This is a genomic window from Achromobacter sp. AONIH1 (assembly GCF_002902905.1).
Taxonomy (GTDB): Bacteria; Pseudomonadota; Gammaproteobacteria; order Burkholderiales; family Burkholderiaceae_B; genus Achromobacter.
The window spans coordinates 6202632-6260302 of the sequence record NZ_CP026124.1 but is presented as its reverse complement, the minus strand read 5'-3'; the positions used below and the strand labels follow the sequence as shown (position 1 = coordinate 6260302).

Sequence of the window (57671 nt, the reverse complement as noted above, 5' to 3'; positions counted from 1 at the left end):
GGCTCACCTGAAGACCGGCTCGCTGCGCGACGTGCGTTCCATCGCCGGCTATGTGCTGGGCGCCAGCGGCAAGCGCTACGTGCTGGTCAGCATGGTCAACCACGAGCAGGCAGGCGCGGTGCGCGCCTTCGACGACGCGCTCATCGCCTGGCTGGCCGAACAATAGGGCATGGTCCATGCCGGGTTCCGCCAGGGCGGTCTTTTTCACCCTGGGCGGTCCGGCGATAAAAATTCCCGCAAACCGATTACGATTCTCTGGCGCGGTATCCAAGGCGGACCGCGAGCCGGCGCGAAAGCGCCGCGCCGCCCGCCGCCGCGCCTGAGGCGAACACCCCCGACTCTCAATATTCTGGAGATTTACGCACATGCCCGTGCACGAAATCCGTCACCCGCTGATTCGCCACAAGCTCGGGATCATGCGCCGCGCCGACCTCAGCACCAAGAGCTTCCGTGAACTGTCGCAGGAAGTGGGCGCTTTGCTCACCTACGAGGCGTCCAAGGATCTGCCGCTGGCGCCCGCCACCGTCGAAGGCTGGTGTGGCCAGGTCCAGGTCGAGAAGATCGCCGGCAAGAAAGTCACCGTGGTGCCCATCCTGCGCGCCGGCATCGGCATGCTGGATGGCGTGCTGAGCCTGATCCCCGGCGCCAAGGTCAGCGTGGTGGGCGTGGCCCGCAACGAGGAAACCCTCGAAGCCCATACCTACCTGGAACGCCTGGTCGGCGAGCTGGACCAGCGTCTGGCGCTGATCGTCGATCCCATGCTGGCCACCGGCGGCTCCATGGTCGCCGCCATCGACCTGCTGAAGAAGGCCGGCTGCAAGGAAATCCGCGCGCTGGTGCTGGTGGCCGCGCCGGTGGGCATCGACGCCGTGCTGGCCAAGCATCCGGACGTGCATATCTACACGGCGTCCATCGACGACCACCTGAACGAGCACGGCTACATCGTGCCGGGCCTGGGCGACGCCGGCGACCGCATCTTCGGCACGACCCAGAAGACCGACTGACGGGATCAGGCCGCCTTAAGCGCCGCGCAGCCTTTTCGGCGCGGCGGCCTCAGGCGGCCAGGCGCTGCGGCTGGCCGTCGCCCTGGCCGCCATCGATATGGCGGCCGAACCATTGCAGGCGGGACGCCAGTCCCGCCACCTCGCCCACGATGAGCAGGGCGGGCGAGCGGATGCCGTGCGCCCGCGCCAGATCGGGCAGGTCCTTCACTGCGCCCGACAGCACGCGCTGTTCCGGGCGGCTGCCGTTCTCGATCAGCGCGAACGGCGTGTCCGGCGCGCGGCCGTGCGAAATCAGCCGGCGGCTGAGCGCGTCCAGCTGGCCCACGCCCATGTAGAACGCCAGCGTCTGCTTCTCGCGGGCCAGCGCGGGCCAATCCAGGTTGTCTTCGTCGTCGCGGCAGTGGGCCGTCACCAGCCGCACCGATTGCGCGTGCTCGCGGTGCGTCAGCGGAATGCCGGCGTAGGCGGCGCAGGCCAGCGCGGCCGTGATGCCGGGCACCACCTCATAGCGCACGCCGTGCTCACGCAGGTATTCGAGTTCCTCGCCGCCGCGTCCGAAGATGAAGGCGTCGCCGCCCTTGAGCCGCACCACGCGGCGTCCGGCGCGCGCGTGCTCGACCAGCAGCGCGTGGATGCGGGCCTGGGTGGCGTGATGGTCTTCGCCGGGCTGCTTGCCCACCGACACGCGCGTCGCGTCGCGCCGCGCCAGGGCCATGATGTCATCGCTGACCAGGCGGTCGTACATGATCACGTCGGCCTCGTTCAGCGCCCGCAGCGCCTTGAGCGTCAAGAGGCCGGGGTCTCCCGGTCCGGCGCCCACCAGCACCACGCTGCCCTCGGCGGGGCGCAGGGGCTGGTCCAGGGCGGTGGCCAGCGCGGCCTCGGCCTGGTCCGGCCGCTGCTGGCGCAGCAGCCCGGCCACGGGGCCGTCCAGCAGCCAGTCGTAGAAGCGGCGCCGGGCGCCCAGGTCGGGATGGCCGGCGCGGATGCGCTGGCGGTAGCGATCGGCCAGTCCGGCCAGCTGGCCCAGGGTGTGGTCGAACAGCGATTCGATGCGTTCGCGCAGGCGGCGGGCCAGCACCGGGGCCACGCCCGAGGACGAGATCGCCACGATCACCGGCGAGCGGTCCACGATGGACGGCACCTGGAACGAGGACAGCGCCGGATCGTCCACTACATTGCAGAACAGGCGGCGGGCCTCGGCGGCTTCGGAGACCTCGCGGTTGACCCCGGTGTCGTCGGTGGCGGCCACGACCAGCCAGACGGCGTCCAGCCAGGCGGGGTCGAACCGGCCCGGATGGTGACGGATGCGGCCATCGGCGGCCAGCGCGGCCAGGGCGGGCGTCAGCCCGGGCGCGCCCACGGTCACGGCGGCGCCCGCTTCGAGCAGCGCCAGCGTCTTGCGTTCGGCAACGGCGCCGCCGCCCACGACCAGCGCGGGGCGGCCGTTCAGATCGGCGAACAGGGGGAAGAGCTTCATGGAATAAACCCGCTCCGGGCTGGCCCGGCAAATGTCAGTCGATCATAGGGATGGGGTTTCATCCCCACAACTTTTGATTTATTGAATTCATATATCCAAAACTTATTAACGCTCAGCCCGGGCCCAGCCATTGACTGAACTCAACGACCTCGCGCGCCACCTCGCCCAGGCGCTTCTGGGCCTGCATGGCGCGTTCGCGCAACAGCCGGTGGGCCTCGTCCTCGGAAATTGAGCGGGTCTGCATCAGGATGCCCTTGGCTTTTTCCACCCATTGCCTGTCCGCCAGCCGAAGCTTGGCTTCGCGCAGCGCCTCGCGCCGGGACTTCTCCACGGCGAAGCGTTCGATCGCCACGGTCAGCAGGCTTTCGATGCGGGCGGCGGGGACGTCCCCGACCACGTAGGCGGCCACGCCCGCCTGCAACGCCTCGCGGATGGCCGCGCGCGTGCCGTCGCCGGTGAACATCACCACCGGCCGGTCGCTGTGCTCGCTGGCCACGCAGACATATTCCAGCGTGTCGCGACCGGGCGCGTCGCTGTCGATCAGCACCACATCGGGAGCGGCGTCTTCGATCGCGGCGGCCAGATCCATGCCCGGCGCGGCCTCGGCCACGACGCGCACGCCCGCGGCCGCCAGCGTCTGCCGCAGCGACGCCGCGCGTCCCTCGCCATCGTTGAGCAGCATGACTTTCAGCATGGGGCGTTCGATCCTGCAAATCCGGATAGCGGTGATCACGCAATTTCCATGCCATGCCGCGGCGCGCGCAACCGCCGCGCGGCGCGCACAAGCGCGGGGCATGGCGCGCACAGGCTTGGTGCGCCGGCGCACGTTGTGGCGCATCCGTGTGTGTCCGCAAGGTGTTGGTCCGCGCCCGCGTCGATCGGCCGTCAAGCCAGTATCCATGCGGTATCACGGACTTTGCGCCGGTCCGCGCCTGGGGGGGGCGGGGGTTGGCACGGCGCTTGCTTGTGGGGTAGTGGCGGCCAACGGCGGTCGCCCACGCTGAACGCCGCGCATTCGCGGCCAGGGACAACGACGTCTCGCCCGCCACCGGATCCGGTCCGTGGCGGGCGGGGCGTTTTTTTTGCCAGGAGCCATGCCCATGTCGTCACACCATGACCGTTCGGAACACGCCCCGAAACCCGACCCGCGCGATGGCGCCGATGCCGGACGCCGCAGCTGGCTCGCGGGGGCCGCGCGCGCGGCGACGGGCGCGGGCCTGTTGTCCCTGGTCGATCCGCTGGTGCGAGCCGGCGCCTGGGCGGCCGGCACCGATGCGCCGGAAAAGACCGAGGTGAAGATCGGCTTCATCCCGCTGACGGATTGCGCGTCCGTGGTGATGGCCTCGGCGCTGGGCCTGGACAAGAAGCACGGCGTCACCATCACGCTGTCCAAGGAGGCTTCCTGGGCCAGCGTGCGGGACAAGCTCATGAACGGCGAGCTGGATTTCGCTCATGTGCTGTATGGGTTGGTCTACGGCGTGCACCTGGGCATCGGCGGTCCGCGCAAGGACATGGCGGTGCTTATGGGGCTGAACCAGAATGGCCAGGCGATCACCCTGTCCAACAAGCTGTTGCAGGCTGGCGCGCGCGACGGCGAGTCGCTGGCCAGGCTGATGGCCAGCGACAAGCGCGAATACACCTTCGCCCAGACCTTTCCCACAGGCACCCACGCCATGTGGCTGTATTACTGGCTGGCGGCGCATGGCATCGATCCGATGCGCGACGCCAAGGCCATCACCGTGCCGCCGCCGCAGATGGTCGCCAACATGCGTGTGGGCAACATGGACGGCTTCTGCGTCGGCGAGCCCTGGGGCGCGCGCGCGATCATGGACAAGATCGGCTTCACCGCCATCACGACGCAGGGCATCTGGGCCGATCATCCCGAAAAGGTGCTGGGCGCCAGCGCCGAGTTCGTGGCGCGCCATCCCAACACGGCGCGGGCCGTCACGGCTGCGGTGCTGGAGGCGGGCAAGTGGATCGACGCTTCCGAGGCCAATCGCCAGAAGACCGCCGAGACCATCGCCGCCAAGTCCTACGTCAATACCGACGCGGGCGGCATCGTCGGCCGCATGCAGGGCCGCTACGAGGACGGCCTGGGCAAGTCCTGGAGCGATCCGCATGCCATGCGCTTTCATGCCGATGGCGCGGCCAACTTCCCCTACCTTAGCGACGGCATGTGGTTCCTGACACAGCACAAGCGCTGGGGATTGCTCAAGACGCATCCCGACTACCTGGCCGTGGCCCGGCAGATCAATCGCATCGACGTGTACCGCCAGGCGGCGCAGGCCGCCGGCGTGGCGCTGCCCGCCGGCGAGATGCGCAAGTCCACGCTGGTCGACGGCGTGGCCTGGGACGGCAGCGATCCGGCGGCCTATGCCGACGGCTTCAAGGTCAAGGCCTGAGCGCCGCAACGAGGGAGAAGGAAATGTTCAATGTGATCTCCTCCATGGCGGGCGCGGGCCGGACGGGCGCCTTCTGGCGCGACCGCGTCGAGGGCCTGCTCAAGGCCGCGGCCGGGCCGGTGGCTGGATTCGCGGTGTTCGTGCTGGCATGGCAGGCGGTGGCCATGGGCATTCCCGAGATTCCCACGCCCGGCGTCACCTGGCACGCGGCCCAGGCGCTGTTCGCCGATCCTTTCTACGACAACGGGCCCAACGACAAGGGCATAGGCTGGAACCTGCTGGCCTCGCTGCAGCGAGTGGCCGTCGGCTTCGGGCTGGCCGCCATCGTGGGCATACCGGCGGGCTTCGCCATCGGTCGCTATGCCGCGCTGCGCGCCATGTTCTCGCCCATCGTCAGCCTGCTGCGGCCGGTGTCGCCGCTGGCCTGGCTGCCGCTGGGCCTGTTGCTGTTCAAGGCCGCCAATCCGGCCGCCATCTGGGCGATCTTCATCTGTTCCATCTGGCCCATGATCGTCAATACCGCCGTTGGGGTGACGCGCGTGCCGCAGGACTACCTGAACGTGGCGCGCGTGCTGAATCTGTCGGAATGGAAGGTCGTCACCAAGGTATTGCTGCCGGCGGTGCTGCCCTATGTGCTGACCGGCGTGCGGTTGTCCATCGGCACGGCCTGGCTGGTGATCGTGGCGGCCGAGATGCTGACCGGCGGCACCGGCATCGGCTTCTGGCTATGGGACGAATGGAACAACCTGAAGGTCGAGCACATCGTCATCGCCATTTTCGTGATCGGCATCGTGGGGCTGGCGCTGGAAACGCTGCTGGTCGCGCTGGCGCGCCGTTTTACCTACGCCGAGGAGTAGCCGCATGAAGAAGCATGTACGCATAGAACGCGTGGGCCAGACCTTCGCCACGCGCAAGGGCGATTTCGTGGCCCTGCGCGATATCGACCTGACCGTGGACCAGGGCGAGTTCATCACGCTGATCGGGCATTCGGGCTGCGGCAAGTCCACGCTGCTGAACCTGATCGCCGGCCTGACGCGCCCCACCACCGGCGTGCTGCTGTGCGCCGAGCGCGAGATCACCGGACCCGGGCCCGACCGCGCGGTGGTGTTCCAGAACCATTCCCTGCTGCCCTGGCTGACCTGCTTCCAGAACGTGCACCTGGCGGTGGAGCGTGTGTTCGGCGGCAGCGAAAGCCGCGCCCGGCTGGCCGAGCGCACGCGCGCGGCGCTGGAACTGGTGGGACTGCTGCCCGCGCAGAACAAGCTGCCGCGCGAGATATCCGGCGGCATGAAGCAGCGCGTGGGCATCGCGCGGGCGCTGGCGATCGAGCCGGGCGTGCTGCTGATGGACGAGCCGTTCGGCGCGCTGGACGCGCTGACGCGCGCGCATCTGCAGGACGAGCTGCTCAGGATCGTGGCCAAGACGCGCACCACCACCATCATGGTCACGCACGACGTGGACGAGGCCGTGCTGCTGTCGGACCGCATCGTCATGCTGGGCAACGGGCCGGCCGCCACCATCGGCGAGATCCTGGCCGTGCCGCTGGCGCGACCGCGCGACCGCGTGGCGCTGGCCAATGACGCGGTCTACCTCGCCTGCCGCGCCGCGGTGGTGGACTTCCTGCACCGCCGCCATGGCAATCCGGAGATCGCCGCGGCTCGCGAGCCCGGCGTCCAGGCCGGCAGGGCCGAGGGCGGCGCGCCGGACGACGCCGGAGCCTCGCGGGCCGTGGCCTGAGCGCATCCGGAACTACAGGCTGAGAGGGACATCATGCAAGAGAAACAGAAGTTGGTGGTGGTGGGCAACGGCATGGCCGGCATCCGCGCGGTCGAGGAACTGCTGAAACTGGCGCCCGACCTGTACGACATCACCGTGATCGGCGCCGAGCCGCACGTCAACTACAACCGCATCCTGCTGTCGCCGGTGCTGACCGGCGAGCAGACGCTGGACGACATCATCCTCAACCGCGAGGACTGGTACGCGTCGAACGGCATCCGGCTGCTGCTGGGCCGCAAGGTCACGGGCCTGAACCGGGCGCGGCGCATCGCGCAGCTCGACGATGGCGCCACGCTGCCCTATGACCGCCTGCTGCTGGCGACCGGATCGAATCCGTTCATGCTGCCGGTGCCGGGATGCGAGCTGGACGGCGTGGTCACGTTCCGCGATATCCGCGACGTCAACCTGATGATCGACGCGGCCGCGCGCTACCGCCATGCCGTGGTGATCGGCGGCGGCCTGCTGGGCCTGGAAGCGGCTAATGGCCTGGCCGCGCGCGGCATGGACGTGTCCGTGGTGCACCTGGGCGAAGCGCTGCTGGATCGCCAGCTCGACGGCGCGGCCGCCGGCCTGCTGCGGCAGAGCCTGGAGGCGCGGGGACTGCGCTTCCTGATGCAGCGTCAGACGCAGGCGATCCTGGCGGGCGATGACGGCCGGGTGCGCGCGCTGCGCTTCGCCGATGGCGAGGAGATCGCCGCGGACCTGGTGGTGATGGCCGTGGGCATCCGGCCCAACACCGAGCTGGCCGAAAGCTGCGGCCTGCATGTGGACCGGGGCGTGGTGGTGAGCGACACGCTGCAGACCTACGATCCCCGCATCTATGCCGTGGGCGAATGCGTCAGGCACCGGGGCATGGCCTACGGCCTGGTCGCGCCGCTGTTCGAGCAGGCCAAGGTGGCCGCCAACCATCTGGCGCTGCATGGCATCGGGCGCTACGAGGGCAGCGTCACGTCCACCAAACTCAAGGTGACCGGCATCGACGTGTTCTCGGCCGGCGATTTCGTGGGCGACGGATTGACCGAGGCGATCACGCTGGCCGATCCCTCGGCCGGCGTCTACAAGAAGCTGGTGATCCAGGGCGACCGTCTGGTGGGCGCCTGCCTGTATGGCGACACGGCCGACGGCGCCTGGTATTTCCGGCTGATCCGAGAGGGCAAGGAGATCGGCGCGCTGCGCGACCAGCTGATGTTCGGCGAGCACGCCGTGGGCGATACCGGTCACGCGGGCGAGAGCCGTGCCGCCGGCATGGCGGACAGCGCCGAAGTATGCGGCTGCAACGGCGTCTGCAAGGGCACTATCGTCAAGGCCATCCGCGAGCAGGGCCTGTTCACGGTGGACGAGATCAAGAAACACACCAAGGCGGCCAGCTCCTGCGGCTCCTGCACGGGGCTGGTCGAGCAGATCCTGATCAACTGCGTGGGCGGCGCGGCGGACGTGAAGCCCCGCTCGGAAAAGCCGGTGTGCGGCTGCACCTCGCATACCCACGGCGAGCTGCGCCGCGCCATCCGCGAGCATCACCTGACCCGCGTGGCCGATGTGATGGCCTTCATGGAATGGCGCACGCCGGACGGCTGCGCGACCTGCCGTCCCGCCATCAATTACTACCTGCTGTCCACCTGGCCGGGCGAGGCGCGCGACGACAGCCAGTCCCGGCTGGCCAACGAGCGCATGCACGCCAACATCCAGAAGGACGGCACCTATTCCGTGGTGCCGCGCATGTGGGGCGGCGTGACCAACGCGGCCGAGCTGCGCCGCATCGCCGACGTGGCGGACAAGTACGCGATCCCCATGGTGAAGGTGACGGGCGGGCAGCGCATCGACCTGCTGGGCGTGCGCAAGGAAGACCTGCCCAAGGTCTGGCAGGACCTGGACATGCCCTCGGGCCATGCCTACGGCAAGAGCCTGCGCACCGTGAAGACCTGCGTCGGCAGCGAGTTCTGCCGCTTCGGCACGCAGGATTCGACGGGCATGGGCATCGCGCTGGAGAAGGACCTGGTGGGCATGTGGAGTCCGCACAAGGTCAAGCTGGCGGTGTCGGGCTGCCCGCGCAACTGCGCCGAATCGGGCATCAAGGACGTGGGCATCATCGCGGTGGAGTCGGGCTGGGAGCTGTACGTGGGCGGCAACGGCGGCATCAAGACCGAGGTGGCCCAGTTCTTCGTCAAGGTGCAGACGCAGGACGAGGTGCTGGAGTATGCCGGCGCGTTCCTGCAGCTCTATCGGGAGGAAGCCTTCTACCTGGAACGCACGGTGCACTATCTGGCCCGCGTCGGCCTGGAGCACGCCAGGCGGCAGGTGGTCGAGGACCCGGAAAACCGCAAGCTCCTGTACGCGCGGCTGCGCTTCGCCCTGTCCTTCGAGTCCGATCCCTGGCGCGAGAGAACGGCGGGCGCGCCCGCCGCGCGCGAGTTCGAGATCCTTTCCGCATGAGCGCCGCTATGACAACCGCCACCATCACGCAAAACTGGTCCGAGATCTGCCGGGTCGAGGACATTCCGCCGCAGGGCGCCCGCATCGTGCGCCGTCCCGGCCGCGAGGACATCGCCGTGTTTCGCAGCCATGGCGACGAGGTGTTCGCCCTGATCGACCGCTGCCCCCATAAGGGCGGTCCCTTGTCGGCCGGCCTGGTGCACGGCCGTTCGGTCACCTGCCCCTTGCACAACTGGGTAATCGACCTGGACAGCGGCCAGGCGCAGGCGCCCGACGTGGGCTGCGCCCGGGCGGTCGCTGTCCGGGTCGAGGCCGGCGTGGTCAGCCTGGACCTGGATTAGCCATGGACGCGGCGGCGATTCCGGTCAGCATCCATCCGGCGCGGGACGAGGGCGCGGAGGTAGCCAGCGTGTGCTGCTACTGCGGCACGGGCTGCGGCGTGCGCGTGCGGGTCAGCCAGGGCGCGGTGCTGGCGGTGCGCGGCGACGACAGCCACCCCGCCAACCACGGCCGGCTGTGCAGCAAGGGCCTGGCCCTGGCCGACACGGTCCGCGCCGATCATGCGCGCGTGCTCGCCGCGTCCTGGCGCGCGGGCAAGGACGAGCCGCGCAAGTCGGTCGGGCTGGACCAGGCGCTGGACATCGCTGCCGACCGGCTGGCCGACGCCATCGTCCGGCACGGGCCGGATTCTGTCGGCTTCTACCTGTCCGGCCAGCTGCTGACCGAGGATTATGCGGTCTTCAACAAGCTGGCGCGGGCGCTGGTCGGCACCAACAACATCGACACCAATTCGCGGCTCTGCATGTCCAGCGCGGTGTCGGGCTACAAGCGCACGCTGGGCGCCGACGCGCCGCCCGCCTGCTACGAGGACCTGGAATTGGCCGACACGGTGCTGATCGCCGGGTCCAACATGGCCTATGCCCATCCGGTGTTGTTCCGCCGGCTCGAAGCCGCCCGCGCGCGCCGGCCCGGCATGAAGCTCATCGTGGTCGATCCGCGCCGCACCGACACGGCCTCTGGCGCCGACCTGCACCTGCCGCTGACGCCGGGCTCGGACGTGGCGCTGTTCCACGCCATGCTGAACGTGATGGTGTGGGAAGGGCTGGTCGACCAGGACTACATCCGAGCCCATACCTCGGGCTTCGAGGCGCTCAAGGCCCGCATCCATGAGTTCACGCCCGGCGCGGCCGCCGAGGTCTGCGGCATTCCCGCGCGGGACATCATCCAGGCCGCGCGCTGGTTCGGCGGCGCGGACGCCGCCTTGTCGCTGTACACCATGGGCCTGAACCAGTCGGCCAGCGGCACCGACAAGAACACCGCGCTGATCCATCTGCACCTGGCCACGGGCCAGATCGGCAAGCCGGGCGCGGGGCCGTTCTCGCTGACCGGCCAACCCAACGCCATGGGCGGGCGCGAAGCCGGCGGCATGGCCACGCTGCTGCCGGGGCACCGCGATCCGGCCGACGCCGGCGACCGCGCGGAGGCGGCCGCGCTATGGGGCGTGGACGCCTTGCCCGAAACCCCCGGCGCCAGCGCGCTGGAGCTGTTCGAGCGCGCGCGCGAGGGCCGCATCAAGGTGTTGTGGATCGCCGCCACCAACCCGGCTCAGTCCATGTCCGACCAGGCCCGCGCGCGCGCCGCTTTGGCGCGCGCGGATTTCGTGATCGTGCAGGAAGCCTATGCCGGCGCCGAGACGCTGGCCCATGCCGACCTGGTGCTGCCCGCCGCGACCTGGCCGGAGAAATCCGGCACCATGACCAATTCGGAGCGCCGCATCAGCCGCGTGCGGGCCGCCATCGCGCCGCCGGGCGACGCCATGCCCGACTGGCGGCTGGCGCAGGCGGTTGCGCTCAGGCTGGCGGCCCGCATCGCGCCGCGCAAGGCCGCGCTGTTCGGCTATCGCGATGAAAGCGAGGTGTACGCCGAGCACGCCAGGATGACGGCGGGCCGGGATCTGGACTACAGCGCGCTGGACTACCCGACGCTGGAGCGCGACGGTCCGCAGCAGTGGCCGTATCGCGCGGGGCAGGGCAGGGCGCGCCTGTATGGCGATGGACGCTATCCCACGCCGGACGGGCGCGCCCGTTTCCATGACCTGGGCTACCGGCCGCCCGTCGAATCCGTGTCGGCGCATTACCCGCTCAAGCTGACCACGGGACGGCTGCGCGACCATTGGCACACGCTGGCGCGCACCTCGCTCGCCCGCGCGCTGACGCAGCATGTGGATGAGCCCTGGGTGTCGCTGCATCCGGAGGACATGCGCAGGCTCAGGCTCGCGCCCGGCGCGCTGGCCCGGCTCAAGTCGCGGCGTGGCAGCATCGTGCTGCCGGCGCGGCCGGACGAGGGACTCAGGCCCGGCCAGGCCTTCCTGCCGATGCACTGGGGCAGCGCCTACATGGCCGGACTGGGCGTGAACGCGCTGACGCATGACGCGGCGGATCCCATCTCCCGCCAGCCGGAACTCAAGCACGCGGCCATCTCGGCCGAGCCGGCCAAGCTGACTTGGCGGGCGTGTGGCTGGATCCAGGGCGACGGCCCGGCGCTGCGCGCCCGCCTGGCCCCGTGGCTGGGCCGCTACGACTACGCGGTGGTCCTGCCGGCCGCCGTGGGCGGCGCGCGCCTGCAACTGGGCGCGGCGGACGCGCCCGACGGCGCGGCGCTGGAGGAACTGCTGGATGCCCTGGAATTGCGTTGTCCGGACGCCGCCTTCGACGATCCGGCGCGCGGCGTGCTGCGGCGCCTGCGGACCGCCGACGGCGCGCCCGCGGCGTTCCTGCTCACCGGCGATCTGCGCGCGCAGGACGCGCTGCTGGCCTGGGCCGGCGGCGATGCGGCGCCGGCCAGCCTGGCCGCGCTGCTGACCGGGCGCATCGAGGCGGCGCGCAAGCGCATGGTGTGCATATGCAAGGGCGTGGACGAGGCGGCCATCGACGCCGCCATCGCCGACGGCCTGGACTGGGACGGGCTGCAGGCCGGGCTGGGCTGCGGCACGGGCTGCGGTTCCTGCGTCCCGGAAATCCGCGCGCGCATCGCGCGGCTGGCGCCGGCGGGGTGACCGGCCGGATGCCGTTGCCGCTTGATCGGACTGTCACGTTCGGACATATGCCGTCCGCGCCGCCCGGTGTAGTATCGATCCAGTTTCCGCTCGCGGGCGGGACGTATTTTCCGGATTACTGGAGCGACGAGTGGCATTGCGAAATTGGGCAGGCTTGGCGGTGATGATGGCGGCGGCGGGCGCGGCGCAGGCCGGCGTGTGCGACGCGCAATTCATGCACGACGGCGGCGCCGTGCAGCTGACCGGCACGGGCAACCTGGCGCTAGGCGCCGACCTCAGCTTTGCCGAGGTTACAAAAAGCAATGGCGACAATTGCCGCGCGCGGGTGCAGGGCGTGGCGCGTTTCAGCTACGCCGGCCTGCCGCCGGGCAAATCGAAGCTGGACTATTTGATGACGGTCAAGAACGGCCAGGCGACCTTTCTGAAGTACGCATCCGCAGGCGAGGCGCCCCAGCCTTCCGAGGGCCAGTTCGACCTGCGCATGCTGGGCCTGTTCGCCTATGACGGCAAGCTCAATGCCGGCCAGAAGCTGCCGGGCTCGTCCTTCCGCCTGAAGATCGGCAAGGACGCGCCGGTGGGCGGTCAGCCCAGCACCACCGTGCGCATCGGCCAGAAGACGGTGGGGCAGCAGAAGCCGGTGGACACGGCGCTGGGCAAGCAGTCCTGCCACCCGATCACCTACACCCGCAATTCCGATCCCACCATGGCTTCGTTCCAGGGGCTGACGATTCCGATTCCCGGCATGAACACCACGGTCACTGACTGGTATTGCCCGGCGGTGAACCTGGTGATGAAGCAGGACATCGATCAGGGCGGCGTGAAATCCGCCGTCGAGATCACGCAGATCAAGTAGCGCGGGGCCGCGACCGCCCGTGGGGCGTGACGCGGCTGGTATGATGTTTTTGTCATCGACACACAACAGGAGCTCAACACATGGCCACCAAGAAAACCGACGACGCGGCGAAAGAACGCCTGATCGACAGTGTCAAGACCAGTCTGAACGATGCCGAGAGCCTGCTGCGCGAAGCCGCCAGCAGCACCGGTGACAAGGCGAACGAATTGCGCGACCGCGCGCTGACCTCCCTGAAACGCACCCGCGAGGCCCTCTACGAGGCGCAGGACGCGGTGCTGGAGCGCGGCCGCAAGGCGGCGCGCGCCACCGACGACTACGTGCACGACAATCCCTGGCAGGCCATCGGCATCGCGGGCGTGACCGGCCTGCTGCTCGGCCTGCTGATCAGCCGCCGCTGACGGGAACGGCGCGGCTTGCGTGGCGGCCCGGACGCATCGTCCGGCCGTCCGCGCGGTCGCGTCATGACTCATGGGTCTGCGTAAATCTGTATTTGGCGTCGCCTCCGGCCTGGTCGGGCTGCTGCGCACGCGTCTGGAGCTGCTGGCTCTGGAGGCGGCGGATGAAAAGGCGCGGCTGCTGAAGCTGCTGGGCATGGCCTTCGCCGCCCTGCTGTTCCTGACGCTGGCGGTGCTGGTGTTCACGGTCAGCATCGCGGTGGCGTTCTGGCCCACCGAAAACCGTTATCTGGCGCTGGGCCTGCTGGCCGGTCTGTACGCGGTGCTGGGCGTGGGGCTGCTGGTCGCGGTCAGGCAGGCGCTGCTCTATGGCCCGCCGCCGTTCTCGGCCACGCTGGAAGAGCTGGGCCGCGACGCGGAACTGCTCGAGCGCGTGCGCGACGCGCATGACGAGGATCCGCGCCGGCGCGGGGAGGACTGAGCCATGGCAAAACGTTCTCCCTCCATCGACCGCGCGGTGCGCATCGAGCTGCTGCGCGCGCGCGCCGCCATCGAGCGCGAATCCCTGGCCCAGGGCATCGCCAGCGCCGGCCGCAAGCTGGAGCCGGCCTCGCTCCTCAAGAGCCTGCTGCCCGGACTGGCGTCCAGCAATGCGTCACGCTGGGCCTTGCAGGCCATCGGCCTGGCGCGCCGTTATCCACTGGTCAGCTCGTCGCTGTCCGCCATGTTCATGCGTGGAGGCAAGCGCTTTCGCCTGCTGAAGGTCGCGGCGGGCGCGCTGGTGGGTTGGCAGCTGTGGAAAACCTGGCAGGAAGCAAGCGGCAAGGATCCGGACGAGCGTTGAGGTTCGGCGTCCTTCATCCGCCGCCTTCCTGGCAATGAACGCCATCCTGGAAACAGGATGGCGTTTTTGTTTGCGGGTCGCTGGACAGTGGCGGCATGGCGGGCATCGCGCATCGGGCGGCCATGCGCGTGACCGCGCCGCCTCTCAGGGTTCCAGCTGGATGCAGAAATCCACGTTGCCGGCTGCGCCGCTCAGCAGGCCGCCCGTCGCGCCTGGCTTGTCCTGGAACTCCCACCGCAGGATGCCGGCGGCGCCCGCCTTGGGCGCGGATGGGGGATTGCTGCCGGCGCTGGGCGGCGAGCAGGCGAGGCCGTCAGGCGTGCTGGTGCCGCAGGTTGCGTTGACGTAGCGGGTGAAGGCCGGCGTGGCGTCGGTGATGACCAGGTTGCGCAAGGGATCGATGTTCTTGTTGCGGTACGTGATGCGGTATTGCAGCCAGTCGCCGGGACGCGCCTGATTGTTGCTGGTCCAGTCTCCCTGCGGCGAGGGCAGCGGCGTGCAGTTGGGGCCGGTGTGGCGCACCTCCTTCACCAGTTCCAGCGCGCCGGATTGCGCCACCGTGGTCCGGTCCTCGCGCGTGTAGACGGCGCTGAGCGCCGGCGCGGCGTTGGCGTAGGTCAGTTCCGCGCGCAGCGTGACGACGTTGCGGTGGCCGGTGGCCGCATTGGCGGGAATGAACTGCTTGTGCACCAGGCACAGGTTTTGGCCGGTGTTCAGATCGAAGACCTGTTCGGATGGAATCAGCGTATCCGTGTCGACGTCGATCTGTCCATTGCAGTTGATGTCGCGATACAGCGCATCGGTCCAGTTCTCCGCTGGCGGCGAGGGCACGGCGCTGCTGCTCAGGCGCAGGCTGCCACGGGTGCCGGCGGTGAAGACGTGCGGGAAGGTCAGCGCCGCGCCCGGCGTGCCGTCCAGGTTGCCGTCGTGGCTGAGGCGGCTGTCGGGCACGTCGCCGAAGTCCAGGCCGTCCAGGACGCTGCGACCGCCGGGTGCGAAGCTGAGGATGTCGGCGTCGCGGTCGTAGGTGTATTGCGTGCCGCCGACGCTGGCCGAGCCCGAGATCGGCTTGCCCTGCACCGAGGCGCCGGTGGAGACGTGGCCCTGCGGATTGGTCTGCGCCACTTCGATGGGCTGGCCGGCGGCGGGGCCGCCGTCCTGCGGCACGGGCACGAACAGCGCGTAGGCGCCGTCGGCATCGGTCGAGCCGCTGGAATAGACGCGGCCGCCGGCCTGGACGCGCACGCCGACGCCCGGCAGGCCAGGTTCCGCGCTGTCCGCGACGCCGTTGTTGGCGGTGTTGCCGGCCCGGGCGTCCGGCGTTCCGGTATCGCGGAACACCCGGCCCTTGACGATCAGGCCTCGGTACAGGCCCAGGTCGCGGTTGCGCAGGTCCGCGTTGCTGATCGAGATGGACAGCCGGCCGTCCGCCGGCGCCGACGGCGTCCAGCCCGGCGTGGATGGCGTGATGTCTGCCGGATCCCTGTTGTCGGAGGGGATCAGGCAATAGTCGCCCGCGGGCGCGGCCTTGATGTGGTAGCGGCCGCTGGCCGCGTCGGCGACCACGACGTCCAGCGCCGGCGCCTGGCATTGGCCGCCCGCGCGCGGCGTCAACTTGACCCACAACGTTGCGCCGACGCCGCCTTCTTCCGCGTCGAGATGGCCGTTGGCGTTGGCGTCTCGGTAGACCGCACCCTCCACGTCGTAGTTCAGGCCGACGCGAATGCTGGCATTGACCGATACGGCCAGGTTGGATGAGACCTCGCTCAGATTCGACTGATCATTGGTTTTCAGTCCCAGGGTCTGGCCCAGCACGGTCGCGGTCACGTCGCAGCTGCTGACGCCCTTGGGCAGGCTGCCGCCGGCAAAGCGCAGGCGCGAGCGGCCGTCCTGGGTGGATACCGTCACGGTGCCGCCGCATTGCGCGGCCTGGGGTTGTCCATCGATCAGCAGGCCCTCTGGCAGCAGATCGGTGAAAGCAAGGCCATCGTGCTGATCCAGGCCGTTGTTGCTGTTCTTCAGCTTGAAGATGACCTTCGCCTTGCCTTGCAGCGGGATGCGGATCTGGTCGAACGCCTTGGACAGCGAGGCGTCGGTGGCGGGCGTCAGGCCGAAGTCCTGTGTATCCTGGCCCTCGGAATAGGGGCCGAGAATGCCGGACGCCGGGCTCTTGAAACGCCAGTAGACCGGGGGCGTAGGAGACGGATTGGCGGGGGAGTCCGACAGGACGATGGTGTAGTCCGTATCGCTGGGCGCGGCGAACTGATAGCTGCCCGCGCCGGGCACCACCGCCTGCGAGGACACGACTTCGTTCTTGCGCACGAGGTTGACGTAGACGTTCGAGGCCAGCGGCTCCACCGAGGTCCAGTTCTCTTGCTCGTCCAGCGCGTCGTTGCCGTTCTGGTCGTTGTACACCGTGCCGCTGAACTTGATCGTGGGTACCGCTTCCTTGATGAGATAGCTGGCCTGTTTGACGGTATCGCCGGTGCCGCTGCAGACCGGATCTTCCATGTTCCAGTCCAATGAGGGAGACGCGCCGTTGACGCCTGGCGCCTGCAGCGTGAAGACCGCGGTCTCGTTGTCTTCGGCGGCGTCATCCGCCAGGGCTTCGAAGGGCAGGCTGATGACGCCGCCGCCCACGGTCGTCGACAAGCCGCCGTGGTACTCGCCTTGCGGCACCAACAGAGTCCAGGTATCGCTGCCGTCCTTGTGCTCCAGCGTGGGCGTGGAACCCGGCAGGCCGGCGGGTTGGCCCAGGCGGTAGTCCTCGTCCGGCTTGGCCGTGCCGGAGGCCTTGAACACCAGCGTGATGGGCGTGTTCACGCGGCCATTGATCCGCACCTTGATCGCCGGCGCCTCAGCCCCCTCGATCGCCACCGCGTTCATCTGACTGCCGCCCAGGTCGATCAGCGGCTTGATCGGGATGGTGACGTTGTCCAGCAGATTGCTGTAGCTGGAATTGTTACCTGGAAGGATGGCCTCGAAACCCAGTTGATAGATGCCGGACGGGTAGCCGGCGGGCAGCGTCAGCACGGCGGTTTCCTCGTTCCAGCCCGGTTGCTCAGCCGGGCGCACGCTGGACGGGACGGCCATGATCGCTCCGCCGATCGGGCCGGCATGATTCAGCGGCCAGATGCCGGCCTGAACCTGGCTGGCGAATGCGCCGTTGGTTCCGCTGCGCGACGACAGGAAGTAGGACAATCGTATCGATTCGCCGGATTTCAGGCAGATGTTCTGGTACAGCCGGGAACGGGTCGCCGCGTTCAGCTCGACAAAGGCCGTCCCGCTGTTGGGCGTGACGCCATAGATGGCCGTGCTCGAACCGGCCTCGATCATGTGCCCGAATTCATAATGAGCCGGATGCGTGGACTGCCAGCCCGCCAGGCACTTGCCGGCTACGCCGAGCGTGCAGCGGGCATCGTCCAGGTAGAGCGGGGCGTTCGACGGTGGGTTGGGGCTGGCCCCATTCATCAGTTTGTCAAAGCCGGTGTTGACGATGGTGCGCGATTGCGCATGCGCCTGTTCCATCCCGGGCATGAGCAGCGCGCCCGCGATCATCAGCGCCGGCAGCCAGTGCGCCTTGCGCGGGCGGCGGTTCTTTGTGGCCTGCATCGTCATTGCCCAGCTCCGTCGAACAGCGATTCATCGAATTTCATCCGCAGGCGCAGGAACACGCCCCGGTTGGTCTGCGCGTCTCCGGCGAGATCGGTCTCGCGAAAGCCGCTGAAGTTGTAGCCCACCGACACCCACACGTCGGGCGTCACCATGTAGCCGGCTTCCACGCCGAAACCCGTCTGGCGCGCGCCGCCCTTGCCGGTCATGGCGAAGGCCTGCACGCCGGCGTCCCAGCGCCGGGCCAGGTCCCACATGGCGCGACCGTAGACCAGATGGGCCCAGTTCTTCGACGACAGTCCGTTGGATTCGTCGGTGGTCCACTTGAAGGCGTAGCGGCCCGACAGCGTCAGTTTGCTGATCGGTTGCCAGTTGGCGTGGGCCGAGAGGATGTGCGTGTCCTGGCGCAGTCCATTGGCGAGGAACTGGCTGTCCAGGCCGCTGGCCGAGCCGGCCAGGTAGCTGCTGGCCGCGCCCGACAGGCGCTCGGCGCGATGCTCGTAGCGCGTCAGGAAATTGAAGCGGTCGTTGTCCACCGGGCGGTAGGCCGCGCCGATCTGCTGGCGCAGCCGGGTGGCGTCGCCGGCGTTGCCGTCGCGGCCCTTGTCCAGCTGCACGCCGTTGCGCAGCAGCAGGGTCCAGTCCGGCGACAGCTTGTAGGCCACGGCCGCGGTGTGCAGATAGCTGTCCAGCGAGGTGGCGCGGCGCGCTTCCAGGCGCGTGCTGAACTTCATCCGCTCGCTGCCGACGTACTCGGCCGCCACCGTGCCGGCCACCGAGCTTTCGTTCAGGCTGGCGTAGTCGCCGGGCATCGAGAAGGCGCCGCCGTAGCCGCCAGTGTCGCCGCGCTCGGGACCGAACAGCGGGCGCGTGCTTTCGAAAGTCGTGCCCAGCCGCCAGGAATCCGTCACGCTCCACAGGTTGCGCAGTCCGACGGCGGCCTGGGCGCTGCGGCCGTCCATGGCATCGTTCATCCGGTACTCGGAAAACACCGAACCGTCCTTCATGTACTGCGTGTCGAAGCCGAACAGGCCGGTGTAGCGGCGCTGCGTATCGTTCAGCGAATACAGGCTGCCCAGGCTGGACAGGAATTCGTAGCGGCCATAGACCCGCCCGCCGGAACCCAGCCGGTACTCGCCGCCCACGGCCGCGACACGGCGGTCGGACTCGCTGACATCCTGTTCGTATTCCAGGTAGCCGACGGCGTTCGGGTTGGTCGGCCACTGCACGCTCAGCTTGCCGCGCAGGGTGGTGCCCGAGTACGGCGCCACGCCTTGTTCGGCCATGTAGCCATTGTCGGCGACGGTTTCCGCATAGCGTCGCATGCCGGCCTCGGCCACCACGGTTTCGCTCAGCCGGCGTTCCACCGACACGGTGGCGCCTTCGCGCTTGCTGCCGTAGCGCTCGTCCTCGCTGCTGCGGATCTCGCCGCGCAGCGCGGTATGTTCGTCGATGCGGTACTCGGCCTTGCCGGCGATCTCGGTGCGGCCCTGCGAGACCGGCGCGGAGATATTGTCGAAACCCTCGTCGGCGCTGGCGTACTGCGCCAGCACGTTCAGGTCCGTGCCTTCGTGGCGGAACTCCACGCGGCGGGCGCTGCCCGAGTGCTCGCCCAGCAGGTCGGCGCCGGGCGCGACGGCCGGCGTCTCGCCCTGGCCGCCGGGCTGACCGGTCAGCTGACTGTCCAGCAGGCTGCTGTCGCCGTTGCGGGTGCTGGCCAGCTCGGCGGACAGCGTGGTGCGCTCGCCGAACTTGTATTCGCCTGTCACCGCGCGCATGCCGAAGGACTTGCCGGGATCCTCGTCGCGCACGTAGACGCCGCCCACGCGCAGTTTCTCGGTCGCCTGGACCTGCGCATCGGCGCCATAGACCGCGAAAGCCTCGCCGCCGGAGTCGACTTCGTAGCTCACGCGGATCGAGTTGGGGTTCAGGTCCGCGTCGAAGCTGGGGATCGGCGCCTTGAACAGCAAGCGGCCGGTCCAGGGTTCGAGTTCGTAGTCCACGAAACGTTGCCTGGTCTCGCTGCGCAGGATCAGCGACGGCTGGTTGCGGTCGCGCGTCAGCACCACCACCTGCTCGCTGTTGAGGTACAGATCGCCGTGGCGCAGCTGGAACGGGCCGGAGGTGCCGTTGGCGGCGAATTCCTCGACCATCTGGCGCAGCGTGTCGTGCGCGGCGAAGCCGGTCACTTCCACCTTGCGACCCTGGATGTCCGTCTCGTAATGGCCTTTGACGCCATTGAGCGAGCGCGAGTATTGCGAGATCTGGAGCACCGTGTCGGACGAGGCGGTGGTGTAGTCGCCATACAGCAGGTACGACTTGTCCTTGTCGATGCGCACATACAGGCGGCCGGTGCTTTGCGCGTCGAAGCCGCGCTGCGCCGAGTCGCCGTAGATGGGGTAGTACTCGTCGGGCTGGATATCGCGGAACAGGCGGTCGCGGGTGGTCTTTTCCGAGTCGTAGGCGGCGGTCAGCAGATAGTCGCCGCGGATCTTGCCCTTCAGGAAGAACGCGGCGCGACCGCCGGCCGAGCCCTTGCCGCCGTTGAACGAGCGGCTGTGCGCGCGCAGCTCGCGCTCGAACACGTCGCCCGAGCGCACCGGCTCCATCTTCGAGAAGTCGATCTGGTTCAGGCTGATGCTGCCTTCGACGATGCCGGCGGCGATCATCGGACGCAGTTCCGGCACGAAGACCAGCGGGATCTTCTTGCGCAGATTGCCAGCCTGCACTTCGACATGGCCCTCGCCGGGCGAGGCGGGCGGCGTCAGCGGCAGTTCGGCCTGACCGCCTTCCACGAAGATCTGCGTGCCGGGCTCGGCGGGCGACAGATCTTCGAGCTGCCACTGGCCGATCGTGGCGTTCAACGTCACCTGGGTGCGGGCCGCCACGGGCACGCCGTCGCGGTCCGTCAGGCGCAGGCGCAATCTGGCCGGCGTGCGGCCGTCGGCCATGGGGCGCTCGGGCGCGCTCAGTTCGATGCGGGCCAGCTTGCCGGGCGCGATCACGCTGACGGACGCGCTGCCGCGCGCGTTGCCCATGCCGTCCAGCTGCTCGACCTGGATGCGGTTGACGCCGGGGCGCAGGTTCACGCCCACGTATTCCCAGCCCTGCACGCCCTGGTCCTGCAGCTGGCTTTTCTTGCCGACGCGATCCTGGCCGACTTCGGCGCCGTTGACCTTGAGGCGGAAGACGGCCCCCAGACGGCCCTTGACCATGATGGAAGTCTGGGCGATGGGCAGGGTCTGGCCTTCCTTCAGGTTGAGCAGGCCCAGTTCCGGGTCGGCCTCGGGCAGCAGTTCCTCCAGCGGCCGGGCCGTGGCGGCGTCCGGCGCGCCGGCGGCGTTCGCCGCTTCGGTTCGCGTCGCACGCGGCGCCGGCGATTTCCCGTCGCGTCCCGGGGGCTGGTCGGCGCCGGGCGTGCCGCGCTCCGGGTCCATGTAGCCGGTCTGCGGGCGGCTGCGCACGTCGGTGGTTTCCACGAGCTGCGCCTGCGCCTTGAAGTCGCGGCGCACGCTGGACGCGGCTTCGTCTCGCTGGGCCGAGGCGGCGTCGCGGCGCGCGATCACATCCCGCCGCACCGATGGCGCGCAGGATTGTTCGACGAAATTGGCCTTGTGCAGCTCGCCCTTCTTCAGGTCGACGAAGCGGGTGCTGGCCTGGCGGGTGCGGACGGCGGGCGAGGCCTGCTCGTCGACGCTGTTGCGGTGGCCGGCCGAACCCAGCACCGCGCCTTGCGGCAGGGTGGTCAGGTCGAGCTTGAGCACGTGCGTCAGCGGACGCAAGCCGTAGAAGCTGTATTTGCCCTCGCTGTCGGTGATGGCGAAGGTGCCGTCTTCCAGGTACAGGCGCACGCCGGGGATGCCGATTTCGCCGGCTTCCTCGTCCTGGATGCCATTGCGGTTGCAGTCCAGCGTGACCTTGCCAATGACGAAGGCCTCTTCCGCGAACACGCCGCCGACCACTTTCACCCGCGCCGAGGCTTCGTTCGAGCGCAGCGCGCCGCTGGTGGCGCGGGCGCGGTTGACGCCGTCGCCTTGCAGGGCGCCGACGTTCACGCGCATGCGATAGGTCAGGCGCAGCGCTTCCTGGTCGGCCAGGCGCAGCGACGGCAGCTCGAAGCGCATCGACAGCCCGCCCTTGCCGTTGGGCGTGAGCAGCGGTTCGACGGCGCTGGCGCCGGCGGCGGTGATGACCCGCGCCGAGCCTTGCTGGTAGACGAAGCCGGCGGCGGGCAGGTCCTCGAAGGTCGCGCCGGCCAGCAGCCCGCCCGTCTGGTTGTTCAGTTCGAGCGCGTAGTCCACGAAGTCCACCGTTTCGACGACGCTCTTGGACGCGCTCTTGCGCAGCAGCAAGCCCTGGGTCGCGGCCTGGTCCAGCGGCAGGTGGTTGTTGGCCACGGGCCGGCTGCCGGACGATACCGTGAACTGGGTGTAGTAGGTGGTGGCCTCGCCAGGCTGCGGCGGGGCGGCTTGCGGCTGCACCGCCAGCGGGGCCGCGCCGGTGGGCAGGACCAGGGCTTGCGGCTGGGGCGGCAGCGCCGTGGACGGCGACACATAGCCGGCCGAGGGCCGGGTAAGCAGCTGATAGCGGCCCGAGGGCGCGTCCGATGTGAGCAGGAACTGGTACATGCCTTCGTCGCTGCTGCGCTGTTCGGCATTGCCCGCGCCGCCCACCAGGTGGCGCGCGGGATCGAAGCCGGCCGGGCCGCTCAGCCGCACCATGGCGCCGGCCAGCGGCTGGCGGTTCGACGAGCCATAGACCACGCCGCTGGGGATGACGGGCAGACTCTGGCCGGTGATGTCGGCGTTCGCCGCGATCGACAGGTCCACCAGCATGCCGGCGTCCGTATCCGGGCGCGCGCCCGATTGCGCGGCGCCATTGTCGCCGTCCACGGGCGTGGCGTACTGGTAGCCGGAGGGGGACAGGAAGCGCAGCGCGTAGTCCGCGCGCGGCGTCACGTCCTGCATGCGGTAGGCGCCGGCGGCGTCGGTCACGGCCTCCTGGACCAGGCGGTACTGCGTACCGGGGCCGATGACCACGCTGCGCAGGCCGGCGGTCCGCGCGGCCGGATCGTTGTAGGGCAGCAGCAGTTGCGCGCGCCAGCCGGCCAGGGGGCGTTCCCCGCCCTGGTGAAGGCGGTCCCGATTGAGATCGAGCCAGACCTTGCCGGACAGCTTGGCGCCGGCTTCGATCACGGTGGGGTCCTCGACGCTGTTGTTGCCGGCGAAGGCCGCGGGTTCGCCGCCGCCGGAGACGGCGGCGCGGTTGATCAGCGTGACGGCGGATTGGCCTGCCAGCACGGTCGCGGGCACGCGCGCCACCAGCGTCAGCGGCGCGCTGGGCGAATCCGGGCCGATGGTCTGCGAGGTCTGGCAGCTGACGGTCTGGCCGGCCGCGTCGCAGGTCCAGAGCGGCCCCGTGGCCGAGACCAGCTGCATGCCATCGGGCAGGGTATCAACGACGGAGATCGCGCCGGCGCTGGGCTGGTTGGCCGCGTGCACCTTCAGGGTGTAGGCCTGCTCCAGGCCGGCGTGGAAATTGCCGTCGTGCGTCTTGACCAGCGTCAGGTCCACGCCCTCGGTACCGTCCACCATCACGGGCACGGTATTGCTAGGCTGCATGCGCACGCCGTCGGGCGAGGCCGCGGCGTGGAAGTTCAGCACGCCGACGTTGTCGACGCGGCCGGCGTGGTCGTCGTCCACGCGCACGGAAAAGCCCATGCGCAGCGATTGATTGCGCTGCACGACCGGCAGCGCGATGGCCACTTCGTCGGCATTGGCCACTTCGCTCGAACGATAGGAAAACGGCGCGTCGCCCGGCGCATGCCAGAGTCGCCGGGCGCCGGCGATGGCGGTTTGCAGCGAACCGCTGACCAGCCGGGTATGCGCCGGGATGCGGTCGCGCAGCAGCACGGCCCGGGCGGCCACGCCGTCGATGCGCAGCGCGCCTGTGGCGCCGTCGAGGTCCTTGCCGGTCTCCGTGCCTTCGGCGTCGGCATTGCCGTTGTTGGTGGCGTCGAGCGTGTAGCCGACCACGTCGCCGCCCTGCGCGCGGTCCGCGTCGGCCGTCTTGTGCAAGGCGAAGGCCGCGCCTTCGCGCACGACGATGACATCATTCTTGCTCGTGAGCACGCTGCGCGCCTGCGATCTGGCCGAAAGGCGCAGCACGGCCGCCTGTCCGTCCTGCGCATCATCGGGCACGGTGGCGATCGCCAGCAGGCTGGCGGCCTCGCCAGGTTCCAGCGTGAACGCGGGGCCTTGCAACGGGATGCGCGCATCGCCGTCGTCCTCGACGCCGTTGTCGTTGCGGTCATGCACGATGTAGGGGGCTTGCGGCGCGAAGCTGCCGGCCACGACGTTGAGGTCGAAGGCATAACCGGAGACGATATTGCCGGTATTGGTCAGCACGTGCGGCATCTGCACGCTGGCGCCGGGGACGCCGTCGCGCGAGCCGCCAGGCGTGAGCAGCAACGCTTCCACCGGCGAGACCCGGACCTCGACGATGTTGGAGAGAATGCGGACCTCCCGCGTGTGCCCGGCGGGCAGCAACGTGACATCGGCCTGCGTGCGCAGGATGATGCCTGCCTGCGGCGAATCCGCGATCGAGGTTTGGGCGCTGGCGTGGCCGCTGAAGATGGATGCCCATGCCGGCAGCAGGAGCGCGGCCAGCGTCAGCGCGCGACAGGCGCGCCCGAGCTGGCCCGGACCGCGCGCGGCCGGGGCTGGTCGCGTCGCGCCGGATGCGCGCTCCTGGGGGAAAGACAGGAAGTTTCTCCAATCTACAGGCATGCGTATCAATCTTTCCGAATCAGGGTTTTGGGAATGACGAGGCGGCTCCGGCGGGAGCCGCCTCGAATCGGATGCCAGGGCTTGCGCCCAGGCGAACGGGAAGGGACGGTCAGTCGTCCAGCTTGACGTTGAACTGCATCGTGGCCTTGGCGCCAGGCTTGAGTTCACCCACGTTGCAGGTGACCGAGCCGGTGCCGCCATTGGCCGGCGTGGTGGCCTGACCCGGGGTGCAGATGGACGAGTCCTTGATGTCGACGTAGGTCGAGAAGGCCGGGACCGAATCGTTCATGATCACGTTGGTGACCGCGTCCACGCCCTGATTGCTGGCCTGCACGCGATAGATCACGCACTCGCCGGGCTTGACCTGGATCTGGGTGGCGCTGAAAGCCAGGTCTACGACGCCGTCGCACTTCGCATCCAGGCCTTGTTCCTTGAGCAGCCGGATCTGCGCGGTCATCACGTTGCTGGTGTCCACCACGCTTTGCGCGGCCGGTTCGGGGCTGGCGCAGGCGCCGGCGCCGGTGCTGTTCTTGACGATGGCCTGCAGCGTGCGGTTGTCGGTTTCGCCGGCGGCCGCGCTCGACGGAGCGAAGACCTTGACGAACAGGCGCAGGCCCTTGCCCGAAGGCAGCGTGCCCGCCACGGCGGCGGTGCCGTCGGTGTACTTGCCGGAGGCGGTGATCTGGGCCAGCGATTCGACCACGGGGTCGCTCGGATCCAGTTCGCCGTTGTTGTTGGCGTCGTAGTACACGACCGAGGTCCAGCCGTCGCCCGCCAGCGAGTTATCGCCCGAGAAGCTCATGGCCGAGCAGGTGCCGCCTTCGGCCTGGTTGCCCTGGTTGGTCAGCACGTGGCTATAGGTCACGCTGCCGCCGGGGGCGACCTGCTGGGTCTGGTTCGGCACCAGGGAGATCAGGCGATTGGCGCTGATGGTGACGGCGTCGAGCTTGGCGCTGGACACGCCCGAGGTGCCGGTGGCCTTGAAATACACCTTCTGCGTGCTCTGGGCCGCGTCTTCGGGCGCGGACACCACGGCGCAGGCGATCAGCGTGGCGTCGGGCGTGGTCGTGTCCGACGGATCGGCCGTCTCGGTGACGCGGGCGTTCATGATCTGGGCGCCGGGCGCGTCGCAGGTGCCGGCCGTGGGCGAGCGGAATTCCACGCGCCAGCCGGCCGGGACGATGCCCGCGTTGAAGTCGGTGCCCGAGTACGACAGGGCGAAGGTATCGACGCTGTTGGACTTGACGTACAGGGGGAAGGTGACGCTGCCGCCGATCGTCGCCGTCAGCGTGGTCTGCGGCGTGGCCGTGCCGCGCAGGGCGGCGGAGATGTCGTTGGCCAGCACGAAGGCGGCGGACGACAGCTTGGCTAACTGGTTCTCGACCGAATCGGTCTGCGACGGGTCGGATGTCGAGGCCGCGATATAGCTGGCCAGGAACGGGCCGTCGCCGGACGCGTTCATGGGCAGCTGCGCCTGCACGACGACGGGGTAGCCGCAAGCGTTGGTCTCGGCATCCTTGACCAGCGGCGCCGCGCAGACTCCGGCGGAGCCCGAGGCGGGAATCGGCGGCGTCAAGCCCTGGACCAGCGGCGTCGCGCCGTCGGCCTGGAACAGCATGAAGGTCGTGCCGGCCGGGAAGTTCTCCTTGGACAGCGTCAGCTGGTAGGTCTCGGTGTCGTTGCCGGTGTTCCAGATCACGTCGGTCCAGTGCACCGTCGAACCCGCGGTCGCCTCGGTCACCGTCAGCGGTTCGTTCGAACCGTTGACGCTGCTGGAGGTGCTGCCGTTGGCGACGACGCTCATGGCGCGCAGCACTTCGAAGATGACCTCGTTGGTGCGGCAGTCCTTGCCGCCGTCACCGATCTGGCAGGTGTAGTCGGCGGCGTTGGTCGTCATGTCCTTGCCGACCGTGGCGGTGTCGGCCACCTTGGCCTGGAAGGTCACGGTCTGGGTCGCGCCGGGATTGAAGCCCGTCAGCTTGACCACCACGTCGCCCGGCTTGGACGCCTCGGTGGGCGCCTGGTAGTCGATCGAGCCGCCGTTGCCGTCGCTCTTCTCGGCGCCGTCCGATGCGTCCGTCAGCGCGCCCTGGCCGTTGGACCAGGTGCCCGAGCCCGACACGTAGCGCAGACCCGCGGTGGGGCCGTTGCCGAGCGCGTCGGTGATGGTCAGATCGCCGGCCGCGTTGCCGGTGTTGGCGATGGTGAAGGTATAGGTGATCACCGAACCCGTCGGGCCGGAGGATTTGTTGGACGATTTGTTCACGTTGAACGCCGCGCCGTTGGCGATTTGCAGCGTGTCCGTGTTCTGCTCGGGCGCGCCGGTCGCGGCCGGGTCGGTGACGCTCTTGGCGTGGACGGCGATCGTGGCTTCATCGCCCATGGAGGCCTGGCCGTTGACCGTGGCGCCGATGACGAAGCGGTAGAGGCCGCCGGCCAGCACCGAGGTGGTGGTGAAGGGCGTGCCGCAAGCGCCGATCGGGGTATTCGAGTCGGGCAGGCCGTTGCCGTCCTCGTCGATGTAGATATCGCAGGTCGAGGCCGGCGAGCCGACGGTGTTGGCGGGCTTGTCGACCGTGATCTTGAAGGTGTCGGCGGCGTTGCCGGTATTGGTCAGCGTGTGCGTGAAGTACACGGTGGATCCCGGCGAGGCCTGCTTGGTGTTGTCGCTGGCCAGGCTGAACGCGGCCTTGGGCAGCACCAGGGTCTCGACGGCGTTGGATTGCGACACGCGGTCGACGCCCTGGCCGTCGGTGTACGACGCGGCGGCCTGGTTGCTGATGATCGTGCCGGCCGCCGGGGTTGCCGCCTGGGCCATGCCCGAGGTCAAAGACCAGGCCACCAGCGCTGGCGCGGCGGCGCCGAGCCAGCGCGTGGCGCTCTTCTTGGGTAGAGCTCTCATGAATTTCCTTAGAGGTGGAACCATCGAACGCGGCCCTCCGCCGTGTTCGGACGCAAAGCGTCCCCCGGGGCGCGCGGAAATCCGGCGCCGCGATGAAGGAAACGCGATGTGGGTAGCGGGCGGCGCGGCAAAAGGGCGCGCCGCCATGGCGGGCGGCTTAGTCCTTGGCCGCCTCGGCAGGCGTGTCGGTCACGCGCACGCGGGCCGTGGCCTTGAAGCTGCTGCCAGCGGGAAGGTCAGTCACCGGCCAGTGCAGCGCGCGGTATGCCTCGGGCGGCACGGCGATTTTTTCTTCCTGGCCCTGCGCATTGCGCTCGACGCGCATCAGCGGCATGGCCTCGAACTTGCCACCGTCCGCGCGAGCCTGCGCCTGCGCCGGCCGCGCCGAGGACGGCACGTAGGCGGTGCCGGGAGGCACCGGCAGCGTCAGGGCCTGATCCTTTAGCGTGGCGCGGGAGACGTTGCGCAGCTCGGCGCGGTATTCGATGACGTCGCCGGGCTTGGCGGATTCGGCGCGCTTGAATCTCTCCTTGCCGGCCTTGTCCAGCGTGACCGACCAGGCGCTCAGCGTGACGCTGACGGGGGCGGGCTGTTCGACGCGCTTGGCGGCCGGAACGGCTTCCTTGGCGTGGGCGAGCGGCGCGGCCAACACGACGCTGGCGGCAAATATCAATCCCAGAACCTTCTTCATGATGAGTCCTCTTATTCAATGTTTTGAACGCCGTCGCGATTGCGAGCATGCTGCGGCGGCGATTCAGCGGGCGCCTGCTTCGACACGCGGCAGGGGACTGGCGCGTGCTCCCGGCGCGGGGAACTGCGGCGAACGATCGACGGGACGGATGCTTGTCCGGCGCATGCCCCGGCCAGGAATGGCGGGGCGGATGCCGACAGGTCGCGCTGGCCGGGCGAGGCGCGGGCGGAGCGTCTGTGCGCGCCTGCCAGAGCCTGCGGTGATTCAATCCGGAAAGGCCGGCATGACGACTGTCGGGATCGTCATCCCTGGGGAAAACAGGGACGGCGTTGATGTTGCCGATTCGTTCGAGAATGACCGCCCGCGTGTCGCTGGGCGCGGCAGTGCTTGCCGGGCCGGGACCGTCGCGGAACAGTCATCATGCCGGCAGTGTAGAAAGCCCCGGACGAGGCGCATACAAAGTTGAAGAGAGTCTTAAGAACCGGCCGCCAGGCCTGGAAAGATGCGGCTCTCGGCGGATTCGGAGCGCTCGTTCACAGGCCGTTTGGAACGGCTTGTAACGGTTGGATGCGCGAGGCGCGGCGCGGGCGGCTTCAATCGATTGCGCGGGGAGACCGCGCGCCGCCCGCCGGCGGGGTCAGAGCCCCAGCTCGCTCCACATGGCGTCCACGCGCTGTTTGACCTCGGCGTCCATCACGATGGGCGTGCCCCATTCGCGGCTGGTCTCGCCCGGCCATTTGTTGGTGGCGTCCAGCCCCATCTTGCCGCCCAGGCCGGAGACGGGCGAGGCGAAGTCCAGGTAGTCGATCGGCGTGTTCTCGACCAGCAGCGTGTCGCGCACCGGGTCCATGCGCGTGGTCATGGCCCAGACCACTTCCTTCCAGTCGCGCGGGTCGATGTCCTCGTCCACCACCACGATGAACTTGGTGTACATGAACTGGCGCAGGATGCTCCACAGGCCGAACATGACGCGCTTGGCGTGGCCGGCGTATTGCTTGCGGATCGACACGACGGCCAGGCGGTAGCTGCAGCCTTCGGGCGGCAGGTAGAAGTCCACGATCTCCGGCAGTTGGCGGCGCAGCAGTGGCACGAACACTTCGTTCAGCGCCACGCCCAGCACGGCCGGCTCGTCCGGCGGCTTGCCGGTGTAGGTGGAGTGATAGATGGGATTGCGCCGCATCGTGATCCTTTCCACCGTGAAGACCGGGAACCAGTCCTGCTCGTTGTAGTAGCCGGTGTGATCGCCGTAGGGGCCTTCCAGCGCCATCTCGTAGCCGGTGTCCGGGGGCGGCGGGGCGCCCTCGGGCACGGCGGGCGGCAGCGCGCGCGGGTCGGAGGCCGGCAGCAGATGCCCTTCGAGCACGATCTCGGCCCAGGCCGGCACCGACAGGTTGCTGCCCATCGCCTGCGCGACCTCGGTGCGCGAGCCGCGCAACAGGCCGGCGAACTGGTATTCGGACAGGCTGTCCGGCACCGGCGTGACCGCGCCCAGCGTGGTGGCCGGGTCGGCGCCCAGCGCCACGGCGATGGGGAAGGGCGTGCCGGGATGGGCGATCGCGTGGTCGCGGAAATCCAGCGCGCCGCCGCGGTGCGACAGCCAGCGCATGATGAGCTTGTTCGGCCCCAGCAATTGCTGACGGTAGATACCCAGGTTCTGGCGCTTGGCGTTGGGGCCGCGCGTGATCACCAGGCCCCAGGTCAAGAGCGGCGCCACGTCGCCAGGCCAGCAGGTCTGGATTGGCAGGCGGGTCAGGTCCACGTCCTTGCCTTCCCAGACCACTTCCTGGCAGGCCGGACTCTTGACGTTCTTGGGGCTCATGTCCCACAGCGCCGACTTCAGCATCGAGACTTTGGCCAGCGCGTCACGCAGGCCCTTGGGCGCTTCGGGCTCGCGCAGCGAGGCCAGCAGCTCGCCGATGTCGCGCAAGGCGCTGACGTCGTCGGCGCCCATGCCGCGCGCCACGCGCGCCGGCGTGCCGAACAGGTTGGCCAGCACCGGCATCTGCGCCGGGCGGCCGTCGTGCTGTACGTTCTCGAACAGCAGGGCCGGGCCCGAGGCGCGCAGTACGCGGTCGGAAATCTCGGTCATTTCCAGGCGCGTGGAGACGGGCGCGGCGATGCGCTTGAGTTCGCCCATGCGTTCGAGTTGAGCGAGAAAGTCTCGAAGGTCGCGGTATTTCACTACAGATCCCGGCAATTTGGTTACATTTCGATCAGCCAGAGAGGTTAACATTAACCCCCTCTTTGATACGCAGGAGGTCTTTATGCCCGATGCGTCAGTGGCCAGCCTGTTCAGGCGCATGGCCCAAGGAGTGCACCACTATCTTGCCGAATCCCTGCGCATTTGCTCCGTCTACCTGGGCATTGCCGTGATCGTGACGGTAAGCATGGGATTCGCCCTGCCTGGTTTGCGCGACCAGGCATTGCAGGTGCACAAAGCCTTGTTGACCGCCCTCGCGCCTACATCCATGCAAGCGGGTTCCGAGTCCGACACCGGATCCGAACTCAGCATAGATTCGTCCTCGGCCATCGCGATGGCCGTGCCCGCCGCGCCCGCCAGCAACGCCACCGGCATGCTCGGGCCGGCCCGCGTGGCGCCGCCGGCGCCCAAGAAGCCCGCCATGGTCGCCACCGGCCCGCAGGCCGAAGCCTTGCGCAACTATATTTCGCGCAAGTACAAGGTCGCCTATGACGCCACCGGCCCGCTGGTGGGCACGGTGTACAAGGTCGGCCGCGACAAGCAGCTCGATCCGCTGTTGCTGCTGGCCGTGATCGCCATCGAGTCGCGCTACAACCCGCTGGCCGAAAGCCATGTGGGCGCGCAGGGCCTGATGCAGGTCATGACCAGCGTCCACCAGGACAAGTTCGACGCGGTCGGCAAGAATCCGCTGGATCCCGGCGCCAACATCATGGTGGGCGCCACCATCCTGAAGGACTGCATCAACCGGCGCGGCTCGGTCGATGGCGGACTGGCCTGCTACGTCGGCGCAACCGGCCCCGACGACAACGGTTATGGCGCCAAGGTGCAGGCCGAGCGCCGGCGCCTAGCGCTGGCCTCGGGCATCGCGCTGGCGAGGGATTGACCCCGATCCGGTCGCGCCCCGGCCACAGGAAAACGCGCCCCGAGGGGCGCGTTGTTTTTCATGGAACCCGAACGCCGGTTCAGTGACCCAGCAGCTTGCCCATGCGATCGACGGCCGCTTCCAGGCGGTCCAGGCCGGTGGCATAGGAGAAGCGCATGGTGTGGTCGCCGTGGGCCGGACCGAAGTCCAGGCCCGGCACGGCCGCGACGCCCGCTTCCAGCAGCAGGCGTTGCGAGAAAGCGGTGCTGTCCATGCCCAGGTCGCTGATGTCGGCGTAGATATAGAAGGCGCCGTCCGGCTTGACCGGCACGCGCAGTCCCAGGCGCTCGAATTCGGGCAGCAGGTAGTCGCGGCGCTGCTTGAAGGCTTCGCGGCGGTGCGCGAAGGTCTTGAGCGCGTCGTCGGTGAAGCAGGCCAGCGCGGCGTGCTGGGCCAGCGTGGGCGCGCAGATGGCCAGGCTGGAGGCGATCTTCTCGACCGCCTCCACCATGCTGTCGGGCACGATCATCCAGCCCAGGCGCCAGCCGGTCATGTGGAAGTACTTGGAGAAGCTGTTGATGACGATGACGTCGTCGTCCAGCGTCAGCGCCGAGCGCGGCTGGCCTTCATAGGACAGCCCCAGGTAGATCTCGTCGACGATGGCGAAGCCGTCGCGGGCGCGCACCTGGGCCAGCAGCTCGGCCAGCTCGCCGTGCGCGATCGAGGTGCCGGTGGGATTGCTGGGCGAGGCCACCAGCACGCCCTGGGTGGCGGGCGTCCAATGTTGCGCCACGTCCTGGGCGGACAGCTGGAAGCGCTTGTCGGCGGTGCTGGGGATCAGGCGCGGCACGCCGCCGGCGGCCAGCACAAAGTTGCTGTTGGCAGGATAGGAGGGGTCGGGCATGAGCACTTCGCCGCCGGCGTTGACCAGTGCGGCGCAGGCCAGCGTCAGGGCGCCGGAGGCGCCGGCGGTCACGATCACGCGCCGGGGATCGACGCGGGCGCCGAACTGGTCGAGGTAGAAGCCGGCGATGGTCTCGCGCAGCGCGGGCAGGCCGGCGGTCGGGCTGTAGCCGCTCAGGCCGGAACGCGCCGCGCGCTCCAGCGCTTCCACGACCTGGGGCGGCGCGGTAAAGTCCGGTTCGCCGATGCCCAGGCTGATAATGTCCTTGCCCGCGGCCTGCAGGGCCTGCGCCTGCTTGAAGAGTTCCATGACTCGGAATGTCAGAAAGTCGTTGGTGCGATGGGCAAGGCGGGGCATTTGATTCTCGAAGCGATCTGAAGCAGAAGGGGGATTGTAGTCATGCAGCCATCCCGGCGCGCTTTCCTGCTCGGCCGGCGTCCCGTGCAGACGCCTTGGGCCCGATTCATCCAGCGCCTGACGCTGTTGTGCCAGGGGGCCGTGCGCGACCTGGGCGAGGCCGGCGCGGACGGCCCGCGCGGCTGGCTGGCGCCCGCGCGCGAGGGCGACCTGGCCCACGCCCGGGCGCTGTGCGCCGAGTACGGCGTGGCCCTGGCGCTGGACGGCGCGGAGGGAACCGCCGTTGGTCCCTGCCTGCGGGTGGATCCCGCGAACCTCAGCGGCCTGGCCCGCCTGGCCGGAGACACGCCGCGCTGGCGGGCCCAGCCCGGCGTGCCGCTGGCGGTGCTGGCGCAAGCCGGCCTGCGGCAGTTCGACGGCCTGCCCGGCGCCATGACGCTGGCCGAATGGCTGGCGGCGCCAGCCGCCTGGCCGGCGGGACGCTGCGCGCAGTCCGGGGTCCTGGCGGCCGACGTGGTGCTGGCCGACGGGGTGGAGGAAACCTTGGGGCCTTTTGGCGAGAGCGACGAACGGCCGCTGCGCTCGGCCACGCTGCAGCGGCTGGTGCCGGCGCTGTTCCAGCTGAGCACGGGGCCGGACGCCGCCGCCTGCGCCGTGGGCGGCGCCTGGGCCGGTCGTTACCGGCTGGACGCGCTGCGGCCACAGGCGCCCGCCACGGTCAACCTGGCGCATCTGCTGCTGGGGCACGGCGGCACGCTGGCCTGGGTGCAGGAGGTGCTGCTCACGGCCGTGCCGGCGGCCGGGGAAGCGGCAGGCGGCGACGCGCCGCCGTTGGACGATGCGGCCCGGGAGGCGGGACGCCGGCTGGATGCCCGGATCAAGGCGCTGTTCGACCCGGATGGTCGTTTTCCCTTACTCGCTTTCGCGCAATAGCGGCGGTCCGCGGGCCGCGGGTAAGATGGGCTGGCCCCGCCGGCGCGGGCTGGCGGACGGGCGCGGCCCGCGCCCGCAGCCATATCGCGCCGGCCGCCGTAGGAATAGAATTTCCCCCTTTCCTGTACTAGCACTTGCTTCTCGCCGATCCCATGGATGCCAATCTTCGCAAAGCCGCCCTCGAATATCACGAGTTCGGGCGCCCCGGCAAAATCTCCGTCACCCCCACCAAGCAGCTGACCAACCAGCGCGACCTGGCGCTGGCCTATTCGCCCGGTGTGGCGGCGGCCTGTGAGGAAATCGTGGCCGACCCGGCCAATGTGTTCCGCTACACGGCGCGGGGCAATCTGGTGGGCGTGATCACCAACGGCACGGCGGTGCTGGGCCTGGGCAATATCGGCGCGCTGGCGTCCAAGCCGGTGATGGAAGGCAAGGCGGTGCTGTTCAAGAAGTTCGCCGGCCTGGATGTGTACGACATCGAGATCAACGAGACGGATCCGGACAAGCTGGTGGAGATCATCGCCGGTCTGGAGGCGACGTTCGGCGGGATCAATCTGGAGGACATCAAGGCGCCGGAGTGCTTCACGGTGGAGCGCAAGCTGCGCGAGCGGATGAAGATCCCGGTGTTCCACGATGACCAGCATGGCACGGCGATCTGCGTGTCGGCGGCGTTCATCAATGGCCTGAAGGTGGTGGGCAAGCAGATCGACCAGGTGAAGGTGGTGACCTCGGGCGCGGGGGCGGCGGCGCTGGCGTGCCTGGACCTGATGGTGGACCTGGGGCTGCCGCTGGAGAACATCTGGGTGACGGACATCGAAGGGGTGGTGTACGAGGGCCGCACGACGCTGATGGATCCGGACAAGGCGCGCTTCGCGCAGAAGACGGACGCGCGCAAGCTGGCCGAGGTGATCGAGGGGGCGGACGTGTTCCTGGGGCTGTCGGCCGGGGGCGTGCTCAAGCCGGAGATGGTGGCGGCGATGGGTACCCGGCCGCTGATCCTGGCGCTGGCCAACCCGACGCCGGAGATCCTGCCGGAGGTGGCGCACGGGGTGCGCGACGACGTGGTGATGGCCACGGGGCGCTCGGACTATCCGAACCAGGTGAACAACGTGCTGTGCTTCCCGTACATTTTCCGGGGTGCGCTGGACGTGGGCGCGACGACGATCACGCGCGAGATGGAAAAGGCGGCGGTGTACGCGATCGCGGAGCTGGCCGAGGAAGAGCAGAACGAAGTGGTGGCGGCGGCCTATGGCACGTATGACATCTCGTTCGGGGCGGACTACCTGATTCCGAAGCCGTTCGATCCGCGCCTGATCGTGCGGATCGCGCCGGCGGTGGCCAAGGCGGCGATGGAAGGCGGTGTGGCGACGCGTCCGCTGGCGGATCTGGAAGCGTACGAGGAACAGCTGCAGCAGTTCGTGTATCACTCGGGCGCCTTCATGAAGCCGCTGTTCTCGGCGGCCAAGCGCATCGTGCGCGAGGGCGGCCCGGCGCGCATCGTGTTCTCGGAAGGCGAGGACGAGCGCGTGCTGCGCGCGGTGCAGGTGGTGGTGGACGAAGGCCTGGCGCGTCCGATCCTGGTGGGCCGGCCGTCGGTGCTGCTGGCCCGCATCGAAAAGCTGGGCCTGCGCCTGCGCCTGGGGGAGGACGTGGAAGTCACCAACCCCGAATATGATGAACGCTTCCATCAGTACTGGACCACGTACTGGGAGCTGATGTGCCGTCGCGGCATCACCAAGGAGATGGCGCGCGTGGAAATGCGCCGCCGCATGACGCTGATCGGCGCGATGATGGTGCATCTGGGCGACGCCGACGGCATGGTCTGCGGCTCGGTGGGCGCCTATCACGACCATCTGCGCTTCGTCGACGAGGTCATTGGCCGGCGTCCCGGGCACAACGTCTATGCCGCCATGAACATCCTGCTGCTGAACGAGCGCACGGTGGTGCTGGTGGACACGCACGTCAACGACGAACCCACGGCCGAGCAGATCGCCGAGTTCACCGTCGCGGCGGCCCGGCAGATGCGCCGCATGAACCTGGCGCCCAAGGCGGCGCTGCTGTCGCGTTCGAACTTCGGCTCGGGCAGCTCGGCCTCGGGCGCGAAGATGCGCCGTGCGCTGGAGCTGGTGCGCCAGGCGGATCCGGAGCTGGAGATCGACGGCGAGATGCACGGCGACTGCGCGCTGGACGGGGCGCTGCGGATGCGCATCCTGCCTTCGTCCACGCTCAAGGGCGATGCCAACCTGCTGGTGTGCCCGAACGTGGACTCGGGCAACATCGCCTACAACCTGCTCAAGACGGCGGCTGGCGGCAACGTGGCGGTGGGTCCGTTCCTGCTGGGCGCGAACGCGCCGGTGCACATCCTGACCTCCAGCTCGACCGTGCGCCGCATTGTCAACATGACCGCCATGACAGTGGTCGATGTCAATACGCCGCGTTGAAATCGCTCCCGCCGGCCCGGCGTGCCCGCGCACGCCGACCGGACTGGTCCTGACCGGGGGCGGCGCGCGCGCCGCCTACCAGGTCGGCGTGCTCAGCGCCATCATGGAGTTGCTGGATCCGGATTGGCACTCCCGTTTCCAGAATCCCTTCGACATCATCTGCGGCACCTCGGCGGGCGCCATCAACGCCGCCGCGCTGGCCTGCCGGGCCGACCGTCCGCACCTGGGCGTGCGGCGGGTGCGCCGCCTGTGGTCCTCGCTGAGCACCGACATGATCTACCGGGCCGACGCGCCAGGGCTGATCCGTACCGGCGTGCGCTGGCTGGGCCTGCTGTCGCTGGGCTGGATGTATTCGGGCCTGACGCGCAAGCGGCCCCAGTCGCTGCTGGACAACAGCCCCCTGCAAGCGCTGCTGGGTCGGGTGCTCGACTTCGGCAACCTGCAGTCCAACCTGGAGCGGGGCGCGCTCTCGGCGCTGGCCATCACGGCATCCGGCTATACCAGCGGCGAACACCTGACCTTCTATCAGGCGCACCGACCCATCGAGCCCTGGCACCGCTACCTGCGCCTGGCGATTCCCACGGACATCGGCATCGACCACCTGATGGCCTCGTCGGCCATTCCTTTCGTTTTCCCCGCGCGCCGCGTCGACGTCCATGGCAAGGGCGAGTGGTGCGGCGATGGCTCCATGCGCCAGCTCGCGCCCATCAGTCCGGCGATTCATCTGGGCGCGCATCGGGTGCTGGTGGTCGGCACCGGATTCCGCGACGAGACCCATCCGGAGAACCGCGAGGATACGCCGCCGTATCCGTCGCTGGCGCAGGTGGGCGGCCATGCGCTGTCCAGTATCTTTCTGGACGGCCTGTCGGCTGACGTCGAACGGCTGGAGCGCATCAACCAGTTGATGGAGCACGCCGTTCCGGACGGCCAGGACGGCGCCATGCGCCGGATCCGGGTCTTGAGCATCACGCCCAGCCAGTCGCTCGACCTGCTGGCGCTGGAGCACCTGGATGACATGCCGGCGCAGGCCCGTGCCCTTTTTCGCGTACTCGGTGTATCGTCCGATCCAGGCCGGCCCGGGGGCGGCGCGCTGATGTCGTATCTGCTATTCGAATCCAGCTACACCAGGCGATTGATAGAACTGGGTTATGCCGATACGATGCAGCGTAATCGCGAAGTTATCGCCTTTTTCGAGGAGGCACAGGCATGACGCGCAATGCCCAATCTACCTTGCAGCGCCAGTTGCGGCGCGGCGGCGCCTTGCCCCATGACGAGGGGCTGGACAAGAAGGCCGTGGTAGATGCCGCGCATGAGCTTGGCCTGGCGCTGTTCGTGGCGAATTGCGATCCGGCGCGCAGCCGCTCGGCCGTGCTGCGCGCCATCGTCAAGGCGGTGGATTTTCCCGAATATTTCGGCGGCAACCTGGACGCGCTCTACGATTGCCTGTGCGATACCGTCCTGGATCACAAGGTCGGCGTGGTGCTGTGGCTGTACCGGCTGCATTCCGGCGATCCCGCCCTGGAAGAGGACGCCGCCCGGATCGAGGCCGTCTGCGCCGACGCGGCCGAGTTCGCCCACGAGAATGGCCGCATCTTTGCGTATGTGGTCGAGCATGCGGGCCGTCATCCCGATCCCGAACCCGGCGTCGCCGCCGCGCCCTACGGCGACAACGAATAAGACTGAAGGAAGGCCGCTCCGGGCTAGCGGGCGCCGATGTCGGCGCCGATCTTGCCCTGCCCGCCGGGCAGGGCCGGTGTCACCAACCGAGCAGGGCTGCCGCGGCGGCGATCAGCGCCAGGCCAGCCGTTTCCGTGCGCAGCACCCGGGGGCCGAACCTGACTGACTGCACGCCCGCCGTCCGCGCCTGATCGAGTTCCTTGTCGGACCAGCCGCCCTCGGGACCCACCAGCAAGGTCAGCGCTGGCGTGCCGTCCTGATTTCGCAGGGCGGCCAGGGCGCCCGCCAGGTCGTCGTCGGCATCCGGATGGCACAGCAGCCGCAGGCCCTCGGCGGGCTGCTCCAGCCATTGCGCCAGCGTTTGCGGCGCGTCCACGTTCATGAGGCGATTGCGGCCGCATTGCTCACTGGCCGATTGGGCGATGCGTTGCCAGTGGGCCACCCGCTTTTCCAGCCGGGGGCCGGTCAGTTGCAGCACGCTGCGTTGGGCCGCCACCGGGACGACGCGGACCGCGCCCAGCTCCACGGCTTTTTCGATCACCCAGTCCATCTTGTCGCCCGAAGGCAGGCCCTGGACCAGGGTGATGCGGCCGGCTGGCTCCGCTTCCCTGGGGTTGAACGGCCCCAATTGGGCGTATCCCGTCTTGCCTTCCGTTTCCAGCACGGCCGGATACTCGCCGCCCTTGCCATCGAACAGGACGATGGCTTCGCCAGCGCGCAGGCGCAGCACGCGCAATGCGTGATGGGCCAGGGCGTCGGGCAGGGCGATCCGGGCGCCGGGGGCTAGGGGGACATCGCAGAAGAAGCGAGGGTCGGACATGAATGTTGCAAAATGGCGTGACGGGAGCAGGGGCTTGCGGCGCGGATGCCGGCGCCATGCTGCGGGTCAGTGCAGGCAAGCCCTATTTGAGCGCGTAGCCTACCACTTTGGCGCCCCATTCCAGGAAGAGCGGGGCGTTTGGCGCCAGCTGCAGCGCGCTCAGGGCCAGGAAGCCCATGGTCATCTTCTTGTCCAGGCGCAGCACGTGGGAGCGTAATTCGGCCAAGTCGGCGTGGGTGGGGAAGCGCTTGAGTTCCTCGCGGTTGGGCAGTTGGGCGATCTGCTCGCGCAGCTCGCGGTGCACCTGCTGGAATTCCGCGCGGGACCTTTCCAGTTTGGCGTTTGATTCTTCACGGCGTTTCTCGAACCTGGCGTCTGATTCTTCACGGCCCTTCTCAAACCTGGCATTTGATTCTTCACGGTTCTTCTCGAACCTGGCGTTGGATTCTTCCTGGAATTTTTGCAGTCTCGCGGCCGTTTCTGCGCTGGCGCGCTGCAACCTGGCTTCGGCATCCGCCAGGATCTTCGCGGCCAGCTCGGCTTCGCCGCGAACCTGGGCCTCGTCAAGCGCCTGGCTGATCGCGATCGCGGGCGCTTCGCCCAGCGCGTTGCGCAAGGCGACGAAGCCCTTGGCGGGAAGCGTGATATTGAGCATGGCGATCATCGTAGCGAGATCCGGAAGGTGACAGGCGTTGCCATATTGAATGTCGGACCCGATCCCCGCAATTGCGGGAACTACGTTGTTTCTGACAGGGGTGAAAACGGCGCTCCGCCTCGCCCTTCCGGCCGATGGGCGGGGGGAAATCCCCAGGTGCTAAAATCTTTTGCTTCGCAACCTACTTAACTGGCCCCTATTTCGCGATGGGTCGGCCAGCATCAAAGAGCCTTTCGAATGAGCAATCCGACCGCCCCTAAACTTGCCTTGGCGGATGCCATCCGCGCCCTCGCGATGGATGCCGTGCAACAAGCGAATTCCGGGCATCCGGGCGCTCCGATGGGCATGGCGGAAATCGCCCAGGCCCTGTGGGCCGGCAACCTGCGCCACAATCCCAAGGATCCCGCCTGGGCCAACCGCGACCGCTTCGTGCTGTCCAATGGCCACGGCTCCATGCTGATCTACGCCCTGCTGCACCTGACGGGCTACGATCTGCCGATCGAAGAGCTGAAGAACTTCCGCCAGCTGCACTCCAAGACGCCGGGCCATCCCGAAGTGGGCATCACCCCGGGCGTGGAAACCACCACCGGCCCGCTGGGCCAGGGCCTGGGCAACGCGGTCGGCATGGCGCTGGCCGAGGCGCTGCTGGCGGCCGAGTTCAACAAGCCCGGCCACACCATCGTCGACCACCACACCTACGCCTTCACCGGCGACGGCTGCCTGATGGAAGGCATCTCGCACGAAGTCTGCTCGCTGGCCGGCACGCTGAAGCTGGGCAAGCTGGTCGTGCTGTATGACGACAACGGCATCTCCATCGACGGTCACGTCGAGCACTGGTTCGCCGACGACACCGCCAAGCGCTTCGAAGGCTACGGCTGGAACGTGATCCGCGGCATCGACGGCCACGACGTCGTCGCGGTGGACGCCGCCATCAAGCAGGCCCGCTCGCAATCGGTCAAGCCGACGCTGATCGTCTGCCGCACCGTCATCGGCAAGGGCTCGCCCAACATGGCCGGCACCCACAATGTGCACGGCGCCCCGCTGGGCAAGGACGAAATCGCCGCCACCCGCGCCGCGCTGGGCTGGTCGGCCGAGCCGTTCCAGATCCCGCAAGCCATCTACGACGGCTGGGACGGCCGCAAGCAGGGCGCCGCCGCCCAGGCCGAATGGCAATCGGCGTTCGACGCCTATGCCGCCGAATTCCCCGCCGAGGCTGCTGAATTCAAGCGCCGCATGAAGGGCGAGCTGCCTGCCGGCTACGCCGAACAGTTCAAGGCGTTCCTGGACGCCACGCTGGAAAAGGCCGAAACCGTCGCCACCCGCAAGGCCTCGCAGTTCGCCATTACGGCCCTGGCCCCGCTGCTGCCGGAAATGCTGGGCGGCTCGGCCGACCTGACCGGCTCGAACTTCACCGACTGGAAGGGCGTCGCCGCCGTCCGCGCCGGCGAACAGGGCATCCAGTTCGGCCGCCACATCAATTACGGCGTGCGCGAATTCGGCATGGCCGCCATCATGAACGGCGTGGCGCTGCACGGCGGCTACCTGCCGTTCGGCGGCACCTTCCTGACCTTCTCCGACTACTCGCGCAACGCCATCCGCATGGCCGCGCTGATGAAGCAGCGCGTGGTGCACGTGTTCACGCACGACTCCATCGGCCTGGGCGAGGACGGTCCGACTCACCAGTCGATCGAGCACGCCGCCAGCCTGCGCCTGATCCCCAACCTGTCGCTCTGGCGTCCCTGCGACACGGCCGAGACCGCCGTGGCCTGGAACGCCGCCGTGACGCGTCCGACCAGCATCGGCATGGACGTGCATGACGGCGGCCCGACCGCGCTGCTGCTGTCGCGCCAGAACCTGCCCTTCGTGCAGCGCGATGCCGCCACCGTGGCCGCCATCGCCCGCGGCGGCTATGTGCTGCGCGACGCCGACGGCGCCCGCGCCGTCATCATCGCCACCGGCTCGGAAGTCGCCATCGCGCTGGACGCGCAGGCCCAGCTGGCCAAGGACGGCATCGCCGTGCGCGTGGTCTCCATGCCCAGCACCGACGTGTTCGACAAGCAGGACGCCGCCTGGAAGCAGTCCGTGCTGCCCAAGGGCCTGCCGCGCGTGGCCGTCGAGGCCGGCGTGACCGCCTTCTGGCACAAGTACGTGGGCCTGGAAGGCGCCGTGGTCGGCATCGACCGCTACGGCGAATCCGCCCCGGCCGGCGCGCTGTTCAAGTTCTTCGGGCTGACCGCCGACAAGGTGGCCGAGACCGTCAAGCAAGTTCTGTAAAAAAGGAGCCTAGTCATGACCATTCGCGTCGCCATCAACGGTTACGGTCGCATCGGCCGCAACATCCTGCGTGCCCACTACGAAGGTGGCAAGAAGCACGATATCGAAATCGTCGCCATCAACGACCTGGGCGATCCCAAGACCAACGCCCACCTGACCCGCTACGACACCGCCCACGGCAAGTTCCCGGGCACCGTCGAAGTCGACGGCGACTACATGGTGGTCAATGGCGACAAGATCCGCGTGCTGGCCAACCGCAATCCGGCCGAGCTGCCCTGGGGCGAGCTGAAGGTCGACGTGGTGCTGGAGTGCACGGGCTTCTTCACGACCAAGGAAAAGGCCGGCGCGCACATCAAGGGCGGCGCCAAGAAGGTCATCATCTCGGCCCCCGGCGGCAAGGACGTCGACGCCACTGTCGTCTACGGCGTCAACCACGGCGTGCTGAAGGCCACCGACACCGTCATCTCGAACGCGTCGTGCACCACCAACTGCCTGGCCCCGTTGGTCAAGCCGCTGAACGACAAGCTGGGCCTGGAAAACGGCCTGATGACCACGGTCCACGCCTACACCAACGACCAGGTCCTGACCGACGTCTACCACGAAGACCTGCGCCGCGCCCGTTCAGCCACCATGAGCATGATCCCGACCAAGACCGGCGCCGCCGCCGCGGTCGGCCTGGTGCTGCCGGAACTGAACGGCAAGCTGGACGGCTACGCCATCCGCGTCCCGACCATCAACGTGTCCATCGTCGACCTGTCCTTCGTGGCCAAGCGCGACACGACCGTCGAAGAAGTGAACAGCATCCTGAAGGCCGCCTCCGAAGGCGAGCTGAAGGGCATCCTGGACTACAACACCGAGCCCCTGGTTTCGGTGGACTACAACCACAACCCGGCCTCCAGCACCGTCGACGCGTCGCTGACCAAGGTCTCGGGCCGTCTGGTCAAGGTCTCGTCCTGGTACGACAACGAGTGGGGCTTCTCGAACCGCATGCTCGACACCACCGTCGCGCTGATGTCGGCCAAGTAAGCATCGCTGTCGGATCGAAGGGGACGAACGGGTTTTCCGCCACGGCGGAAAGCGGGTTCGTCCCCTTTGTTCGCCAACTCTAGGAAGCAAAGCATATGCCCAAGGTACAAACCCTGTCCGCGCTGGCCAAGGCCGGCGCCCTGTCCGGCAAGCGCGTGTTCATCCGCGCCGACCTGAACGTGCCGTTCGACGACGCCGGTCGCATTTCCGAAGACACCCGCATCCGCGCCTCCGTGCCCGGCATCCGCCTGGCCCTGGACGCCGGCGCGGCCGTGATGGTCACGTCCCACCTGGGCCGCCCGAAAGAGGGCGTGCTGACCGAGGCCGATTCGCTGGCCAAGGTCGGCCAGCGCCTGTCCGAGCTGCTGGGCATGCCCGTGCCGCTGGTGCAGAACTGGGTTGACGGCGTCAAGGTCGACGCCGGCCAGGTCGTGCTGCTGGAAAACTGCCGCGTCAACGTCGGCGAGAAGAAGGACGACGAGGCGCTGGCCAGGAAGATGGCCGCGTTGTGCGACGTCTACGTCAACGACGCCTTCGGCACGGCGCACCGCGCCGAGGCCACCACGCACGGCATCGCGCGCTTCGCGCCGGTGGCCTGCGCCGGTCCGCTGCTGGAAGCCGAGCTGGACGCGCTGGGCCGCGCCCTGCATGAGCCCAAGCGTCCGCTGGTCGCCATCGTCGGCGGCTCCAAGGTCTCGACCAAGCTGTCCATCCTGCAATCGCTGGCCGACAAGGTCGACCAGCTGGTGGTGGGCGGCGGCATCGCCAACACCTTCATGCTGGCCGCCGGACTGTCGATCGGCAAGTCGCTGGCCGAGCCCGACCAGGTCGATCAGGCCCGCGCCGTGATCGAGCTGATGAAGCAGCGCGGCGCCGACGTGCCGATCCCGGTGGACGTGGTCTGCGCCAAGTCCTTCGGCGCCGACGCCGAGGCCACCGTCAAGGCGGCCGAGGACGTGGCCGACGACGACATGATCCTGGACATCGGCCCGCAGACCGCGGCGCAGCTGGCCGAGATCCTGAAGCAGGCCGGCACCATCGTCTGGAACGGCCCGGTCGGCGTGTTCGAGTTCGACCAGTTCGCCCATGGCACCGAAGTGGTGGCCCGCGCCATCGCCGGCTCGGAGGGCTTCTCGATCGCCGGCGGCGGCGACACGCTGGCCGCCATCGCCAAGTACGGCATCGGCGAGCAGGTGGGCTACATCTCCACCGGCGGCGGCGCTTTCCTGGAGTTCCTGGAAGGCAAGACCCTGCCGGCCGTGGCCGTGCTGGAAGCCCGCGCCGCCTGAGTTCCTGGTTGACGCATCCGGCCGGAACGCCGGTTCCGCCTTGCGGCGGGACCGGCGTTTTTCCTTGTGCCAGCCGCCTTTCCGGCGGGATCGGGTGCCCTTATCGTTGATCTGGCCCCACCGCCGGAGGTCCGCCTTGGTGTAGGCTTGGCGGTCCCGCCGACGTTACTTTCACCGCCTCATGAACCTGCGCTTTTTTCCTGGCCTGAACCACCTGCGCGGCCTGACCCGTGACGCCGCCCGCCGCGATGTGATGGCCGGGTTGAGTGTGGCCGCCGTGGCGCTGCCCGTGGGCCTGGCCTATGCCGCCATGATGGGCGTGCCGCCGGTGGCCGGCCTGTGGGCGGCCATCGCCGGCATGCTCGGCTATGCCGTGTTCGGATCGTCGCGCACATTGATCGTGGGGCCCGACACCGCCACCTGCACCTTGATCGCCGCCACGCTGACCGGCATGGCGCTGACCGATCCGCAGGACCGGCTGGTGGCGGCCACCGGCATCGCGCTGACCGTGGGCGTGGGCTGCCTGATCGCGCGGGTGCTGCGGCTGGGCGTGTTGGCCAACCTGCTGTCGCGGCCCGTGCTGATCGGCTATATGGCGGGCGTGGCGATCACGCTGGCGCTGTCGCAGCTCAGCGGCCTGACCGGCGTGGGCCTGCGCAACAGCGGCTTGATCCATCCCTTCCTGGAACTGTCGCGCCGCCTGCCGGAAATCCGCATCCCGACGCTGGCGCTGGGGCTGGGTTCCTGCCTGCTGCTGATCGCCGTCAAGCGCTGGCGGCCCAACTGGCCCGGTCCCATCCTGCTGGTGGTGGGCGCCTGCGCGGCGTCCTGGGCCTTCGATTTTCCCGGCATGGGCATTGCCGTGGTGGGCGAGGTGCCGGCCGGCCTGCCGGCGCTCAGCCTGCCGGTGCGCCTGGACGGCGTGGATGACATGCTGCTGGGCGCGGCCGGCGTGCTGGTGGTGAGTTTTTCCAGCGGCATCGTCACCGCCCGCAGCTTCGCGGCCCGCAGCGGCGAGCATATCGATCCGAACCGCGAACTGGTCGGCTTCGGCGCGGCCAACGTGGCCGCCGGACTGTTCCAGGGCTTTGTCGTGACGGGCGCCGATTCGCGCACGGCCGTGGGACTGGTGGCGGGCGGCTCGTCGCCGCTGGTCAGCATCAGCGCGGCGGCGGCGCTGGCCGTGGTCGTGGGCCTGCTCAGCGGGCCGCTTTACTGGCTGCCGCAGGCCGTTCTGTCGGCCATCCTGCTGCTGGCGGCGGCCAGCCTGTTCGACGGGCACGCCTTCATGCGGCTGGCCCGCATTTCCCGCATCGAGCTGGCGTTCGGCGTGCTGGCCGCCGTGGGCGTGGTGGGCTTCGGCGTGCTGCAGGGCGTGGCCGTGTCGGTGGGCGCCACGCTGCTGTACGCCATGTATGTGTCGGGCAACCCACGCGATGCGCTGCTGGGCCGCCAGCCCGGCGAGTCGGTGCTGGGCAAGCTGCACCTGAATCCGGAGGCGCAGCCCGTGCCCGGCACGGTCATCTGGCTGTTCGAATCGCCGGTATGGTTCTTCAACGCCGACGCGTTCCGGCGGCGCGCGCGCGAGATCATGGACCAGGCCGGCGACGTGCAATGGTTCGTGCTGGACGCCGAGGCCATGACCCAGGCCGACGCCGACGCGGTCGAGGCGCTGTACGAGCTCAAGCGCGAGCTGGACGCGCGCGGCATGACCCTGTTGGTGGCGGGCGGGCACGGCCAGTTCCGCACCGCGCTGGAGCGCTCGGGCCTGGTGAAGAAGATCGGCCGGGACAAGATCTTCGGCAGCCCGGAACAGGCGGTGGACGCCATCGAGCGCTGGCGCCAGCCGGCGCCGGACACGCTGGCCTAGCAGAGAGACGGATGGACGTTCGCGAGCGTCGGGTCCGTCGCTTGCGAACGCCTGGCGTGCGTGCCCGCATGCGGGCGCATTGGCGGGATCAGCGCACTAGTCGATGATGTGATAACCGCCGTCGATATACAGCGTCTGCCCCGTCATGCGGCGCGCGGCGTCGGTGGCCAGCCAGGCCGTGGCCTCGCCCACGTCGTCGATGGATACCAGGCTGCGCGCCGGCGCCTTGGCCTGGGCGCGGTCCAGCAGCGTGTCGAACTCGGCGATGCCCGAGGCCGCGCGGGTCTTGAGCGGCCCCGGCGAAATCGCATGCACGCGGATGCCCTGCGGCCCCAGTTCGGCGGCCAGATAGCGGGTGGCCGATTCCAGCGCGGCCTTTACCGGCCCCATCATGTTGTAGTGCTCGACCACCATCTGCGAGCCGTAATAGCTCATGCAGAACAGCGTGCCGCCATTCTTCATCAGCGGCTCGGCCAGCTTGGCCATGCGGATGAAGGACCAGCAGGACACGTCCATGGCCTGCAGGAAGCCGGCGCGCGAGCAGTCGGTGACGCGGCCGTGCAGGTCCTCGCGCGGCGCGAAGGCGATGGAATGCAGCACGAAGTCCAGCGCGCCCCATTCGCGCTCCAGGCGCTCGAACACCGCTTCCAGTTCGCCTTCGTGCAGCAGGTTCAGCGGCATCAGCATGTCGGCCCGCACCTGCTCGGCCAGCGGCTGGACGTGGGGCAGGGCCTTGTCGTTCAGGTAGGTCACGGCCAGTTCGGCGCCCATGGCGTGAAAGGCCTTGGCGCAGCCCCAGGCGATGGAGTCGGCATTGGCGATGCCGGTGACCAGGCCGCGCTTGCCGGCCAGCGGTAGCGGTGTGTTCATCGTTGTTTCACCAGTGCGAGTGTGTGCTGGGCGATGATCAGCTCCTCGTTGGTGCGGACCACGTACACGCCGATGCGACTGTCGTCGCTGGAGATGCGCGGCCCATGGTGGGCGTTGCGTTCGGGATCGAGCTTGATGCCCAGCCAGCCCCAGTGCTCGCTGATGGCCTGGCGGATGGCGGGGGAATTCTCGCCCACGCCGGCGGTGAAGACGATGGCGTCGATGCCGTTCATGGCGCAACCCAGGCCGGCCATGCCCTCGGCCACGCGCCAGGCGAAGTAGGACAGGGCCAGTTTCGCGCCGGGCGCGTCGCTGGCCAGCAGCTCGCGCATGTCGTTGCCGATGCCGGACAGGCCCTTCATGCCGCAGTCGTGATAGAGCAGGTGCTCGATCTCGTCATGGCTCATGCCGCGTTCCATCATCCACAGCACCACGCCCGGGTCCAGCCGGCCCGGCCGCGTGCCCATGGGCAGGCCCTCCAGCGCGGTGAAGCCCATGGTGCTGTCCACGCTCTTGCCCTGGTGGATGGCGCAGGCCGACACGCCCGAGCCCAGGTGGGCGGCGACGATCTTGCCCATCGCGACTTCGGGCAGCGCGCGCTGCAGGCGCTGGGCGATGTACTCGTAGGACAGGCCATGGAAGCCGTAGCGCCGCACGCCCTGCTGGTACAGCGATTCGGGCAGGGCGTAGCGGTCGGCCACCTCGGAATGGCTGCGATGGAAGGCGGTGTCGAAGCAGGCGACCTGGGGAATCCAGGGGCGGCGCTCGCGGATCACGCGGATGGGCGCCAGGTTGTTAGGCTGGTGCAGCGGAGCCAGCGGGGTGTAGGCATCCAGCCGCGCCAGGATGTCGTCATCGATCAGCACCGGCTCGGACAGCTCGGGGCCGCCGTGCACCACGCGATGGCCCACGGCCAGCGGCGCGCCGCCCAGGTGGCCGCTGAGCCAGGTGCCCACGACCTCCTGGCCATTGGGCACGTCGGGCGCGTGGCTGGGGGCGATGTCGCGTTCGACCAGCGTTTGGCCGGCGGCGTCGCGCACCCGCAGGCGCGGGTGCGAGGTGCCTATGCCTTCGAGCTGGCCGCCCAGGCGCGGCGCCAGCTCCTCCTTGCCGTCGATGTCGTAGAGGTAGAACTTGATGCTGGAACTGCCTGCGTTGATGACGAGGATGGTGTCGGACATGGATGGGGAATCCGTTGCGGTGGGCGAGGGATGAAACCGGATCCGGCCGGTCTCAGGCCAGCGGGCGGGCTTGTTGCTGGGCCAAGTGGTGCGAGTAGATCGCCGCCACCGCCGCCGAGGCCAGGCGCGAGCGCGGGCTGTCCGCGCGGCTGGTCAGGATGATGGGCACGCGCGCGCCCAGCACGATGCCGGCGGCCTCGGCATTGGCCAGGAAGGTGAGGTTCTTGGCCAGCATGTTGCCGGCCTCCAGGTCCGGCACCACCAGCACCTGGGCCACGCCCGCCACGTGCGAGCGTATGCCCTTGATGCGGGCCGCGTCCGGGCTGATGGCGTTGTCCAGCGCCAGCGGGCCGTCCAGCAGGCCGCCGGCGATCTGGCCGCGGTCGGCCATCTTGCACAGCGCGGCCGCCTCAATGGTGCTGGGAATGCTGGGCGTGACCTGTTCCACCGCCGACAGGATGGCCACGCGCGGCTCGCCCAGGCCCAGCCCGTGATGCAGGTCGATCACGTTGCGGATGATGTCGGCCTTGGTTTCCAGGTCGGGGAAGATGTTGATCGCCGCGTCGGTGATGAACAGCGGTTCCGGGTAGGTGGGCACCTCCATGATGAACACATGGCTGATGCGGCGGCTGCTGCGCAGCCCGGTGTTGCGGGCAACGACCTCGTGCATGAGTTCGTCGGTGTGCAGGCTGCCCTTCATCAGCAGGCTGGCCTCGCCGGCGCGCACCAGCGCCACGGCGGTCTCGGCGGCCGCGTGGCTGTGCGGCGCGTCGACGATGCGCGCGTCGCCCAGGTTCAGGCGGAATTGCGCGGCGGTGTCGCGGATCTTGCGTTCCGGTCCGACCAGGATGGGGTGCAGCAGGCCCAGGTCGCGCGCTTCCAGCGCGGCCGACAGCGACGGTTCGTCGCAGGGGTGGGCGATGGCGCAGGGCGCGGCCGACAGCGTCTGGGCGCGGGCGATGAGCTTGTCGTAATGCGTGGAGGACGGCAGGTTCATTGCGGCTTGGTCTTGTTGTTGGCGGGTTTGCGGGGGCGGCCGATTTGGCGGCGGTTGGGGTTGTGGTCTTCGATGCGGTTTTGGTTGCAGCCTTCGTGGAGGCCTTCGCGCTTGTTCCGGCGGCCAGGGCCGTCACGGCGCGGGTGCGCCTGGCGGCCTGCTTCGCGGCCGCTCCGGCGGGCTCGATGGCGGGATCGGCCACGGCGGCCTTGACACGCTGGCGCGCCGGCGCGGCGGTCTTGCGCGCGGCCGCGACCTTGCGTGGCGCGGCGGCATTGCGCGGCGCGGCGCCGTCGCGGCCGTGATGCTCGGCGCGGCGCGCGGCCGCCTCGAAGATGTGCTCCATTTCGTCCAGGCTTTCGCGCGCCGCCGCGCTCAGCGGCTCGGCGGCTTCCAGCACCCGCTTCATCTCGTCCAGCGCGGTGCGAATGGCGGCGGGAGTTTCGCCCTCCAGCAGGCGCGGCATGGCCTGGATGGCGGCGGGCGCGTCCAGCGTCAACATCAGCGCCTGGTCGCGGGTCAGGTCCTTGAATTCCTGCAGCGTGATGGTGTTGTTTGATTCGGCGCGCATTTTGCGGATCAGCGCGAAACTGCGTTCGTCCAGGCCACCCTCGGCGCCGGCCACGTACAGCAGCATGCGCACGGCGGCCACGAGCAGCCCGCCTTCCTGCAGCTGCGAGCGCAGCTCGGCGGCGCGGGCCGCCATGAAGTCGCGGTGTTCGGGCGATACGCCGGGATGGCGGCGCGGCAGGCCGTCCTGTGCGCCCAGGCCGGCCAGGTCCTGCACCACCGGCGAACCGTAGATGCTCATGAAGCTGCGTTCGGCGGCGGAGTCGCGCAATTCCTGCCAGATGTTCAGGCTGGTCTCGATCCAGTTCGACACCATTTCCTGGGCCATCAGGAATGGATTGGCGGACGAGACGGGCTGGCGGTGTTCGCGCACCTGCTCGGCCACTCGGGCGATGGGCGCGACCAGCGGGTTGCGGTCGGAAATCAGCTCATAGGGCAGGCGCAACGGGTGCAGGCGCTGCAGCCATTCGGCCGACTGCGGCGTCACGGTGGCGCGCAGCCAGGGCTGGACGAAGCTGCGGTACATGCCCAGGTTGATGTCCGAGATTCGGGCCACCGCGGCGAAACGGCGGTCATCGTCTTCCTTGCGGTCGACGATGGCGCGCACGTCGTCCAGGTGGCGTTCCTCGAACGACAGTACATAGTTGCCCTGGGCCAGGTCGGCGTTGGGCGTGTCCGGCGTCTTGTCGGCGATCTCGGCCTGGTAGATGCCAGGAGGCAGCACATCGATCATGTCGATGTTGGATGTGAATTCCTGGTGTTCCTTGCGCGCCACGCTGCCGGACACGAAGATGCCCAGGTGGCCGATGCTCTCGTGCACGGCGTAGACGATGGTCTGGCCATGGGCCAGCACTTCGGCGTCGTCCTGATAAAGGTCTGGGATCCAGCCCAGCGCCTGCGGCGGCGGCGTGATGTTGTCGCCCTTGGAGCAGAACACCACGATGGGCGAGCGGATGTTGCGCAGGTCGATGCGGATGCCGTCGGACGTGACCAGCCCGGCCGTGGCCAGGCGGTTGCCCACGAACAGCTTGTCCACGATGTATTGGATCTCGGTGCCGTTCAGGAACACATGGCCGCCCCACCATTTCTCGAAGCTCAGGTAGCGCTCCGCCTCGGTGTCGACCTTGGAGTACAGGTTGTACTGCTTGCTCCAGAGCGTGTTGGCCGGGTTCAGGTTCTCGAAGTTCTGCACCAGCCAGGCGCCGTCGAACTTGCCGTTGCCGATGTCGCTGGTGAGCGCGGTGAGCCAGCTGCCGCCCAGCAGGCCGCCGGAATAGCGCATGGGATTCATGCCGCGCCAGCCCGCCCAGTAGGACAGCGGCGCGCCGGCCACGATGATGGGGCCGAACAGCTCGGGACGCACGGCGGCGGTCATCATGATCTGCCAGCCGGCCTGGCAATTGGCCACCACCACGGGCTTGCCTTCCGCGTCGGGATGGCGGGCGATGATCTCTTCCAGGAAGCGCGCCTCGGCCTGGATCACGTCCTCGACCGTTTGGGTCGGCATGGGCTGGGGCAGGAAGGTGGCGAAGTAGCAGGCATGCCCTGCGCGCAGCGCCACGCCGATCTCGCTTTCCGGCTTGAAGCCGCCGATGCCGGGGCCGTGGCCGGCGCGCGGGTCGACCACCAGGAAGGGGCGCTTGATCGGGTCGGTTTCGACGCCCTGGGGCGGCGTGATGCGTAGCAGGCCGTAGTTGACCGGGCGGGGGAATTCGCGGCCGTCCAGCACCAGCTCATATTCCATGCTCAGCACGTTGGGGGCGCGCTTGGCCATGTGCTGGTGGTATTGGTTGCCGCGCTGGCGCATCACGTCGGCGTAGAGGACGCCTCGTTGCCAGGCGTCCACGGCGTATTCGTAGGCGGCCGTCCAGGGGTTGGACGGGGCGGGGTCGCGATCCTTGCCGGGTTCGGCCATGGCGATCTCCTGAGTATGCGGGTGGCTTTCCGGCATGGACGCACGCCGGACCGATTCCAGAGTGGAACCGGCTGACTTGACCTCCCCATTACACCGCAATCGATGTTGCGTCGCAACATGGATGGGTTTGATGCAGGTCAAACCTCGGTGGACTATGTGTCCCTTCTTAACGATCCAGGCGGATCTGCGCGCCCCGAGCGTCACTCAGGGTCGTGGCAGACGGCCTCGATGCGATTGCCGCAGGGGTCGAGCAGGAAGGCGGCGTAGTAATGCGGGTGGTAGTGCGGGCGCAGGCCGGGCGCGCCGTCATCGCGGCCGCCATGCGCCAGGCCGGCGGCATGGAAGCGGTCCACGGCGCTTCTGCTGGGCGCCTTGAAGCACCAATGGCGGCGCGCGTCGCTGCCGGCCTGCGGGGATGCGAAGACCGACAGATAGGTGTGTCCGGCGTCGCCCGCGCGGCAGCGTTCGCCGTAGCCCAGGGCGTCCTCGCGGTCATAGACCTTGGACGCGCCCAGCGCGTCCATCACCGCGTCATAGAACGGGCGCGCTTCGTCCAGTCGCGGGACGGTGATGGAGATGTGATCGAGCAGCAGCATCGCGGCGCGTCGCTGGCGTCAGCGTCGGGCGGCCGCGTTGTGATCCAGCCATTTGCGCAGGCTGGGGCGTTGCCACTGCGCCTCGGCATAGGCGCGCAGTGTGTCGGGCAGCAGATCGTCCAGCCACAGGCGGCGCAGCGCGGTGGCCAGGTCGGCGTCGGCGATGCTCCAGGCGTCGAACAGCGTGGCCTGGCCAGCGCCGATGAGCGCGCTGCTGACATGGATCAGCTTGGCCGCGGCCGCGTGGCCATCGTCGGACAGGGGCTGGCCGGGCTGGTCCCAGAACACGGTTTCGGTCGGGCGCTCCTGGCGCAGGGCGCCCAGGTCGCTGCGCAGCCATGCCTGCAACTGGCGCGCGCGGGCGCGGGCCTGGGGGGCCTCGGGATACAGCGCCAGATGATCGGGCGCCGGATAGAGCTGTTCCAGGTATTCGGCGATGGCCGTGGATTCGGTCAGGTGGAAATCGCCATGGGTCAGGGCGGGCACGCGGGACGTGAGGGACCGGCTCTGGAAGGGCACCATGCGCTGCTCGCCCGCCGACAGGTCGATGGGGCGCACTTCGAAGGCCAGTTTTTTCTCGGTCAGCGCGACATAGGCCGACATGGCGTAGGGGCTGAGAAACTGGGAATCGACGAATAGCGTGAAAGGGGCGCCCAATTGAGGTCTCCGGTCAGGCGGTTGCTGGATGAGATGGAAAAGCCCTGGGCCGCGCCGCCGTGGCGGTGCGGCCCTACAGCGTAACGCAATTGAAATTTCGCGTGTCGCGCGGGCGCCTCAGTCGACGATGAACAGGCGCGCGCCGGTGGGCGTGGATGAGCGGTGGGGCTCGGCCTGGTCCGCCACCTGGTAGCTCATGCCGGGCGTCAGCACGAAGCGGCGGCCATCCTCCAGCTCGGTGTGCAGCTCGCCGTCCAGGCAGAAGAGGATATGGCCCTTGCTGCACCAGTGGTCCGCCAGGTAGCCGGGGGAATACTCCACCATGCGCACGCGCACATTGTCGAACTGGCGCGTGCGCCAGTAGGCGACGCCGGTCTCGCCGGGATGTTCGGTACGTTCGACCTCGTTCCAGTCGGTGGTGCCGAAGGGGATGTTGCTCATCTTCATGATCGATCCTGCCCCGCGGTCGCGCGGGTGGTGGTTGCAAAGTGGGGGATTCAGACGGCCAGCTTCTTCTGCCAGAACAGGGCGCGGCCGGTGTGCTCGTCCAGCGCGTAGCCTTCGTAGCCCTGCTTGCGGTACAGGCCCTGCGCCACGGCGTTGCCTTCCAGCACTTCCAGCGTGATCTTGCAGCAGCCCAGCGCGCGGCCGCGTTGCTCCAGCGCGGACAGCAGCGCCTTGCCCACGCCCTGGCCCTGGAAGCGGGGCGAGACGCCCAGATCGTGCAGGTTCAGCAGCGGACGGCAGGCGAAGGTGGAAAAGCCCTCGAGATAGATGGCCACGCCGGCCGGCTCGCCATCCACGCGGGCCAGCAGCGCGCGCGCCGTGGGGCGGCGGGCCAGTTCCGGGATCAGGTCGCGGTGGACATGGGCCGGCAGGGGCGTGTTGCCGCCCATGGGGCCGCTGGCGTATTCGTCGAGCATGGCCAGCACCTGGCGGCCATGCTCCGGGTTGTTGAAATCGACGTCGATGATTTCCAGCATGATGGGGTTCCTGCGTTTACGCCTTGGCGCATGGGCTCCTGGCCGCCTGCAAGCGGCCGGTCCCGTTCTGGTTGCGCCGCCCTCGTCGGACGGCGCGCCGGGGCCAGCATGCCTGGCAAGCGGCCACGTCCGCAATTATGGCGCGGTTGCCGACCGTCTGCGCCCACGCATTGAAAAAACGGCGCGCAACCCCTATCTTCTATCCATTGGATGGCCGATTCCGGCGCGGCTGGCGGCTGCAACCCTTTCAATGGGCTGGGACATGGAGTTCAAGGACTACTACGGCATACTCGGCGTGGAGCGCGGCGCCTCGGACGACGAGATCCGTCGGTCCTACCGCAAGCTCGCCCGCAAATATCATCCCGACGTCAGCAAGGAAAGCGACGCCGAGGCCCGCATGCGCGACGTCAACGAGGCCTATGACGTGCTGCGCGACCAGGAAAAGCGCCAGGCCTATGACAACCTGGCGGCCGGCGTGTCACCGGATGGCGGCTTCCAGCCGCCGCCCGGCTGGGACGAGGGTTTCGAGTTCCACCGGGGGGCGGCGCCCGGCGACGAGGCGCAATTCAGCGAGTTCTTCTCGTCCCTGTTCGGCGGGGCGCGGCGGCATGCGCCGCAGCAGGACTTCCGCGCGCGCGGCGAAGACCACCATGCGGCGATCGAGGTGGACCTGGAGGACGCGCTGCATGGCGTCACCCGCGACATCAGCCTGCGCTCGATGCGCATGGACGATCAAGGCCGACCGCAGATGAGCACGCGCACCTTGAGCGTGCGCATTCCGGCGGGCGTGCGCGAAGGCCAGTACATCCGCCTGGGCGGGCAGGGCATGCCGGGCTACGGCGGCGGCGAGAACGGCGACCTGTATCTCGAAGTGCGCTTCAAGCCACATGCGCGCTATCGCGCCGAGGGCCGCGACCTGTACATGTCCTTGCCCGTGGCGCCGTGGGAAGCAGCTCTGGGCGCGCAGGTCGAGGCGCCCACGCCCGGGGGCACGGTGGAAGTGTCCATCCCCGCGGGGTCGGCCAATGGCCGCAAGCTGCGGCTGCGCGGCCGAGGCATACCTGGCGATCCGCCTGGTGACCTGTATCTGGTGTTGGAACTGGCGCTGCCGCCGGCCGACACCGAGGCCGCCAAGCAGGCCTATCGCAAGATGCAGCAGGATCTGCCCTTCAACCCGCGCCGACACCTGGGAGCCTGAACATGAAGAAAGTCGTCATCGCCAGCGCCACCGTGGTGGGCAAGTCGCAGCCACTGGACGCGAACGAGCTGGCGCACGCCTGCGGCGCCGAAGTGGAGTGGGTGGCCCGCCTGGTGGAAGTGGGCATCGTCAGCGCCGCCGGCGACCGCCGGGAAGAATGGCGGTTTCATAGCCTGGATCTGCGGCGCGCCCGCGAGGCCCGCCGGCTGGAACGTGATTTCGACGCCGGGCTGGATGCCGTGGCGCTGATCCTGGATCTGAGCCAGGAAGTGCGCAGGCTGAAGGCGCAACTGCGTGCGCTGGGGGGCGACGCGGGGTAGGCGCCGGGCAAGGACCTGACTTGCTCGCAAGTCAGGTGGTCCACCGAGGCGACGCATGCGGTGTGTGGCGGCTTCAGTCGGATGACCAGGGGTTCAGCAACGGCGTGCCGAGCGGCGTGAAGTCGGCCACATTGAGCGTGACGACGATCATGCCATGTACCAGTGCCGTCGCCGGGATCAGCGCATCCCGTTCGGAGCGCCGTTCCGGCACATGCAGGGCGGCGCAGCGCCGCGCGATCTTGACGTCTATCGGCAATACCTGGGCGGCGAAAGTGGGCATCACGCGACCGTTCATCCAGGCGCGCAGCACGATGCCTTGTCGTGGATCCTTGCGTTCCGCGCGTTGAATCCCGATTTCGAGTTCCATGACGGTGATGGCGGACAGGAACAAGGCAGACGTGTCCACATTGGCTATCCATGCAGAAACCTTGGCGTTGGCCTGGCCGGCGCCTGCCTTGCGAAGTTCGGAAACGACATTGGTGTCGAGCACGTACCTCATTGGTCGGGGGATGGCTGGAACACGAGTTCCAGACGGGGCGGATCGAATTCGATGTTTTCGATGCCGGGCATGGCCAATGCCTGGGTGATGGTTTGCCGCCGTGGCGCCTGGCCGGACAGCGTCTCTGAGTGTGACTGGGCATGCAGGTGGCCGGCCTGTTGCCCGGAGAGGCTAACCCGGCGTTGCGGCTGAAGGCGGTGCCGGCCGGTCATGCCGGTATTGACCGAAGGAGGGTTGCCCCGGAGGGGGTTCGAATAGGCGGCGTGAGTCATGGTGGCATCTCCAGGCCTCGGAAATCGAGGCATGGACGCCACCTTACCGCTGCCCGTCGACCTCGCCCATTCGTAGAAGCCGAAGTGACTGGCGCATCTCGCCGGCGCGGCTCAGCCCGCGCCCTTGATCCGCTCGCGCAGCTCGGCCTGCCACTGCGCCGGCCGGCCCAGGTAGCGGCCCGGCTCCAGCAAGGTGTAGCCGCCCTTGCGCTCCAGGGCGAGGGTCGGAAAGCCCGAGCCGCCGATCTGCGACAGCAGCCGGCGGCTTTGCGCGATGTGATCAAGCGTGGCGGCGCCGGCGGCGTCGGCCTGGGCGGCCGCATAGGCGTCGGCGTCCAGGCCGATCTCGGCCGCCAGCTCCCGCAGCACGGCGGGATCGGCGATGCGCCGCCCTTCGACGTAATGGGCGCGCTGGATGCGCTTGAGCAGGTCCAGTCCGCGACCGGCCAGGTTCTCGGCGGCCAGGATGGCGGTGGTGGGCGGTTCGGAGTCGAACACGGCGCCGCCGTCGCGCAGCAGGCCATCGAAATAATCGGCGCCGAACGGCTGGCCGCTCAGGCCCGCGATGCGCTCGTCATGCGGCATGACGTAGCGCCGCAACGCGTCGGTGACGGGCTGGCGGTTGCTGCCGGCCATCATGCCGCCGCCGTGGAGGGCGATGGCCAGGCCGGGCACGGCGCGGGCGGCTTCCACCAGCGGCGCGGCGCCGTAGCACCAGCCACACAGCGGGTCGTAGATGTAGTGGAGGATGGGAGAGGATGCGTTCATGGCGTCATGTTAGGCGCCGGACGCGGCGGCAGATAGCCCGGCGCGGTAGCCAGACTGTTGCGCCGGCCGCGCGGATGTTCCGCGCGGCCGCGATGCCTTATCCCGCGATGCGCACGCCGACCCAGAACAGGCCGGCGGCCAGCAGCATCGAGGCGGGCAGGGTCAGCACCCAGGCCAGCAGGATGTTGCGCACGGTGCCACCCTGCAGGCCGCTCTTGTTCGCGATCATGGTGCCGGCGATGCCCGAGGACAGCACGTGCGTGGTCGACACCGGCAGGCTGAAGACGTTGGCCAGGCCGATGGCGCCCATGGCGGTCACCTGCGCCGACATGCCCTGCGCGTAGGTCATGCCCTGCTTGCCGATCTTCTCGCCCACGGTCAGCACCACGCGGCGCCAGCCGACCATGGTGCCTGCGCCCAGCGCCAGCGCCACCGCGACGATCACCCAGAAGGGCGCGTATTCGGTGGTGGCGGTCAGGTCGGTGCGCAGGCGTTGCAGGTCGGCGCGTTCGCGGGCCGGCAGTTCCTTCAGGCGCGCGACCTTTTTGGCCGTGTCGTCCAGGCACAGCAGGTAGCGGCGCACGTCGATGCGCTTGGCGGCCGGCAGGTCGCCGTAGTGGCTCACGCCCTGCAGGTCGGCCTGCAGCGCGGCGATGGTGGGCAGCGTCAGTTCGGGATCGCAGCGGAAGCTGGGCGGCAGGTCCGATGCGCCGCCGCCGCGCTTGAGCGCCAGGTAGTCGCCCAGCGTGGCCTCGTTGCGGTGGTAGAACGCGCTAAGGTGCGTGGCGGCGTCGCGGGTGCGCTCGATCTGGTAGGTGGTGCTGTTGGTGTCCAGCACGAAATTGGCGGGCACGATGCCGATCAGCACCAGCATGATCAGGCCAATGCCCTTCTGGCCATCGTTCGAGCCGTGCACGAAGCTCACGCCCATCGCCGACAGCACCAGCACCAGGCGGTTCCAGAACGGCGGGTGCTTCTTGTTGTCCAGTTCGCGCCGTTGCTCGGGCGTCTTGTGCATCTTCGACAGCGGTAGCCAGCGCTTGAGCGCCAGCAGCAGGCCGCCCGCGATCAGGAAGCCCGCCACCGGCGAGACCACCAGCGACAGGCCGATATCGATGGCCTTGCCCCAGTTGACGCCGTCGCCCAGCGGCAGGTCGGTGATCAGCGCATTGGCCAGGCCCACGCCCAGGATGGAGCCGATCAGCGTGTGCGAGCTGGAGGCGGGGATGCCGAAGTACCAGGTGCCCAGGTTCCAGGCGATGGCGGCGGCCAGCATGGCGAACACCATGGCCAGGCCGCGTCCGG

At 68.8% G+C, this 57671-nt stretch carries 44 protein-coding genes and 1 pseudogene (2 of these 45 cut by a window edge); 23 read left to right on the top strand and 22 right to left on the bottom strand.

Going from position 1 to position 57671, the window contains the following annotated elements; all coding sequences use genetic code 11:
• Positions 1 to 166: the end of a D-alanyl-D-alanine carboxypeptidase/D-alanyl-D-alanine-endopeptidase gene (gene dacB / locus C2U31_RS28535; RefSeq protein WP_103275868.1), read on the top strand. The gene continues 1289 nt to the left of window position 1, outside the view; only the last 166 of its 1455 coding nucleotides appear in the window; its start codon lies beyond the left edge, outside the window; its stop codon occupies positions 164 to 166.
• A 199-nt stretch (positions 167 to 365) separates the two neighbouring features.
• Positions 366 to 1004 carry a uracil phosphoribosyltransferase gene (upp, locus tag C2U31_RS28530; protein ID WP_103275867.1) on the top strand — a complete coding sequence of 213 codons (639 nt, stop codon included), beginning with the start codon at positions 366 to 368 and terminating at the stop codon, positions 1002 to 1004.
• A gap of 49 nt (positions 1005 to 1053) precedes the next feature.
• On the opposite strand, the gene cysG is transcribed toward upp, so the two are convergent.
• Both cysG and C2U31_RS28520 read right to left on the bottom strand, forming a co-directional pair.
• The gene (cysG, locus tag C2U31_RS28525; protein WP_103275866.1) at positions 1054 to 2484 is read right to left on the bottom strand and encodes a siroheme synthase CysG; all 1431 of its coding nucleotides are present in this window, start codon (positions 2482 to 2484) and stop codon (positions 1054 to 1056) included.
• Positions 2485 to 2596: 112 nt separating this feature from the next.
• Positions 2597 to 3178 (bottom strand): ANTAR domain-containing response regulator, encoded by a 582-nt coding sequence (locus C2U31_RS28520; protein WP_103275865.1) that lies wholly within the window; start codon positions 3176 to 3178, stop codon positions 2597 to 2599.
• 400 nt (positions 3179 to 3578) lie between these two features.
• Between C2U31_RS28520 and C2U31_RS28515 the strand changes: the two genes are divergently transcribed.
• From C2U31_RS28515 to C2U31_RS28470, 10 genes are all read left to right on the top strand, one after another.
• Positions 3579 to 4886 carry a CmpA/NrtA family ABC transporter substrate-binding protein gene (locus C2U31_RS28515; protein ID WP_369869713.1) on the top strand — a complete coding sequence of 436 codons (1308 nt, stop codon included), beginning with the start codon at positions 3579 to 3581 and terminating at the stop codon, positions 4884 to 4886.
• 23 nt (positions 4887 to 4909) lie between these two features.
• Positions 4910 to 5743 (top strand): nitrate ABC transporter permease, encoded by an 834-nt coding sequence (gene ntrB / locus C2U31_RS28510; protein WP_233772536.1) that lies wholly within the window; start codon positions 4910 to 4912, stop codon positions 5741 to 5743.
• Positions 5744 to 5747: 4 nt separating this feature from the next.
• On the top strand, positions 5748 to 6623 hold the full coding sequence (locus C2U31_RS28505; protein WP_103275863.1) for an ABC transporter ATP-binding protein: 876 nt from the start codon (positions 5748 to 5750) through the stop codon (positions 6621 to 6623).
• A gap of 33 nt (positions 6624 to 6656) precedes the next feature.
• Positions 6657 to 9092, top strand: coding sequence for a nitrite reductase large subunit NirB (gene nirB / locus C2U31_RS28500; RefSeq protein WP_103275862.1), 2436 nt, complete (start codon positions 6657 to 6659; stop codon positions 9090 to 9092).
• A gap of 8 nt (positions 9093 to 9100) precedes the next feature.
• Positions 9101 to 9433 (top strand): nitrite reductase small subunit NirD, encoded by a 333-nt coding sequence (gene nirD, locus C2U31_RS28495; protein ID WP_103275861.1) that lies wholly within the window; start codon positions 9101 to 9103, stop codon positions 9431 to 9433.
• Between the two features lie 2 nt (positions 9434 to 9435).
• Positions 9436 to 12147 carry a nitrate reductase gene (locus C2U31_RS28490; RefSeq protein ID WP_103275860.1) on the top strand — a complete coding sequence of 904 codons (2712 nt, stop codon included), beginning with the start codon at positions 9436 to 9438 and terminating at the stop codon, positions 12145 to 12147.
• Between the two features lie 163 nt (positions 12148 to 12310).
• Positions 12311 to 13000 (top strand): hypothetical protein, encoded by a 690-nt coding sequence (locus C2U31_RS28485; protein ID WP_103276629.1) that lies wholly within the window; start codon positions 12311 to 12313, stop codon positions 12998 to 13000.
• Between the two features lie 80 nt (positions 13001 to 13080).
• Positions 13081 to 13398 (top strand): YqjD family protein, encoded by a 318-nt coding sequence (locus C2U31_RS28480; RefSeq protein ID WP_103275859.1) that lies wholly within the window; start codon positions 13081 to 13083, stop codon positions 13396 to 13398.
• 70 nt (positions 13399 to 13468) lie between these two features.
• Entirely contained in the window at positions 13469 to 13876 is a 408-nt protein-coding gene (locus tag C2U31_RS28475) for a phage holin family protein (RefSeq protein WP_103275858.1), read from the top strand.
• Positions 13877 to 13879: 3 nt separating this feature from the next.
• A complete protein-coding gene (locus C2U31_RS28470; protein WP_103275857.1) occupies positions 13880 to 14239 on the top strand; it encodes a hypothetical protein in 360 nt (119 codons plus the stop codon).
• A gap of 144 nt (positions 14240 to 14383) precedes the next feature.
• On the opposite strand, the gene C2U31_RS28465 is transcribed toward C2U31_RS28470, so the two are convergent.
• The 5 genes from C2U31_RS28465 to C2U31_RS28445 all read right to left on the bottom strand — a co-directional run bounded on the left by C2U31_RS28465 (position 14384) and on the right by C2U31_RS28445 (position 30414).
• Entirely contained in the window at positions 14384 to 17857 is a 3474-nt protein-coding gene (locus C2U31_RS28465) for a DUF11 domain-containing protein (RefSeq protein ID WP_158658491.1), read from the bottom strand.
• Entirely contained in the window at positions 17854 to 24639 is a 6786-nt protein-coding gene (locus C2U31_RS28460) for an SdrD B-like domain-containing protein (RefSeq protein ID WP_103275855.1), read from the bottom strand. Before C2U31_RS28460 ends, C2U31_RS28465 begins: the two co-directional genes overlap by 4 nt.
• 109 nt (positions 24640 to 24748) lie before the next feature.
• Complete coding sequence (locus tag C2U31_RS28455) at positions 24749 to 27541, bottom strand: DUF11 domain-containing protein (protein ID WP_158658490.1); 2793 nt, start codon at positions 27539 to 27541, stop codon at positions 24749 to 24751.
• Between the two features lie 157 nt (positions 27542 to 27698).
• Positions 27699 to 28232: a DUF11 domain-containing protein gene (locus C2U31_RS28450; protein WP_103275853.1), complete on the bottom strand. Its 534-nt coding sequence runs from the start codon at positions 28230 to 28232 to the stop codon at positions 27699 to 27701.
• A gap of 637 nt (positions 28233 to 28869) precedes the next feature.
• Complete coding sequence (locus tag C2U31_RS28445; protein WP_103275852.1) at positions 28870 to 30414, bottom strand: UbiD family decarboxylase; 1545 nt, start codon at positions 30412 to 30414, stop codon at positions 28870 to 28872.
• An 82-nt stretch (positions 30415 to 30496) separates the two neighbouring features.
• Here C2U31_RS28445 and C2U31_RS28440 point away from each other — a divergent pair, with 82 nt between their 5' ends.
• On the top strand, positions 30497 to 31315 hold the full coding sequence (locus tag C2U31_RS28440) for a lytic transglycosylase domain-containing protein (protein ID WP_103275851.1): 819 nt from the start codon (positions 30497 to 30499) through the stop codon (positions 31313 to 31315).
• Positions 31316 to 31394: 79 nt separating this feature from the next.
• Here C2U31_RS28440 and C2U31_RS28435 read toward each other — a convergent pair whose 3' ends face one another.
• Positions 31395 to 32555, bottom strand: a complete 1161-nt coding sequence (locus C2U31_RS28435; RefSeq protein WP_103275850.1) for a pyridoxal phosphate-dependent aminotransferase — start codon at positions 32553 to 32555, stop codon at positions 31395 to 31397.
• 42 nt (positions 32556 to 32597) lie between these two features.
• Between C2U31_RS28435 and C2U31_RS28430 the strand changes: the two genes are divergently transcribed.
• The 4 genes from C2U31_RS28430 (at position 32598) to C2U31_RS28415 (ending at position 37606) form a co-directional block, all read left to right on the top strand.
• Entirely contained in the window at positions 32598 to 33488 is an 891-nt protein-coding gene (locus C2U31_RS28430; protein ID WP_103275849.1) for an FAD-binding protein, read from the top strand.
• Between the two features lie 152 nt (positions 33489 to 33640).
• A complete protein-coding gene (locus C2U31_RS28425) occupies positions 33641 to 35929 on the top strand; it encodes an NADP-dependent malic enzyme (RefSeq protein WP_103276627.1) in 2289 nt (762 codons plus the stop codon).
• On the top strand, positions 35910 to 37139 hold the full coding sequence (locus C2U31_RS28420) for a patatin-like phospholipase family protein (RefSeq protein ID WP_233772534.1): 1230 nt from the start codon (positions 35910 to 35912) through the stop codon (positions 37137 to 37139). The genes C2U31_RS28425 and C2U31_RS28420 overlap by 20 nt, the downstream gene beginning before the upstream one ends.
• Positions 37136 to 37606 (top strand): barstar family protein, encoded by a 471-nt coding sequence (locus C2U31_RS28415; RefSeq protein WP_103275848.1) that lies wholly within the window; start codon positions 37136 to 37138, stop codon positions 37604 to 37606. Before C2U31_RS28420 ends, C2U31_RS28415 begins: the two co-directional genes overlap by 4 nt.
• Before the next feature lie 79 nt (positions 37607 to 37685).
• Here C2U31_RS28415 and C2U31_RS28410 read toward each other — a convergent pair whose 3' ends face one another.
• Together C2U31_RS28410 and C2U31_RS28405 are read right to left on the bottom strand one after the other, a co-directional pair.
• Positions 37686 to 38426, bottom strand: coding sequence for a 16S rRNA (uracil(1498)-N(3))-methyltransferase (locus tag C2U31_RS28410; RefSeq protein ID WP_103275847.1), 741 nt, complete (start codon positions 38424 to 38426; stop codon positions 37686 to 37688).
• Positions 38427 to 38508: 82 nt separating this feature from the next.
• A complete protein-coding gene (locus C2U31_RS28405) occupies positions 38509 to 39090 on the bottom strand; it encodes a hypothetical protein (RefSeq protein WP_103275846.1) in 582 nt (193 codons plus the stop codon).
• 228 nt (positions 39091 to 39318) lie between these two features.
• Between C2U31_RS28405 and tkt the strand changes: the two genes are divergently transcribed.
• From tkt to C2U31_RS28385, 4 genes are all read left to right on the top strand, one after another.
• Positions 39319 to 41355 carry a transketolase gene (gene tkt / locus C2U31_RS28400; RefSeq protein ID WP_103275845.1) on the top strand — a complete coding sequence of 679 codons (2037 nt, stop codon included), beginning with the start codon at positions 39319 to 39321 and terminating at the stop codon, positions 41353 to 41355.
• Positions 41356 to 41370: 15 nt separating this feature from the next.
• Positions 41371 to 42381 (top strand): type I glyceraldehyde-3-phosphate dehydrogenase, encoded by a 1011-nt coding sequence (gene gap, locus C2U31_RS28395; protein ID WP_103275844.1) that lies wholly within the window; start codon positions 41371 to 41373, stop codon positions 42379 to 42381.
• Between the two features lie 95 nt (positions 42382 to 42476).
• The gene (locus tag C2U31_RS28390) at positions 42477 to 43670 is read left to right on the top strand and encodes a phosphoglycerate kinase (RefSeq protein WP_103275843.1); all 1194 of its coding nucleotides are present in this window, start codon (positions 42477 to 42479) and stop codon (positions 43668 to 43670) included.
• A 181-nt stretch (positions 43671 to 43851) separates the two neighbouring features.
• Positions 43852 to 45540 carry a SulP family inorganic anion transporter gene (locus C2U31_RS28385; protein ID WP_199770912.1) on the top strand — a complete coding sequence of 563 codons (1689 nt, stop codon included), beginning with the start codon at positions 43852 to 43854 and terminating at the stop codon, positions 45538 to 45540.
• 96 nt (positions 45541 to 45636) lie between these two features.
• Here the strand turns inward: C2U31_RS28385 and fabI are convergent, their stop codons facing one another.
• The 8 genes and pseudogenes from fabI to C2U31_RS28345 all read right to left on the bottom strand — a co-directional run bounded on the left by fabI (position 45637) and on the right by C2U31_RS28345 (position 53309).
• On the bottom strand, positions 45637 to 46410 hold the full coding sequence (fabI, locus tag C2U31_RS28380) for an enoyl-ACP reductase FabI (protein WP_103275842.1): 774 nt from the start codon (positions 46408 to 46410) through the stop codon (positions 45637 to 45639).
• Positions 46407 to 47591, bottom strand: coding sequence for an acetate/propionate family kinase (locus tag C2U31_RS28375; protein WP_103275841.1), 1185 nt, complete (start codon positions 47589 to 47591; stop codon positions 46407 to 46409). Before C2U31_RS28375 ends, fabI begins: the two co-directional genes overlap by 4 nt.
• A 52-nt stretch (positions 47592 to 47643) precedes the next feature.
• Positions 47644 to 48588, bottom strand: a complete 945-nt coding sequence (locus C2U31_RS28370) for a phosphate acetyltransferase (protein ID WP_103275840.1) — start codon at positions 48586 to 48588, stop codon at positions 47644 to 47646.
• Between the two features lie 139 nt (positions 48589 to 48727).
• Positions 48728 to 51073: pseudogene (locus tag C2U31_RS28365) on the bottom strand (DUF3141 domain-containing protein); the annotation flags it as partial.
• A 200-nt stretch (positions 51074 to 51273) separates the two neighbouring features.
• Entirely contained in the window at positions 51274 to 51669 is a 396-nt protein-coding gene (locus C2U31_RS28360) for a VOC family protein (protein WP_103275839.1), read from the bottom strand.
• 18 nt (positions 51670 to 51687) lie between these two features.
• Positions 51688 to 52326 carry a glutathione transferase gene (gene yfcF / locus C2U31_RS28355; protein ID WP_103275838.1) on the bottom strand — a complete coding sequence of 213 codons (639 nt, stop codon included), beginning with the start codon at positions 52324 to 52326 and terminating at the stop codon, positions 51688 to 51690.
• Between the two features lie 117 nt (positions 52327 to 52443).
• On the bottom strand, positions 52444 to 52773 hold the full coding sequence (locus C2U31_RS28350; RefSeq protein WP_103275837.1) for a DHCW motif cupin fold protein: 330 nt from the start codon (positions 52771 to 52773) through the stop codon (positions 52444 to 52446).
• A gap of 50 nt (positions 52774 to 52823) precedes the next feature.
• Positions 52824 to 53309, bottom strand: a complete 486-nt coding sequence (locus tag C2U31_RS28345; RefSeq protein WP_103275836.1) for a GNAT family N-acetyltransferase — start codon at positions 53307 to 53309, stop codon at positions 52824 to 52826.
• Positions 53310 to 53571: 262 nt separating this feature from the next.
• Between C2U31_RS28345 and C2U31_RS28340 the strand changes: the two genes are divergently transcribed.
• Together C2U31_RS28340 and C2U31_RS28335 are read left to right on the top strand one after the other, a co-directional pair.
• Positions 53572 to 54507 (top strand): DnaJ C-terminal domain-containing protein, encoded by a 936-nt coding sequence (locus C2U31_RS28340; RefSeq protein ID WP_103276625.1) that lies wholly within the window; start codon positions 53572 to 53574, stop codon positions 54505 to 54507.
• A 2-nt stretch (positions 54508 to 54509) separates the two neighbouring features.
• A complete protein-coding gene (locus tag C2U31_RS28335; protein ID WP_103275835.1) occupies positions 54510 to 54827 on the top strand; it encodes a chaperone modulator CbpM in 318 nt (105 codons plus the stop codon).
• A 73-nt stretch (positions 54828 to 54900) separates the two neighbouring features.
• Here the strand turns inward: C2U31_RS28335 and C2U31_RS28330 are convergent, their stop codons facing one another.
• The 4 genes from C2U31_RS28330 to C2U31_RS28315 all read right to left on the bottom strand — a co-directional run.
• The gene (locus tag C2U31_RS28330; protein ID WP_103275834.1) at positions 54901 to 55326 is read right to left on the bottom strand and encodes a type II toxin-antitoxin system VapC family toxin; all 426 of its coding nucleotides are present in this window, start codon (positions 55324 to 55326) and stop codon (positions 54901 to 54903) included.
• On the bottom strand, positions 55323 to 55598 hold the full coding sequence (locus C2U31_RS28325) for a hypothetical protein (RefSeq protein WP_103275833.1): 276 nt from the start codon (positions 55596 to 55598) through the stop codon (positions 55323 to 55325). Before C2U31_RS28325 ends, C2U31_RS28330 begins: the two co-directional genes overlap by 4 nt.
• Positions 55599 to 55709: 111 nt before the next feature.
• Positions 55710 to 56366, bottom strand: a complete 657-nt coding sequence (locus C2U31_RS28320) for a DsbA family protein (RefSeq protein WP_103275832.1) — start codon at positions 56364 to 56366, stop codon at positions 55710 to 55712.
• 97 nt (positions 56367 to 56463) lie between these two features.
• Positions 56464 to 57671 carry the 3' portion of an inorganic phosphate transporter gene (locus C2U31_RS28315; protein WP_103275831.1) on the bottom strand. Its footprint extends 268 nt past the window's final position, so the window shows 1208 of its 1476 coding nt (coding positions 269–1476); its start codon lies off the right edge, out of view; its stop codon occupies positions 56464 to 56466.

Bases quoted from the DNA above. Each gene is read 5' to 3' on its own strand.
- C2U31_RS28420 (WP_233772534.1), top strand. From the start codon at position 35,910: ATGTCAATACGCCGCGTTGAAATCGCTCCCGCCGGCCCGGCGTGCCCG.
- C2U31_RS28460 (WP_103275855.1), bottom strand. From the start codon at position 24,639: ATGCCTGTAGATTGGAGAAACTTCCTGTCTTTCCCCCAGGAGCGCGCA.
- C2U31_RS28360 (WP_103275839.1), bottom strand. From the start codon at position 51,669: ATGCTGCTGCTCGATCACATCTCCATCACCGTCCCGCGACTGGACGAA.
- ntrB (WP_233772536.1), top strand. From the start codon at position 4,910: ATGTTCAATGTGATCTCCTCCATGGCGGGCGCGGGCCGGACGGGCGCC.
- C2U31_RS28425 (WP_103276627.1), top strand. From the start codon at position 33,641: ATGGATGCCAATCTTCGCAAAGCCGCCCTCGAATATCACGAGTTCGGG.
- C2U31_RS28320 (WP_103275832.1), bottom strand. From the start codon at position 56,366: ATGAACGCATCCTCTCCCATCCTCCACTACATCTACGACCCGCTGTGT.
- C2U31_RS28520 (WP_103275865.1), bottom strand. From the start codon at position 3,178: ATGCTGAAAGTCATGCTGCTCAACGATGGCGAGGGACGCGCGGCGTCG.
- C2U31_RS28390 (WP_103275843.1), top strand. From the start codon at position 42,477: ATGCCCAAGGTACAAACCCTGTCCGCGCTGGCCAAGGCCGGCGCCCTG.
- C2U31_RS28370 (WP_103275840.1), bottom strand. From the start codon at position 48,588: ATGAACCTGCCGTCCTCCACGCATTACGACAAGCTCATCGCCCGCGCC.
- C2U31_RS28410 (WP_103275847.1), bottom strand. From the start codon at position 38,426: ATGTCCGACCCTCGCTTCTTCTGCGATGTCCCCCTAGCCCCCGGCGCC.
- C2U31_RS28330 (WP_103275834.1), bottom strand. From the start codon at position 55,326: ATGAGGTACGTGCTCGACACCAATGTCGTTTCCGAACTTCGCAAGGCA.
- nirD (WP_103275861.1), top strand. From the start codon at position 9,101: ATGACAACCGCCACCATCACGCAAAACTGGTCCGAGATCTGCCGGGTC.
- C2U31_RS28440 (WP_103275851.1), top strand. From the start codon at position 30,497: ATGCCCGATGCGTCAGTGGCCAGCCTGTTCAGGCGCATGGCCCAAGGA.
- C2U31_RS28470 (WP_103275857.1), top strand. From the start codon at position 13,880: ATGGCAAAACGTTCTCCCTCCATCGACCGCGCGGTGCGCATCGAGCTG.
- C2U31_RS28405 (WP_103275846.1), bottom strand. From the start codon at position 39,090: ATGATCGCCATGCTCAATATCACGCTTCCCGCCAAGGGCTTCGTCGCC.
- C2U31_RS28465 (WP_158658491.1), bottom strand. From the start codon at position 17,857: ATGACGATGCAGGCCACAAAGAACCGCCGCCCGCGCAAGGCGCACTGG.
- C2U31_RS28340 (WP_103276625.1), top strand. From the start codon at position 53,572: ATGGAGTTCAAGGACTACTACGGCATACTCGGCGTGGAGCGCGGCGCC.
- C2U31_RS28455 (WP_158658490.1), bottom strand. From the start codon at position 27,541: ATGAGAGCTCTACCCAAGAAGAGCGCCACGCGCTGGCTCGGCGCCGCC.
- C2U31_RS28485 (WP_103276629.1), top strand. From the start codon at position 12,311: ATGATGGCGGCGGCGGGCGCGGCGCAGGCCGGCGTGTGCGACGCGCAA.
- fabI (WP_103275842.1), bottom strand. From the start codon at position 46,410: ATGAACACACCGCTACCGCTGGCCGGCAAGCGCGGCCTGGTCACCGGC.
- C2U31_RS28475 (WP_103275858.1), top strand. From the start codon at position 13,469: ATGGGTCTGCGTAAATCTGTATTTGGCGTCGCCTCCGGCCTGGTCGGG.
- gap (WP_103275844.1), top strand. From the start codon at position 41,371: ATGACCATTCGCGTCGCCATCAACGGTTACGGTCGCATCGGCCGCAAC.
- C2U31_RS28430 (WP_103275849.1), top strand. From the start codon at position 32,598: ATGCAGCCATCCCGGCGCGCTTTCCTGCTCGGCCGGCGTCCCGTGCAG.
- C2U31_RS28375 (WP_103275841.1), bottom strand. From the start codon at position 47,591: ATGTCCGACACCATCCTCGTCATCAACGCAGGCAGTTCCAGCATCAAG.
- C2U31_RS28385 (WP_199770912.1), top strand. From the start codon at position 43,852: ATGAACCTGCGCTTTTTTCCTGGCCTGAACCACCTGCGCGGCCTGACC.
- C2U31_RS28480 (WP_103275859.1), top strand. From the start codon at position 13,081: ATGGCCACCAAGAAAACCGACGACGCGGCGAAAGAACGCCTGATCGAC.
- C2U31_RS28415 (WP_103275848.1), top strand. From the start codon at position 37,136: ATGACGCGCAATGCCCAATCTACCTTGCAGCGCCAGTTGCGGCGCGGC.
- cysG (WP_103275866.1), bottom strand. From the start codon at position 2,484: ATGAAGCTCTTCCCCCTGTTCGCCGATCTGAACGGCCGCCCCGCGCTG.
- C2U31_RS28490 (WP_103275860.1), top strand. From the start codon at position 9,436: ATGGACGCGGCGGCGATTCCGGTCAGCATCCATCCGGCGCGGGACGAG.
- C2U31_RS28515 (WP_369869713.1), top strand. From the start codon at position 3,579: ATGCCCATGTCGTCACACCATGACCGTTCGGAACACGCCCCGAAACCC.
- tkt (WP_103275845.1), top strand. From the start codon at position 39,319: ATGAGCAATCCGACCGCCCCTAAACTTGCCTTGGCGGATGCCATCCGC.
- C2U31_RS28350 (WP_103275837.1), bottom strand. From the start codon at position 52,773: ATGAAGATGAGCAACATCCCCTTCGGCACCACCGACTGGAACGAGGTC.
- C2U31_RS28505 (WP_103275863.1), top strand. From the start codon at position 5,748: ATGAAGAAGCATGTACGCATAGAACGCGTGGGCCAGACCTTCGCCACG.
- C2U31_RS28345 (WP_103275836.1), bottom strand. From the start codon at position 53,309: ATGCTGGAAATCATCGACGTCGATTTCAACAACCCGGAGCATGGCCGC.
- C2U31_RS28335 (WP_103275835.1), top strand. From the start codon at position 54,510: ATGAAGAAAGTCGTCATCGCCAGCGCCACCGTGGTGGGCAAGTCGCAG.
- C2U31_RS28435 (WP_103275850.1), bottom strand. From the start codon at position 32,555: ATGCCCCGCCTTGCCCATCGCACCAACGACTTTCTGACATTCCGAGTC.
- C2U31_RS28450 (WP_103275853.1), bottom strand. From the start codon at position 28,232: ATGAAGAAGGTTCTGGGATTGATATTTGCCGCCAGCGTCGTGTTGGCC.
- upp (WP_103275867.1), top strand. From the start codon at position 366: ATGCCCGTGCACGAAATCCGTCACCCGCTGATTCGCCACAAGCTCGGG.
- C2U31_RS28325 (WP_103275833.1), bottom strand. From the start codon at position 55,598: ATGACTCACGCCGCCTATTCGAACCCCCTCCGGGGCAACCCTCCTTCG.
- nirB (WP_103275862.1), top strand. From the start codon at position 6,657: ATGCAAGAGAAACAGAAGTTGGTGGTGGTGGGCAACGGCATGGCCGGC.